This window comes from Pseudomonas sp. GM74, from assembly GCF_000282455.1.
In the GTDB taxonomy this organism is placed as follows: domain Bacteria; phylum Pseudomonadota; class Gammaproteobacteria; order Pseudomonadales; family Pseudomonadaceae; genus Aquipseudomonas.
Genome location: NZ_AKJG01000043.1, coordinates 1 through 56,818, shown reverse-complemented (window position 1 = coordinate 56,818; position 56,818 = coordinate 1). Strand labels below are relative to the sequence as shown.

Below are 56,818 nucleotides of genomic sequence, written 5' to 3'. Positions count from 1 at the left end.
TATACAGAAAGGGCCTGCGTACATAGCTGTCAGTGCCGCCAACCAGTTTAATCACTTCTATCTCTGTGCGGCGGTTTTCAATATGAAGACGAATGGTATTGCCTATCACCAAAAGTAATGCAGAAACCAGAAGCACGGTCAGACCGAAGACGAATCGATCACCCAGCTTGAGGATGGCTGCCAGACGCTCGACCCAGACTAAATCAAGTTGCGCCTGTTGTACCTTCGGCAGCTCGGATAGTTTTTGTCTTAATGCTTCAAGGGCCGACTTGTCGACTTCGTTCGGCGTCACCAGGACCACGCCCGGCAGCGGGTTCTCCGGTAACTCCTTGAGCGCCTCGCCCAGCCCGGATTGTTGCTGGAACTCTTCCAGCGCCTGCTCGCGGCCAACGTATTCGGCCTCGGCGACGCCAGGCATGCCCTTGATCTGATCGCGCAGCGATTCACCTTCGGCCGGCTTGGCCTCAAGATCCAGATACAGGGAAATCTGCGCCGCGCGCTGCCAGGAGCCGCCCAGGCGCTCGACGTTACTTAGCAGAAGTGACAGCCCCATGGGCAAACTCAGGGCCACCGCCATCACCATGCAGGTGAAAAAACTGCCGATGGGCTGCTTGCCCAAGCGGCGCAGGCTGTCCACCAGACTGGCGCGATGACTTTCGATCCAGGCGCGGAACAACGTGGCAAAGTCCGGCCCGTCGTCATCGTCGCGTTTTTTCTTTTGCGGCTGCGGATCGGCGGCCTTCGGGGCCACACGCTCGGAAACCTTGGGGCTACGTGTTGCACTCATACCGCGGCCTCCCCGTCACCGATCAATCGACCGCGTTGCAGTGTCAGCATGCGATGGCGCATGCGGGCGATCAGGGCCAGGTCGTGACTGGCGATCAGCACGCTGGTACCCAGGCGATTGATGTCTTCGAACACACCCATGATCTCGGCGGCCAGGCGCGGGTCGAGGTTACCGGTCGGCTCATCCGCCAGCAGCAAGGCCGGACGGTGAACGATGGCGCGGGCGATGCCGACGCGCTGCTGCTGACCGGTGGACAGGTCGCCCGGGTACAGATCGGTTTTATCCGACAGCGCCACGCGCTCCAGTGCCGAGTCCACGCGCTTGGCGATCTCGGCCTTGGACAGGCCCAGGATCTGCAAAGGCAACGCGACGTTATTGAACACCGTGCGATCGAACAGCAACTGGTGATTCTGGAACACCACGCCGATCTGCCGGCGCAAGAAAGGAATCTGCGCGTTGCTGATGGTGCTCAGGTCTTGCCCGGCGAGCAGCAACTTGCCGCTGGTCGGGCGTTCCATCGCAAGTAACAGGCGCAACAGTGTGGATTTACCGGCGCCGGAATGGCCGGTGACAAACAAGAATTCGCCACGACGGACTCGAAAGCTCAGCTCATGCAAGCCGACGTGACCGTTCGGGTAGCGCTTACCGACCTGTTCGAAACGAATCATGAACGCTCCCGCTCGGCAAACAATGCCTGGACAAAGGGTTCTGCTTCAAAGGTACGCAAATCGTCGATGCCTTCGCCGACGCCAATGTAGCGGATCGGCAGGCCGAATTGCTTGGCCAGGGCGAAAATCACCCCGCCCTTGGCGGTGCCGTCGAGCTTGGTCAGCGCCAGGCCGGTCAGTTCGACGGTCTGGTTGAATTGCTTGGCCTGGTTGATGGCGTTCTGGCCGGTGCCGGCGTCAAGCACCAACAACACTTCGTGTGGGGCGTCGGCGTCGAGCTTGCCGATCACCCGGCGAACCTTTTTCAGCTCTTCCATCAGGTTGTCTTTGGTGTGCAGGCGGCCGGCGGTGTCGGCGATCAACACATCGATGCCACGGGCCTTGGCGGCCTGTACGGCATCGAAGATCACCGAGGCCGAGTCGGCGCCAGTGTGCTGCGCGATCACCGGGATCTTGTTGCGCTCGCCCCATACCTGCAATTGCTCCACCGCCGCTGCACGGAAGGTGTCGCCGGCGGCGAGCATGACTTTCTTGCCTTCCAGCTGCAGTTTCTTCGCCAGCTTGCCGATGGTGGTGGTCTTGCCGGCACCGTTGACGCCGACCACCAGAATCACGAACGGCTTGTTCTGGGAGATGATTTTCAGCGGCTGCTCGACAGGCTTGAGCATCGCTGCCAGCTCGGCTTGCAGGGATTTGTAAAGCGCATCGGAATCGGCCAGTTCCTTGCGGGCGACCTTCTGGGTCAGGCGCTGAATGATCACCGACGTGGCTTCGACGCCGACGTCGGCGGTCAGCAATCGGGTCTCGAGGTCCTCGAGCAGTTCGTCGTCAATAACCTTTTTGCCCAGGAACAGGCTGGCCATGCCTTCGCCGATACTGGCGCTGGTCTTGGACAGGCCCTGCTTGAGGCGGGCGAAGAAACCGGCTTTGGTTTCTTCGGTGCGTACGGGTTCTACCGGGGTTTCGACGGGCGTCGCGATCGGTGCAGGAGTCGGAGCGGGTGCCGGTGCTTGAGCAACCGGAGCAACCGGAGCAACCGGAGCAACGAATACCGGAACCTCTGGCTGGCTGACAACGGGAACAGGCTCGGCCACGACGACTGGTTCAACAATCGCCTCGACCACAGGCGCAAGAACCGGTGCAGGCGTAAACGCTGCCGGGGCCGGAATCGGCGGGGTCACGTGGGGGGCCAGGTCATTTTCGACAAACGCCACGGGCTCTTCGGCTACCGGCAGGGTCAACCACGGTTCGGCCGTCGGTGCCAGCGGCTGTTCGGTGACGATTTCGCTGACAGGTTCGGGAGCGGCTTCAACCTTGGGCTGCAGCAACGGCTCGGCAACCGGCAGAACAACCGGCGCGGGCGCTTCTTCTATTACCGGAACCGGCGTCGGCGCTGGCTCAGGAATGGCTTGTGGCTGTTCGACGACGGGTTCCTGCGGCTTTTTGCGCAGCCATCCGAACAGGCTTTTCTTCTCGCCAGCCGCAGCTGGGGTCTTCTTGTCGTCGTTGGAACCAAACATGGAGGACGGCTATCTCACGGTAGCGACGCGCCAATGGCGCCTCGGCAAATAAAAATTCGATGCAGAACAGACTGCGATTGACGCAGCTTGTTCACGCGCAACATTTTGTCGAGGTGGACAACACCACCTCAAGGAAACGATTTCACACGGGACAGATGCGGCAAAATCGGCGAAAAAGCGGAGTTTAGCTGATAAATATCCACATTCCGTCGCAAACCCATACAACCTGATCAAACATGCGTGCCTGATAGGCGTGGCCGCCGCTAAAACGGATCAGTATCCTAGCACCCTCTCGCCCGCTGACGCTAAGAACAAGCGGGCAGCCCCAAAGGTTTGAAAACGAATGAATGCTCTTGCCCGCCGCGCCGCAGGCCTGCTGCTCAGCACAGTTTGCCTGCCCCTTTCAGTCCTGGCTGCCGACCCGCAACCCACCCACGAATTCACTCTCGACAATGGCTTGAAGGTGGTCGTGCGCGAAGACCATCGTGCGCCCGTGGTGGTTTCCCAGATCTGGTACAAGGTCGGTTCCAGCTACGAGACGCCGGGCAATACCGGCCTGTCCCACGCCCTGGAACACATGATGTTCAAGGGCAGCGAGAAAGTCGGCCCCGGCGAAGCCTCGCTGATCCTGCGCGACCTCGGCGCCGAAGAGAACGCCTTCACCAGCGACGACTTCACCGCGTACTACCAGGTACTGGCCCGGGATCGCCTGGGCGTGGCCTTCGAGCTGGAAGCCGACCGCATGGCCAGCCTGCGTCTGCCGCCCGACGAGTTCACCAAGGAAATCGAGGTCATCAAGGAAGAACGTCGCCTGCGTACAGACGACAAGCCGATGTCCAAGGCCTACGAACGCTTCAAGGCCATGGCCTACCCGGCCAGCGGCTACCACACGCCGACCATCGGCTGGATGGCCGACCTTGAGCGGATGAAAGTCGAAGAGCTGCGCCACTGGTACGAAACCTGGTACGTGCCCAACAACGCCACGCTGGTGGTGGTTGGCGATGTCACTCCGGACGAAGTCAAAACCCTGGCCCAACGCTACTTCGGCCCGATCGCCAAGCGTGAAGTGCCCGCCGCGAAAAAACCGCTGGAACTGGCCGAGCCAGGCGAGCGCCAGATCACCCTGCACGTGCAGACCCAACTGCCTAGCCTGATGCTGGCCTTCAACGTGCCGAGCATCGCCACCGCCGAAGACAAGCGCCTGGTCAATGCCCTGCGCCTGATCTCGGCACTGCTCGACGGCGGCTACAGCGGACGCATCCCGACGCAACTGGAGCGCGGCGAAGAGTTGGTATCCGGGGGCTCGTCGAGTTACGACGCCTACACCCGTGGCGACAGCCTCTTCACCCTGTCGGCATCGCCAAACTCGCAGAAACACAAGACCGTCGCCCAGGCGCAAGCCGGTTTGTGGAAGCTGCTCGACCAGTTGAAAACCACGGCGCCAACCGCCGAAGAACTGGAACGCGTACGCGCGCAAGTCATCGCCGGCCTGGTCTTCGAACGCGACTCGATCACCAGTCAAGCCACGGCCATCGGCCAACTGGAAACCGTCGGCCTGTCATGGAAACTGATGGACACCGAACTGGCCGACCTGGAAAGCGTCACGCCGGAAGATATCCAGAAAGCCGCCAAGCTGTATTTCACCCGCGAACGTCTCAGCGTCGCCCATGTACTGCCTCTGGAGACGACTCATGAGTGAGCGTAAACCCTCCCGCCTGGCCCTGATCGGCCTGGTCGCCGTCGCCGTTATCGGCTCCGCCGCGTTCTATTTGTCGCGCTCTGGTGAAACCAATGCCAGCGAAGCCCTGGACAAGGCCAGGGCCAGCCAGAAACTGCAATCGCTGACCGAGCTCAACGGCAAGGCACCGGAACACCGCAAGCTGGACGTGCAGACCTGGAACACCGCCGAAGGCACCAAGGTGCTGTTTGTCGAAGCCCATGAGTTGCCGATGTTCGACATGCGCCTGATCTTCGCCGCCGGCAGCAGCCAGGACGGCGATGCACCGGGCGTGGCGGTGTTGACCAACGCCATGCTCAACGAAGGCGTGGCCGGCAAAGACGTCGGCGCCATTGCCCAGGGCTTCGAAGGCCTGGGCGCCGATTTCGGCAATGGCGCTTATAAGGATATGGCAATCGCAACGCTGCGCAGCCTGAGTGCCAAGGACAAGCGCGAGCCGGCCCTGAAGCTGTTCGCTGAAGTCATCGGCAAGCCGACTTTCCCTGCCGATTCACTGGCCCGCATCAAGAACCAGATGCTCGCCGGTTTCGAATACCAGAAACAGAACCCGGGCAAACTGGCGAGCCTGGAACTGATGAACCGCCTGTACGGTGATCACCCGTACGCACACGCCAGCGACGGCACGGCGAAAACCGTACCGGCGATCACCCAGGTACAACTGCGTGCTTTCCACGAGAAAGCCTACGCCGCCGGTAACGTGGTGATCGCGCTGGTCGGCGACCTGTCCCGCGCGGAAGCCGAGGCGATTGCCGCACAGGTTTCCAGTGCCTTGCCCAAAGGTCCGGCCTTGGCGAAAATCGCGCAACCCGTCGAGCCCAAGGCCAGCGTCGGCCATATCGAGTTCCCGTCCAAGCAGACCAACCTGATGCTCGCGCAACTGGGCATCGACCGCGACGACCCGGACTACGCGGCGTTGTCCATGGGTAACCAGATTCTCGGTGGCGGCGGCTTCGGCACCCGCTTGATGAGCGAAGTGCGCGAGAAGCGTGGCCTGACCTACGGCGTGTATTCGGGCTTCACGCCGATGCAGGTGCGTGGCCCGTTCATGATCAACCTGCAGACCCGCGCCGAGATGAGCGAGGGCACCCTGAAACTGGTGCAGGATGTGCTGGCCGACTACCTTAAAACCGGCCCGACCGAAAAAGAGCTCGACGACGCCAAGCGCGAACTGGCCGGCAGCTTCCCGCTGTCCACTGCCAGCAACGCCGATATCGTCGGCCAACTGGGCGCCATCGGTTTTTACAACTTGCCGTTGAGCCACCTGGAAGACTTCATGCAACAATCCCAGGCCTTGACCGTCGAGCAGGTCAAAGCCGCCATGAACAAACACCTGAGCACGGACAAGATGGTCATCGTCAGCGCTGGCCCGACCGTGCCGCAAAAGCCGTTACCGGCCCCTACTGATAAACCTTCCGAGCAGCCGCTCGGGGTTCCGGAGCATTAATGGCCCATCCTAAAAAACCCGCCAAAAACGTCCATAACGGCGTGAACCAGCTGCGCATCATCGGCGGCGAATGGCGCAGCCGGAAGCTGAGCTTCCCCGACGCCCCGGGCCTGCGTCCGACGCCGGACCGCGTGCGTGAAACCCTGTTCAACTGGCTCGCACCTTACGTTCCGGGCGCCAAAGTGCTCGACCCGTTCACCGGCAGCGGCGCACTGTTCCTCGAAGCCTTGTCCCGTGGCGCGGCCATGGGCCAGGCGCTGGACGCCAGCAGTATCGCGGTATCCAGCCTGAAAGAGCACCTGGGCACATTGCGCTGCACCAACGGCCAGGTCCAGACCGCCGATGCCCTGCGCTACCTGGAAACCCAGACTGCAATAGCCTACGACCTGGTGTTCCTCGACCCGCCGTTCAACCAGAACCTGCTGCCCGCCGTTTGCAAGTTGCTCGAAGAGCGCCAATGGCTGGCCGAAGACGCCTGGGTGTACACCGAAAGCGAGTCGGCACCGTCGACCTTGGGCCTGCCGGAGAACTGGCGCCTGCACCGGGAGCAGAAATCCGGGCGCGTCTACTACTCGTTGTGGCAACGTATGGCAGAGATCGCCGGTTAATCTACCGGCCTGAAAAAGGTGCGTACCCGCTACGCACCACTGCATCGAGAAAGAACGTGCCCCATCCGCCAGTACGCTTCACCCCAGCCTTCGGCCTCGGTAACCCGCACTTGCAAACCTTGTGGGGGCCGCTGTGGCGTAAAACCGTGCACATCGGCCGCGAACGCGAACGTCTTTGGCTTGAGGACGGCGATTTTCTCGACCTCGACTGGCACGGCCCGCACAGCGCCGACGCACCCTTGGTGCTGGTGTTGCACGGGCTCACCGGTTCGTCGAATTCGCCTTACGTGGCCGGCATGCAAAAAGCCTTGAGCGACCGAGGCTGGGCCAGCGTCGCGCTGAACTGGCGCGGTTGTTCGGGCGAACCCAACCTGTTGCCGCGCAGCTACCATTCCGGCGCCAGCGAAGACCTGGCCGAAACCATCAGGCACTTGCGGGCCAAACGACCTCTGGCGCCACTGTATGCGGTGGGTTACTCCCTGGGCGGTAATGTCCTGCTCAAGCATTTGGGCGAAACCGGCAGCGACAGCGACTTGATGGGCGCGGTGGCGGTGTCGGTGCCGTTCCGCCTGGACCAGTGCGCCGACCGTATCGGCCAGGGCTTCTCCAAGGTTTACCAGGCGCATTTCATGCGCGAGATGGTCGCCTACATCAAGAACAAACAGCGACAGTTCCAGCACGACGGACGCGAGGACGGCCTGGCAGCCCTGGCGGCCCTCGGGTCATTGGAAAACATACGCACGTTCTGGGATTTCGACGGCCGCGTCACCGCACCACTGCACGGTTTCGCCGATGCCGAGGATTACTATCGCCGCGCCTCCAGCCGCTATTTCCTTGGCGAAATTCGCACGCCGACCTTGATGATCCAGGCCGCCGACGACCCCTTCGTGTTTCCCCACAGCCTGCCGCATGTCGATGAACTGTCCGCTTGCACGCAATTCGAACTGCAAGCCAAGGGCGGACATGTCGGCTTTGTCGATGGCACGCTCAGGCAACCGGGTTATTACCTGGAGCGGCGCATCCCCGAGTGGCTGGCCACCACAGGACGCGCTTGAATCATGGATGCCGACCAAGGCGAGTCAATCCACTTCTGGCAAACCCCGCCGCTGGCCGGGGTCGAGTTGTTGTCCGCCCGCTACATCGACCATCGTTTCGCCCCACATGTGCATGACGGCTATGTGATCGGCATGATCATGGCCGGCGCCCAGCGTTATCGCTATCGCGGCGCCGAGCACCTGGCGGGTAGCGGCACGCTGGTGCTGATCAACCCCGATGAACTGCACACTGGCCACAAAGGCACCGAGGATGGCTGGCTGTACCGGGCGTTTTATCCCGACAGCGGGCAGATAACCTCGCTGCTGGCCGAACTCGAACTGCCGACCCATCACTTGCCGGCCTTCGGCGCCACGCTGTATCGCGATCAGGACCTGGTGAACGGTTTCTGCCAACTTCACCGCTTGCTGGAAAGCCCCGCCAGCGCATTGCAGCAACAAACGGTCTGGCGCGAACTGGTGCTGTCGCTGTTGCAGCGTCATGCGGCGGTGCCCGATGCCGGCAAACCTGGCAAGGAACACCGGGCCGTGAGCCTGGCCAAGGAATTGCTGCACGCGCAACTGGCAGCACCGCCCTCGCTGGAGGCGCTGGCGGCGGCGGTCAATCTCTCGCCATTCCATTTCGCCCGGGTGTTCCGCCGGGCCACCGGCATGCCGCCGCACACCTGGCTGATGCAACGGCGCATCGCCCGGGCGCGGGCCTTGCTGCAAAGTGGTTGTCTGCCGCTGGAAGTCGCGATGCAACTGGGGTTTGCCGACCAGAGCCATCTGAGCCGGCAGTTCAAGCAGGTGTATGGGGTTGGACCGGGGGCGTATCGCAGTGCCCGGCAGCCACCCGGACCTTGATGACGACGAAAAACAATTGTGGGAGCGGGCTTGCTCCCACAGGGGTGTGTGGTGTTTATTCGCCGGTGGCAATGCCCCGCGCAGGCTCGTTGATCCACTCGCTCCACGACCCGGCATACAACGAACCCAGTGGATAACCGGCCAGACACAACGCAAACAGGTTGTGGCACGCCGTCACGCCGGAACCGCAGTACGCCACCAGATCATTCGGCGAACGGTCGCCCAGTTTCGCGGCGAAACGATGCTTGAGCTGATCGGCCGGCAAGAAGCGCCCGTCACTACCCAGGTTCTCGGTAAACGCCGCACACTGGGCACCGGGAATGTGCCCTGCAATCGGATCGATCGGTTCCACTTCACCCTTGAAACGCGGCAATGCGCGGGCATCGAGCAGGGTCAGTTCCGGCCGTGCAAGGCGCTTTTGCAGCCGCTCGGCACTGATCAGCAACGCCATGTCAGGACTGCCGGTGAAGGAACCACGGGTAACCTTCGGCGCATCCAGGCTCAGCGGCAAACCGGCCCCGTGCCAGGCCTTGAGACCGCCATCGAGGATGAATACACCGTCGCGTTTGCCCAACCACGCCAGCAACCACCAGGCCCGCGCCGCATAGGCACCCGGACCGTCGTCATACAGAACCACTTCACTATCGGCATTGATGCCCCAGGCTTGCAGGCGCTCGATCAGTTGCGCCGGCTCGGGTAACGGATGACGCCCGGTCACGCCCTTGACCACCGCGCCACTCAGATCACGCTCGAGATCGGCATAGCTCGAACCGGCGATGTGCCCTTCGGCATAGCTGCGCTGACCGTAATCCGGGTCTTCGAGGGCAAAACGACAATCCAGAATCACCAGTCCCGGCTGGTCCTTTTTCAGGTCCAGTGCTTGTGGGCTGATCAATTGCGCAATGGGCATAGCGGGCTCCTGTGCTTAAGTCGGTCTTGATCCTACTGTACTTCTTCCAGCGCCTGGGCCAGGGGCACGTAAAACTCTTCGAACAAGGCACTGACCGCATCGCGGGCCTCATCCGTGACGAACCCGGCTTCCAGCACCAGCACCTGATACACCCCGCGTTTAATGGCCTGCTCGCTGAGGTGGCTGGAATTCTCCCGCGTGGTGCACAGGAAACGCACCCAGGACGTGAGGATGATCCAGGCATTGAGGGTCAGGGACTCGATCTGCACCTTGTCCATCTTCAGGATGCCGGCGGCGACGAAACCTTCGTAGATCGCCGAACCCTGGATCAGGCAGCGCTGGGAGAAGCGTCGATAGCGGTCGGCCAGGTCCGGATCGCTGTCGAGCAAATGTTCGAGATCGCGATGCAGGAAGCGGTAGCGCCACATCGCCGACAGCAGTTCCTTGAGGTAGAAACGCTTGTCTTCCACCGTGGCGGCGCGTCCCTGGGGCGGGCGCAGGAAGCTGTCCACCAGGCTTTCGTACTCGCTGAACAACACGGCGATGATCGCCTGCTTGTTCGGGAAGTGGTAGTACAGATTGCCCGGGGAAATTTCCATGTGGGCAGCAATGTGGTTGGTACTGATGCTGCGCTCGCCCTGCTGGTTGAACAGCTCCAGGCTGTTCTGCACGATGCGCTCGCTGGTTTTGATCCGTGGGGCCATGGCTTGAGCTTTAATTCAGAGTGCGTTGACGGGCATCTTAGATCTATCCGCGAGCGGATAAAACAAAGCTGTTCCAGGATGTCATTTGACATTTTAGAGCATAGACTCTAAAAAGTGCTTCATTACAATAAATCCGGAGCCGACCATGACTGCTGAAATTTCCTACCTGCAGAACCTACAGCAGCCGCTGGAGGAACTTCAGGCCCTGTTCGACGCCCAGCGTGCCGCCTACGCCGCCAACCCGATGCCTCCGGCCGCGCAGCGCCAGCAATGGCTCAAGGCTCTAAAGGATTTGTTGAACAATGAACGCCAGGCCCTGATCGATGCGATCAGCCAGGACTTCAGTCATCGCAGCGCCGATGAAACCCTGCTCGCCGAACTGATGCCCAGCCTGCACGGCATCCATTACGCCAGCAAACACCTCAAGGGCTGGATGCGAGCCTCGCGACGCAAGGTGGGCGCAGCCTTCCAGCCCGCCTCGGCCAAAGTGGTTTACCAACCGCTGGGCGTGGTCGGGGTCATCGTGCCGTGGAACTACCCGTTGTACCTGGCCATCGGCCCGTTGGTCGGCGCGCTGTCGGCGGGCAATCGGGTGATGCTCAAGCTCAGTGAGTCGACCCCTGCGACCGGCCTGCTGATGAAGCAACTGCTGGCGCGAATCTTCCCCGAAGACCTGGTTTGCGTGGTCCTGGGCGAGGCGGATATGGGCGTGGCCTTTTCACGCCTGCCGTTCGATCACCTGCTGTTCACCGGTGCCACCAGCATCGGCAAACACGTCATGCGCGCCGCCGCGGAAAACCTGACCCCGGTGACCCTGGAACTGGGCGGCAAGTCCCCGGCCATTGTTTCCCGGGATGTGCCGCTCAAGGACGCCGCCGAGCGCATCGCCTTCGGCAAGACCTTGAACGCCGGCCAGACCTGCGTGGCCCCGGACTATGTACTGGTGCCGGAGGATCGAGTCGGAGGTTTCGTCGAAGCCTATCGCGCTGCCGTCCGCGGGTTTTATCCGACGCTGGCCGACAACCCGGACTACACCGCGATCATCAATGAGCGACAACTGGCACGCCTCAACGGCTACGTCAGCGACGCCACCAGCAAGGGTGCGCTACTGATGCCACTGTTCGAACAGGGTCAGGGCCGCCGCATGGGCCATAGCCTGCTGCTCAACGTCACGGACGAGATGACGGTGATGCAGGATGAAATCTTCGGGCCGCTGCTGCCGATCGTGCCGTACAAGGATCTGGACCAGGCATTTGCCTACATCAACCAGCGCCCTCGCCCACTGGCGCTGTATTACTTCGGCTACGACAAACGCGAACAACAGCGCGTGCTGCACGAAACCCATTCCGGCGGTGTGTGCCTGAACGACACCCTGCTGCACGTCGCCCAGGACGACATGCCGTTCGGCGGCATCGGTGCCTCGGGCATGGGCCACTACCACGGCCATGAAGGGTTCCTGACCTTCAGCAAGGCCAAGGGCGTGCTGATCAAACAACGGTTCAACGCCGCGAAGTTGATCTATCCGCCGTACGGCAAATCCATCCAGAAGCTGATCCAGAAGCTGTTCATCCGCTAACGATCATCACCGTCGGGTAATAACAATAATGAACCCCAGCCTGTCCGATACACCCGCGCTGTCACGGCGCGGGCTACTTAAATTCAGCCTCGGCGCCACAGCTTTCCTCGCCACCGCCGGGCTCGGAGCCAGCCTCAGCGGTTGCTCGTCGAGCGTCCCGGCCAATGGCTTCGTCACGTTACGCAGCGGCGACCTGCTGTTTTTGCGGGCATTGATTCCGGTCATGCTCGAGGGTGCCGTGACCACCGAACGGATGCCCGAGGCTGTCGAGGGCACACTGAAAAGCCTGGACTACAACCTCGCCCACCTGTCGCCGGAAATGCTCAAGCTGACCCAGCAATTGTTCGATGTGCTGGGCATGGCCGTGACCCGCGGGCCGCTGACCGGGATCTGGGGCAGCTGGGAAAACGCCAGCGCCAACGACATCCAGGCCTTTCTCGATCGCTGGGAAAACAGCTCGTTGAGCCTGTTGCGCATGGGCCACAGCTCCTTGCTGCAACTGGTGATGATGGCCTGGTACGGCCGCAAGGAATCGTGGGCGCATTGCGGGTATCCCGGGCCGCCCACCGTCTGATACCGAGTCGACCCCTTCGCGGGCAAGCCCGCTCCCACATTGACCGCGTGCCCCTGTGGGAGCGGGCTTGTTCCGGGCGGCGTTCCGACGAAGACGCCAGCCGCCACACCACATTCCCAACAATAAAAAGAGAATCCGAAGATGCCCGTACCCGATCCGTTCCGCGAAGGCATGGCCCGAGGCTGGAAAACCTACAACGGCTCGCAACTGACCCAGGACCTGACACTAGAAGCGGACGTGGCGATCATCGGCAGTGGTGCCGGTGGCGGCACCACCGCTGAAATCCTCAGCGCGGCCGGCTACAAGGTGCTGCTGATCGAGGAAGGCCCACTCAAGACCAGCAGCGACTTTAAGATGCTCGAAGACCAGGCCTACGCCAGCCTTTACCAGGAAGGCATCGGCCGCATGAGCAAGGACGGCGCGATCACCATCCTCCAGGGCCGGGCGGTGGGTGGCACCACGCTGATCAACTGGACCTCCAGTTTCCGCACCCCGGAGCCGACCCTGGAACACTGGGCCAAAGAGCACAACGTCAAGGGCCACAGCCCGGCGGAAATGGCGCCGTGGTTCGAGAAAATGGAGCAACGCCTGGGCGTCGCGCCGTGGATGGTGCCACCCAACGCCAACAATGATGTGATCCGCAAGGGCTGCGAAGCACTGAATTACTCATGGCACGTCATCCCGCGCAACGTTCGCGGCTGCTGGAACCTCGGCTACTGCGGCATGGGCTGCCCGACCAACGCCAAGCAATCGATGATGGTCACCACCATTCCAGCGACCCTGGAAAAAGGCGGCGAGCTGCTTTACCTGGCCCGAGCCGAAAAACTTAACATCAGCGGCGAGAAGGTCACCGGCCTGCAATGTTCGGCGATGGATGAACGCTGCGTCGCACCGACCGAGCGCACCATCACGGTCAAGGCGCGGCATTTCGTGCTGGCCGGTGGCGGCATCAACAGCCCGGCCTTGCTGATGCGCTCCGGGGCACCCGACCCGCACAAGCGCCTGGGCAAACGCACGTTCCTGCACCCGGTGAACATGTCCGCCGCTCTGTTCGACGAAGTGGTCAACCCCTTCTACGGCGCGCCGCAGTCGATCTATTCCGACCATTTCCAATGGCAGGACGGCACCACGGGCAAGATGTCCTACAAACTGGAAGTCCCGCCCCTGCACCCGGCGCTGGCCACGACATTGCTCGGTGGTTTCGGTCAGGAAAACTCGCAACACATGGCCAATCTGGCCCATACCCACGCCATGCTGGCGTTGCTGCGGGACGGTTTTCACCCTGACAGCCCCGGTGGCAGCGTCGAATTGCGCAGCGATGACACGCCGGTACTGGATTACCAGCTATCACCCTACGCCTGGGATGGATTGCGCCGGGCGTTCCATACCATGGCCGAGATCCAGTTTGCCGGTGGCGCCAAGGCCGTGATGCCGATGCACGCCGACGCCCGCTACGTGAAGACCCTCGCCGAAGCCCGCACGCTGATCGACGGCCTGAGTCTGGAGTTGTATCGCACACGCCTTGGCAGTGCCCATGTGATGGGCGGTTGCGCCATGGGTGAAGACCCGACAGTCGCGGTGACCGACAGCCTCGGCCGGCATCATCAACTGGGCAATCTGTCGATTCACGACGGCTCGCTGTTCCCCACCAGCATTGGCGCCAATCCGCAGCTGTCGGTCTACGGACTGACGGCGCAACTGGCGACATCCCTGGCCGAACGTTTAAAAAACCCATGAAAATAACGATAATTCCCATCGTCTATAGTGCTTTCTTACCCAACAGGCGACTTGGCCGACCGGGAAGGCTGCGATACCATCCGACTCCCCAACGGATTCCCGCCAGGACGACGCGATGAACCGAGTGTTGTACCCAGGTACCTTCGACCCTATTACAAAGGGCCATGGCGATCTGGTCGAACGCGCCTCGCGCCTGTTCGATCACGTGATCATCGCCGTCGCCGCGAGCCCCAAGAAAAACCCGCTGTTTCCTCTGGAACAACGTGTGGAACTGGCGCGCGAGGTCACTAAACATCTGCCGAACGTTGAAGTCGTCGGCTTCTCGACGCTGCTGGCGCACTTCGCCAAAGAGCAGAATGCCAACGTGTTCCTGCGTGGTTTGCGCGCGGTGTCGGACTTCGAATACGAGTTCCAGCTGGCCAACATGAACCGCCAGTTGGCGCCGGATGTGGAAAGCCTGTTCCTTACCCCGTCCGAACGCTACTCGTTCATTTCCTCGACGCTGGTCCGTGAAATTGCAGCCCTGGGCGGTGATATCACCAAGTTCGTGCACCCAGTGGTGGCGGACGCACTGACCGAACGCTTCAAGAAGTAAGCACCGCTCAAGCGGCGCCCGCGTGCACTGCGGGCGCCAATGCGGCACAATTGTGCGCATTGGTTTATTGTGCCCGGGCCTGCCGCCCCGGCTGGAGTTAGCATGTCCCTGATCATCACCGACGATTGCATCAACTGCGACGTCTGCGAACCCGAGTGCCCGAACGCCGCCATTTCCCAAGGCGAAGAGATCTACGTGATCGACCCGAACCTGTGCACCCAGTGTGTCGGTCACTACGACGAACCGCAGTGCCAGCAAGTCTGCCCGGTAGATTGCATTCCACTGGACGAAGCTCATCCGGAGACTGAAGAGCAGTTGATGGAGAAGTACCGGAAGATTACCGGTAAGGCTTAAATCTTCAAGCGCCTGTTCCGACGCCATCGCGGGCAAGCCCGCTCCCACAGGATATATGCGGTCCTTGTGGGAGCGGGCTTGCCCGCGATGACGTCATCAGCCTCACTGAAAATCCAACTGACTTTCAGCTCTGACAACGCGGGCAAAAAACACTCGCGCGCTGCCCGAGTTTCACTTCCCGCAGCCCCGTGCCACAGATCTTGCAGTGCTCGCCGCCACGGCCGTACACGAACAGTTCCTGCTGGAAATAACCTGGCTGACCGTCACCACCGATAAAGTCCCGCAGCGTGGTACCGCCGCGCTCGATGGCGGCCGCCAGGATGCGCTTGATCTCAATGGCCAGCTTCAAGTAACGCGCACGGGAAATGCTCTTGGCTTCTCGGCGCGGATCTATGCCTGCGGCGAACAACGCTTCGGTTGCATAGATATTGCCCACGCCCACCACCACCGCGTTATCCATGATGAACGGCTTGACCGCCATCGAACGTCCACGGGACTGCTGGAACAGACGTTCGCCGTCGAACAGGTCGGTCAGCGGCTCAGGCCCCAGGCGAATCAGCAACTCATGATTGAGCGGATCGAGGCTCCAGAGCATTGCGCCGAAGCGTCGCGGGTCGGTGTAACGCAGGGCCAGGCCCGACTCCAGCTCGATATCCACATGCTCATGCTTGGCCGCTGGCAGCCCGGCCTCCACCAGACGCAAATTGCCTGACATGCCCAAGTGGCTGATCAAGGTGCCGACTTCGGCATTGATCAGCAGGTACTTGGCGCGCCGCTCCACCAATACGATGCGCTGCCCGGACAGCCGCACATCGAGGTCTTCGGGAATTGGCCAGCGCAAGCGCCGGTCACGCACGATCACCCGGCTGACCCGCTGGCCTTCCAGGTACGGCGCGATACCGCGACGGGTGGTTTCGACTTCTGGCAATTCAGGCATGGTGCTCTCGGATCAGGCGCATGGCCTGGAAAGTTCCGACACTCAGCGATGAGTGCCGAGGTCGCGGATCGTCTGCTTGAGGATCTCGAAGTCGTAGTCCGAGAGGCCGACATAATCGAGCACCAGCGGCGCGATGCCGTTCCACTCGTGATCGTCGGTCTGATTGCCCAGCACCCGGTACGACGCGCAAATGTGCTCGGCCATTTTCAGGATCGCCAACAGGTTCTTCAACGAACTGTTGCGCGAAGATTCATCGCTGAAGATCGCCAGGGCATTGTGGTGATTGGCGATCGCAGCGCTCACGTGCTCCGGCAGACGCCAGGATTTGGCCGTGTAATACCCGACCACCGAGTGATTGGTATTGAACGCCTGATTCTCCGTATCCACCACCCGGCATTCGGCGCTGGCGTTGGCATAGGCCTGCTCCAGAACGCCCATGTAGTCGGGGAAACGCTGGAGCATCAAGGGCACGCCGCAGTCGTGGAACAGGCCCAGGGCATAGGCTTCATCGCCATTTTCAATGCCGATGCGCTTGGCCAGGCTCAGGCAGGTCATGGCCACGTCCTGAGCGGTGTCCCAGAAACGGTTCAGGGTGACAATGGTGTCGTCATTCATCTCGCCCTTGATCGACTGCGCATTGATCAGGTTGATGATCGAACGACTGCCCAGCAGATTCACCGCGCGCTGGATCGAAGCAATCTTGTTGCTCAGCCCGTAATACGGCGAATTGACAATCTTCAACAGGGAACCGGAAAGTCCCGGATCCTGGGAGATCAGCTTGGCAATGACTTCCAGATCCGGGTCGGGCATGTACTGCTCCATCTGCAAATCCACCATGATTTGCGGCTGGGCCGGTACGCTGATGCCCTGCAGGGCTTGCTGGATCTGTTCGGAAGTCAGTTCTTGGGACATTTGTGCACACTCTGGGTCAGACAGTGATTCTAACCTTTATGAAGTTGGATCCGACATACCAAATCGCAAGACAACCCTCGCCACATGTCCACTTGCAGGCCAATCCGGGGTCTCAACACGCTATACTCCCGCTCTTTTTTCCGGAGCGACGACATGTCCCTGCCTAGCCTGCGCCTCAAAGCCAACGCCGACCGTCGTCTGCGCAACGGTCACTTGTGGGTCTACAGCAACGAAATCGATGTAGCCGCTACGCCATTGCACGGTTTCAAGGCCGGCGACCAGGCGATCCTCGAAGCCGCCGGCGGCAAGCCGCTGGGCATCGTTGCCATGAGCCCGAACAACCTGATCTGCGCCCGTGTGCTGTCGCGCGACATCAAACTGCCGCTGGACAAGTCGCTGCTGGTGCACCGCCTGAACGTGGCCCTGTCCCTGCGCGATCGCCTGTTCGACAAGCCGTTCTATCGCCTGGTCTACGGTGATTCCGACCTGCTGCCGGGCCTCGTAGTCGACCGTTTCGGCGACATCCTGGTGGTGCAGATCGCTTCGGCCACCATGGAAGCCCATAAGGATGACGTGATTGCAGCACTGACCCAGGTGCTGAAACCAAGCGGAATCCTGTTCAAGAACGACTCCGCTGCCCGTGACGCCGAAGGCCTCACCCGCTACGTCGAAACCGTATTCGGCCTGGTGCCGGAGTGGGTTGCCCTCGAAGAGAACGGCGTGAAATTCGAAGCACCGGTCATCCAGGGCCAGAAAACCGGCTGGTTCTACGACCACCGCATGAACCGCGCACGCCTGGCGCCGTATGTCAAAGGCAAACGCGTGCTCGACCTCTACAGCTACATCGGCGGTTGGGGCGTGCAGGCTGCCGCGTTCGGCGCCAGTGAAGTGTTCTGCGTCGACGCTTCAGCCTTCGCCCTTGATGGTGTCGAGCGCAACGCCGCACTGAACGGCTTCGCCGAGAAAATGACCTGCATCGAAGGCGACGTGTTCGAAGCCCTCAAAGAGCTGAAAGCCAGCGAAGAACGCTTCGACGTGATCGTGGCCGACCCGCCGGCGTTCATCAAACGCAAGAAAGACATGAAAAACGGCGAAGGCGCCTACCGCCGCCTGAACGAGCAAGCCATGCGCCTGCTCACCAAGGACGGCATCCTGGTCAGCGCATCGTGCTCGATGCACCTGCCGGAAGACGACCTGCAGAACATCCTGCTCACCAGCGCCCGTCACCTGGACCGCAATATCCAGATGCTGGAACGTGGCGGCCAGGGGCCGGATCATCCGGTGCACCCGGCGATTGCGGAAACGCGGTATATCAAGAGCATTACTTGCCGGTTGTTGCCGAATAGCTAATTGCTGACAGCGCTTATGTTGATCGTCCGCACTTCAACAGTCCGGACGATCAACTAGCCATCCGACACCAATACAAAAACCTCAGCCTTATTAAGCATTTACCGATCACGTAAAAGCTATCGGAACAGGACTACTTCACTTCGAGAAACGCCCTACACCGTTTCGTTTGACCTCAATCCATCCAGGCCTATCATCCAGCTTACCACTTGAATACTTGAGTGGTGGATATCAAAACCTTTACTGGAGATTGAATCATGAAGAAAGTTCAACTTGAGAAAAATCTAGCGGTACACCACCACGCGATGCTTAGCACGCCTAAGTAATCACTCAGGAAAAGCCGGGCAGAATACCTTCTGTGCGGCTTTTAAAAAGAGGGATGCCGCATGCAACTGAACCCCTATATTTTTTTACTACCCAAGCCTCCCCGGCTTTTCATCTGGAACTATAAAACCCATGAGCAGTTCGAAATCGACAGTTCTCACGCTGGTCGATTAATTGAGCTTATTGAGCAAACAACACTATTTGATAAATGCCACCCAATCGACACTGAATTTTTTGAAGCCGGTATATTCGTCGAACAGGACTTACCTCCAGATGACTGGCAATGGGATGACCTTTCGAAGATTTTTCACATCGGAACCAAAGACCTTGGTGCTGGCTATACCCCAACGAACACAAAGGAATGGGCTGATCGTTACTTCGCTCATTGTCAGGAGGCGCTGAGTCGAGAGCCCCCACCACCTCACCCACTCGCCCACCTCCAGCGTGAGAACCTGCTCTGCCTGCCAGCCCCCACTGACAATAGGGCACTAGAGGGGCAGACCGGATTCAAGCAAGTCTTGTTGCAGCGGAAAACATGCCGTTCCTTTCGGAAAAAAAGCGTGTCGCTAAATGATGTCAGTACGCTTCTCTACTTTTGTCTCGGTTACCTGAAGGAGCGAGAGTCGGATACCTGTGAACTGACTCCGGGCATGTTCAATGCACGGCGCAGCAGTCCGTCAGGTGGTGGACTGAACGCCAGCGAAGGATATTTATATGCTTATAACGTCCAAGGGCTCGACCCTGGGATTTATTACTATCACCCGAACTTGCACGCTTTAAAGTTATTGAGTCGCTTGAACAGCCCTCTCGGCTCTCTTCTACAAGGCCAACACTTTGCCGACAACATTCCTTTTGGAATATTCCTTACTTCGCACCTCGATAAAATGTGGTGGAAATACCCTCACTCACAAGCCTATCGGGTTTCACTACTAGAGATCGGCCACATTTCGCAAACTATACAACTTTGTGCAACATCACTTGGATTGAATACCTGGCTAACCGCAGCCCTGACCGAATCAAAAATAGAAAAACTTATAAAGCTGGACGACTTATCAGAACAAGTATTTCTTTTTATAGGCGCCGGACATAGCAAGGGAGAAACATTGTGTGAGGAACTACAAAGCTTATTGAGAAAAAACACCCCAACAATGAACCCCGGGAACCCATAAAAATGTCAGAACACTCAAGCGCCAGGACAATCGATAATATCACGGGTCAAAAAATCTCCCGTTTCATTCTTATTACCAATATTTCGTTAATCAGTTTTTTCCCACTCAATATCCTGCTTCCCTCTTTCCCTGCCCTGGCGCTGGAGTTCAATACGTCAATGGTTGATATCGCGTTTGCGGTCAGCTTGTTCACCCTGGTTTTTTCTTTCGCGCAACTGGTCACCGGCCCCCTCTCGGACAAATGGGGGCGCAAGGAAGTGCTGCTTGGATGTCTGATCCTGTGCTCAATAGGTGCGATCGGCTGTACCCAGGCAACGGATTATTCGACTTTTATGGGCTTTCGCGCCGTTCAGGCGTTGGGGTGCGGTTTTTTTGTGCTGGGCCACGCGCTAGTGGAGGACCTGTTCGAAGAAAAGGATCGAGCCCGGGTGCGCATTTATTACATGACCCTGAGCGGGTCATTTGTCGCACTGTCCCCTCTGCTTGGCTCATGGCTACAAACATCTTTTGGTTGGCAGGGCAGCTTTTATGCGTTTTCCCTGATGGCACTCGGTATCTTTATCCATGCGCAATCAGAACTGCCTGCCAGATCAGCCCGAACCGACCACGAACCCACTTCAATTACGTCAACACTGAAAACCATCCTGAACAGTAAAGACTTTGTTCGCTATTGGTGGATCGCCGCGCTGGTCTTCTCTTCTTACTTTGCCCTTATCAGCGTGACTCCGCTGATTTTCATGGACGTCCTGAAACTGTCTGAATATCAGTATGCGTTGGTTCTGGTGGCTTATGGCGTGGCTTACGTCCTCGGTGGTGCTCTGGCTTCGGCCGCGCAGAAGCACATTTCCCTCAACAAACAGATCAATCTCGGATTGAGCCTGCTGAGCATCGCCGGTCTGGCTTTAGGGTTGATCCTGATCTTCGACGAAATGACGACGTTCACACTGTTTGTGCCGATGCTAATCAGTGCGCTGGCTGTCACCTTGGTTCGGCCAGCAGCCATTTCTGCAGCAATGCTGTTGTTTTCCAGTAATGCCGGAACCGCTGCATCTGCTGGCAATACAATCATGTTCATCACCGCCGCCATCAGCAGCGCTGTGCTAGCCCTGGCAGGAACCCATCTGCTGGCGACAATTGCCGTCAGTTTTATCGGATTCAGTCTGTGGGGTTTGCTGACAAATGCGAGGGTCGGGCGATGATCAGGCGCCCTACGGCATTCCCTCCAGCCGCCAGCCGTGTAGAATCGCGAACATTCATCGCCAGTCATCCCCGGCGGGTTTATGAGCTCAAGCTGAAGCGCGCGGCGATCCCGCAAAGTTATCGGCAACTTCCGGACACGCGGCCATTTCTGAGTGTTCCAGACGTCAATAGAAGCTCACTTCCCTTTTGATACCTGATTAGCCGCCCGGAGTGCTTCATGCCTGATTACCGCTCGAAAACATCCACCCACGGCCGCAACATGGCCGGTGCCCGCGCACTGTGGCGCGCCACGGGGATGAAAGATGACGATTTCAAGAAGCCGATCATCGCCATTGCCAACTCGTTCACCCAGTTCGTACCGGGCCACGTGCACCTCAAAGACCTGGGCCAATTGGTCGCCCGCGAAATCGAACGCGCTGGTGGCGTGGCAAAAGAATTCAACACCATCGCGGTCGATGACGGCATCGCCATGGGCCACGACGGCATGCTGTATTCGCTGCCGAGCCGCGAGATCATCGCCGACTCCGTCGAGTACATGGTCAACGCCCACTGCGCCGACGCGATCGTGTGCATTTCCAACTGCGACAAGATCACCCCGGGCATGCTGATGGCGTCCCTGCGCCTGAACATCCCGGTGATCTTCGTCTCCGGCGGCCCGATGGAAGCCGGCAAGACCAAACTCGCCTCCCACGGCCTCGACCTGGTAGACGCCATGGTGATCGCCGCCGATTCCAGCGCTTCTGACGAGAAAGTCGCCGAGTACGAGCGCAGCGCTTGCCCGACCTGCGGTTCGTGCTCCGGCATGTTCACCGCCAACTCGATGAACTGCCTGGTTGAAGCGCTGGGCCTGGCCTTGCCGGGCAACGGTTCGACCCTGGCCACCCACAGCGACCGCGAGCAGTTGTTCCTGCAGGCCGGCCGCACCATCGTCGAGCTGTGCAAGCGTTACTACGGCGAGAACGACGAGTCGGTGTTGCCGCGCAACATCGCCAACTTCCAGGCCTTCGAAAACGCCATGACCCTGGACATCGCCATGGGCGGTTCCACCAACACCATCCTGCACTTGCTGGCCGCTGCCCAGGAAGCCGAGATCGATTTCGACCTGCGCGACATCGACCGTCTGTCCCGCCACGTGCCGCAACTGTGCAAGGTCGCGCCGAACATCCAGAAATACCACATGGAAGACGTGCACCGCGCTGGCGGCATCTTCAGCATCCTCGGTTCGCTGGCCCGTGGCGGCCTGCTGCACACCCAGCTGCCGACCGTGCACAGCCGCAGCATGGAAGAAGCCATCGCCAAGTGGGACATCACCCAGACCAACGACGAAGCCGTGCATCACTTCTTCAAGGCCGGTCCTGCGGGCATCCCGACGCAAACCGCGTTCAGCCAGTCGACCCGTTGGGAAACCCTGGACGACGACCGTGAAAACGGCTGCATCCGCAGTGTCGAGCACGCCTATTCGCAAGAAGGCGGCCTGGCCGTCCTCTACGGCAACATCGCCCTGGACGGTTGCGTGGTGAAAACCGCCGGCGTCGACGAGTCGATCCACGTCTTCGAAGGCAACGCCAAGATCTTCGAAAGCCAGGACAGCGCCGTACGCGGCATCCTCGCCGACGAAGTGAAGGAAGGCGACATCGTCATCATTCGCTACGAAGGCCCGAAAGGCGGCCCGGGCATGCAGGAAATGCTCTACCCGACTTCGTACCTGAAATCCAAAGGCCTGGGCAAAGCCTGTGCCCTGCTCACCGACGGCCGTTTCTCCGGCGGCACCTCGGGCCTGTCCATCGGCCACGCTTCGCCTGAAGCCGCTGCCGGTGGCGCGATTGGTCTGGTGCAGGACGGCGACAAAGTGCTGATCGACATTCCGAACCGCTCGATCAACCTGTTGGTCAGCGACGAAGAACTGGCGGCACGCCGGGTCGAGCAGGACAAGAAAGGCTGGAAGCCGGTGGAAGTGCGTCCACGTAAAGTGACCACCGCACTGAAAGCCTACGCCCTGCTGGCGACCAGTGCCGACAAGGGTGCTGTGCGTAACAAGGCGATGCTTGACGGGCTGTAAGTCTGTGGCCCGCCAAGTGCGTAATGCCGATCAGTTAAGCCACAACGCAATCTGTAGCAGCTGGCGTAGCCTGCGTCCGGCTGCGCAGCAGTCGTAAAATCGGAGTTCGCGGTACGTCAGAGAGATCGTGCGAGCCGGATCTACGACTGCTGCGCAGCCGGACGCAGCCTTCGGCAGCTGCTACAAGGAAGCGTAGCGTCTGGGTTCGCCTAACTGATCGGCATTACGCCAAGTGCGGGGCATTTTTTGCCTGATACAAATCTCCCAAACAGGGGAGATCAACTGTGGGAGCGGGTTTGCTCGCGAAGGCGTCGTGCCAGTCAACAACCATGTCTACCGACAGACCGCTTTCGCGAGCAAGCCCGCTCCCACATGGGGTTTATGCAGCCTTTATTGAATCTCTTCAGGCTTGACGATCACCCAGTTCTTGTCGGCAGTCACCGTCAAACCTTCCTTGGCCTGGGCCGCGGCGTTCTTGGCCATCATGCCTTGGATCTGAGTCATGTACTTGTCCTTGCGGTTGACCCACAGGTGGATGCCGCCCTTGGCCACGTCAACGCTGTGGAACAGCATGTAGCCGTCGCTGCTCGGGGTATCGCCGCCAACCAGCACCGGTTTTTTCCACTGATCGATGTAGGTCAGGATCGCCGCCTGCTTGCCGGCCATCCAGGTTGCCGGGGTCCACAGGTACGGGGTCAGTTCCAGGCCGAGGTTGGCCTTCTCGTCATATTTGCCAGCCGTGACCTGCTTGCGTGCGGTGGTCAGTTCGCCCGTCTTCGGGTCCTTGAGCAGCAGCGACACGCCGATCACGTTCTGCGGTTTGACGTTGTAGCCGTACTTCGGATCGGCCGCGACCATGCGCACCAGTTCTTCGGAGGCGGCGGTCATCACGTAGACCTCGATGCCGTTCTCCATCAGCTTGTTGTACAGCTCTTGCTGGCCGGTGAAGATCTTCGGCGGGTTGACGTCGAGTTTCTTGACCACGTCGCCTTCGTAGTAAGTGGCCGGCACCGGTTTGCCGGACGCCATCATCTCGTCGACGTAGCCCTTGAGTTCCTTGAGGGTAAAGCCGGAGAAGACCTGGGCGACCCATGGATAGCAAACCATGTCGTCGAGTTCGCAGAGGCGGTAGTAGTAGCTGAACAGGCTTTCCTTGTGGTCGGCGGTGTCCTTGAACGGCATCAGTTTCAGGGAGGGATCGAGCTTGTCGCGGGTGATCAGGCCCTTGTTCTCCATGAACGGCAGCAACGACTCTTCGAGATCGTAGCGGTAACTGGTGTTGTCCATGTCGAACACCGCGTAGTTACCCTTGTTGGCGTTGGCGGCGATCATCGCGTCCAGCGCCTTGGCCTGATCGGCAGGCCAGTGTTTCAGATCCGTTGCGAGAACCTGGCCGGCAAGGCCGAGGCAAAGTGCAGCAGCCAGTAATTTCGGTGCGAACTTCATTGGCATTTCTCCCTGAATGTGAAAGAGATCGACGCTAACAAATAAGTGTGACAGTCCTCGTCTGTCAGCGACCGCCCGCGTCCCTTTCGCGCCAGTTGCATTTCTGACAGCGACATCCGCTTATTCCAAAAACGACGGATATCATACGTTTTTGATATTAATTCATTAGTTTTCAAGCTGTTAGGCTTTCCGGTTCGCGGTTGCCCGAGGGTGCAACCGGCACAAGTCTTATCGGAGTTTTCATGAATCTGCCGCTGATCCTCAATCTGCTGGTGTTCCTCGCTTTGCTCTTCGGCCTGGCGCAAACCCGCCACACGACATGGAGCCTGGCGAAAAAAGTCCTGCTCGCGCTGGTGCTGGGCGTGGTGTTCGGTGTGGCGTTGCACACGGTCTACGGCGCCGGCAACCCGGTACTGAAAGCCTCGATCAGCTGGTTCGATCTGGTGGGCAACGGTTATGTGCAGTTGCTGCAAATGATCGTGATCCCGCTGGTGTTCGCCTCGATCCTCAGCGCCGTGGCCCGTCTGCACAACGCCTCGTCACTGGGCAAGATCAGCTTCCTGACCATTGGCACGCTGCTGTTCACCACGGCCATCGCCGCGCTGATCGGCATCGGCCTGACCAACCTGTTCGGCCTGACCGCCGAAGGCCTGGTGGCCGGCACCCAGGAAATGGCGCGCCTGCAAACCATTCAGACCGACTATGCAGGCAAGGTCGCCGACCTGAATGTGCCGCAGCTGTTGCTGTCGTTCATTCCGCAAAACCCCTTCGCCGATCTGGCGCGGGCCAAGCCGACGTCGATCATCAGCGTGGTGATTTTCGCGGCGTTCCTGGGTGTTGCGGCCCTGCAATTGCTCAAGGACGATGCCGAGAAAGGTCAGAAAGTGATCAACGCCATCGACACCCTGCAAGCCTGGGTGATGCGCCTGGTGCGCCTGGTGATGAAGCTGACCCCGTACGGCGTGTTGGCGTTGATGACCAAAGTGGTCGCCGGTTCCAACCTGCAAGACATCATCAAGCTCGGCAGTTTCGTGGTGGTGTCCTACATCGGCCTGGGCCTGATGTTCGTGGTGCATGGCGTGCTGGTGTCGGTTGCCGGGATCAATCCGCTGCGGTTCTTCCGCAAGGTCTGGCCGGTGCTGACGTTTGCCTTCACCAGCCGCTCCAGCGCTGCGACGATTCCTTTGAGCATCGAAGCGCAAACCAGCCGTCTGGGCATTCCGCAGTCCATCGCCAGTTTCGCCGCCTCGTTCGGCGCGACCATTGGCCAGAACGGTTGTGCCGGTCTGTACCCGGCGATGTTGGCGGTGATGGTTGCGCCGACCGTGGGTATCAATCCGCTGGACCCGCTGTGGATCGCGACGCTGGTGGCGATTGTCACACTGAGTTCGGCCGGGGTGGCCGGCGTGGGTGGCGGCGCGACGTTTGCCGCGTTGATCGTGCTGCCGGCGATGGGCTTGCCGGTTTCGCTGGTGGCGTTGCTGATTTCGGTCGAGCCGCTGATTGATATGGGGCGTACGGCGTTGAACGTCAGTGGTTCGATGACGGCGGGGGCGATTACCAGTCAGGTGATGCAGCAGACTGACAAGGCGCTATTGGATGCGGATGAGCATTCGGCGTTGGCGCAGGCTTAAAATTCTACGTTGCCTGACCCGCCCTCATCGCTGGCAAGCCAGCTCCCACAGGGATCTATGGTGCTCACGCAATAGGTGATTCACCTTGGACACTGTGGGAGCTGGCTTGCCAGCGATGCTTTCAGGCTTTTTCCCAGACTTCGAAGTTGTACGCCGGCTTACCGTCTAATGCCGGGTTTTCAACGTTGGAAACCAGTTTCCACTCATTCAAATCAAACTCCGGAAACCACGCATCCCCTTCCGGGCTCAGCGCCACGCGGGTCAGGTACAACCGATCGGCTTGGGCCAGCCCTTGCGCATACAACTGCGCGCCGCCAATCAGCATCAGCTCATCGACGCCCTGCTCCTTCGCCCATGCTTCGGCGCGAACGACGGCGGCTTCCAGCGACGGATAAACCTCCGCGCCCTCGAGCAGCAGATCCGCCTGGCGGCTGACCACGATGTTCAAACGACCTGGAAGCGGGCGACCGAGGGAATCCCAGGTCTTGCGACCCATGATGATCGGCTTGCCGAGGGTAGTGGCCTTGAAGTATTTGAAGTCCCCCGGCAGGTGCCAGGGCATGCTGTTGTCGACGCCGATCACACGGTTTTCACCGAGGGCTGCGATCAGGCTGAGGGGGAGTGATTTAGTCATGTCGGCGAGGATACCAGAGCCTCGCTTTCGCCGATAAGCGCCACAGCGGTTATGCTCACAGCTCAATTAAGCGACGGGATGCCGCGTGACTGAACTCAATACCCTCTGGCTGACAGAAACCATCCGCCTGCGCGAAGAACACGCTGGCCCCCTGGACGATCTGGAAGCCAACCGACTGGCCCGTAGCGCCGGGGGCGATTTGCCGTTGCGCATTCAACGCCGTGCCCTGTGGCTGGCCGAGCGCGATGGCCTGGCCGATGCTCTCAAACACTGGCTGCAAGGCGCGCGACTGGCGCTGATCGTCATGGCGGTGCTGGCGGTGATCAGCGGCGCCGGCCTGGCCTTTGCGGCAATGGGCGACGGCCTGCACCCGGTGAATGTGTTCTGGGCCTTGGGCAGCCTGCTCGGGCTCAATCTGATCCTGCTGCTGAGCTGGGCCCTGGGCCTGGTGTTTGCCGGTGAACACGGCGCCAGCCTCGGCCGCTTGTGGTTGTGGCTAAGTGAAAAGTTCGCCCGGGATGCCAAAGCCGCACAACTGGCACCGGCCCTGCTGTTATTGCTGCAACGCCAGAAACTCAATCGCTGGGCGATCGGCGTGCTGGTCAACAGTCTGTGGCTGCTGGCGATGCTCAGTGCGTTGGTGATCCTGCTGACGTTGATGGCGACCCGGCGCTACGGCTTCGTCTGGGAAACCACCATCCTCAGCGCCGACACTTTTATTGCCGTGACCCAGGCCCTCGGCGCGCTGCCGGCCCTGCTCGGCTTCAGCGTGCCCACCGAGGAGATGATCCGTGCCAGCGGCGACTCCGCCCTGAACATCGAAAGTGCCCGGCAGGCCTGGGCCGCCTGGCTGGTAGGCGTTCTGCTGGTCTACGGCGTTTTGCCGCGCCTGTTGCTCGCGCTGTTTTGCCTCTGGCGCTGGAGGACGAGGCAAACGGCGCTACGCCTGGATTTGAACCTGCCCGGTTACGCACAACTGCGCGAACGCTTGATGCCCACCAGTGAACGTCTCGGCATCAGTGATGCGGCGCCTGAGCAATTGCATCGCGTGGAAAACGGTGTAACCGAGCAGCAAAGCGACGGCGCGCTGTTGGTCGCCATCGAACTGGACGACGACCGCCCGTGGCCACCGCAATTGCCGAAAAACGTCAGCAACGCGGGCATTCTCGACAGCCGCGAATCACGGCACAAACTCCTCGAACAACTGAGCCGCTTTCCCCCGGCACGCCTGGCCATTGCGTGCGATCCACGGCGTTCGCCGGATCGCGGCAGCCTGGCCTTGATTGCCGAACTGGCTCGCAGCGCCAGTGTCACCCGCGTGTGGTTGTTGCAGGCGCCCCCCGGTGAAGCGCTGGACGCCGAACGCCTGGGCGACTGGCACGTGGCGCTGCAACAACTGGAGCTGCCTTTTGCCGATTGCGCACCGATGAACTGGCTGGAGACGGGTCATGACTAACCCCCTGAAACTCGCCATCGTCGGCCACACCAACGTCGGCAAAACCTCGCTGTTGCGCACCCTGACCCGCGACGTCGGCTTCGGTGAAGTGTCCCATCGACCCAGCACCACGCGACACGTCGAAGGCGCACGGTTGTCGGTGGACGGCGAGCCCTTGCTCGATCTCTACGACACCCCCGGCCTGGAGGACGCAATCGCCCTGCTCGACTACCTCGAACGGCTGGAACGGCCTGGCGAACGTCTCGATGGCCCGGCACGACTGGCGCGTTTCCTTGATGGCAGCGAAGCCCGGCAACGCTTCGAACAGGAAGCCAAGGTACTGCGCCAGTTGCTGGCGTCGGACGCCGGGCTCTATGTGATCGACGCCCGGGAACCGGTGCTGGCCAAGTATCGCGACGAGCTGGAGGTGCTGGCCAGTTGCGGTAAACCCTTGCTGCCGGTGCTGAATTTCGTCAGCAGCACCAACCATCGCGAACCGGCCTGGCGTGAAGCGTTGGCGCGGCTGGGCTTGCATGCCTTGGTGCGCTTTGACAGCGTCGCGCCGCCGGAGGATGGCGAGCGTCGACTCTATGAGAGTCTCGCTCTGCTGCTGGAATCTGCCCGGCCGCAACTCGAACGCCTGATCGCCGATCAGCAAGCCCAGCGCCTGGCTCGCCAACAAAGCGCAGAGCGATTGATTGCCGAATTGTTGATCGATTGCGCAGCTTGCCGACGCAGCGTGGCCAGTGAAGCCGAGCAGGAACAACAGGCGATCAGCGAACTGCGCAAAGCCGTACGCCAGCGGGAGCAGCGTTGCGTCGAGGCCCTGCTCAAGCTCTACGCCTTCCGCCCGCAGGACGCCGCCGCCAGTGATTTGCCGCTGCTCGACGGTCGTTGGGGCGATGACCTGTTCAACCCCGAAACCCTGAAGCAACTGGGCGTGCGCGTCGGTGGCGGAATCGCTGCCGGCGCGGCGGCCGGGGCCGGGGTCGATTTGCTGGTCGGTGGCATCACGCTAGGCGCAGCGGCATTGGCCGGGGCGATTGCCGGCGGTGCCCTGCAAACCGCCCGCAGTTATGGCAGCCGCTTGCTCGGCAAGCTCAAGGGTCAGCGCGAACTGACGGTGGATGACAACGTACTGCGGCTGTTGGCACTGCGCCAGCGGCAGTTGCTGCAAGCGCTCAATACCCGAGGGCACGCGGCGATGGACAGTATTCAGGTGGCCACGCCGCAGGATAAAACCTGGCGCGAAGGCAAACTGCCTGAAGCCCTGAACAAGGCGCGGGCGCATCCGCAGTGGTCGTCGCTCAATCCACATCCGAAGTTGAATCAGGGGGAGCGGCAGGAGCAGGTTGAGGTGTTGGCAAGAGATTTGTAGGGGCTGATCCGCCGCCTTCGCGGGCAAGCCCGCTCCCACAGGTTCTGTGGTGCACACAAGATCTGTGTCACCACAAATCATTGTGGGAGCGGGCTTGCCCGCGATGGCAGCGACTCGAGTTAAAGGCTCACGCCACCAACAGCCGCACCGCTTTGTCTTTCAACACCGCCAGATCAATCACCGGTACATGCATCTCTTTCGCCAGCTCATCCCACTGGCGCATGCGCAAACTCACGGCACACAGCGGATCTTGCGCGAAAGCTTCTGCCTCGGCCTCGGTCATCACCCCACCCTGATACTCCAGGGTCCGGCGACTGGCTTCGCTCAAACGGTCGTAGTACCCAGGTTCCTTCAACGTCAGATAACGCTTGGCCTGCACGTGGTACTCCACCAGCCGCGCCATGCGCTCGCTGAAGCCGGCGCGACGCAGGTAATCGGCACCGAGCCGCTCATGGCTGACCACACCATAGCCGCCCATGTTCTCCGCGCTTTCGGCGCAGATATGTCCGATGTCATGAAAGAACGCCGCCAGCACCACCTCATCGTCGAAGCCTTCGGCTATGGCCAGTTCGGCGGCCTGGGACATATGCTCGATCTGCGACACCGGCTCGCCGATGTAATCGCTGTCGCCAAAACGCTCGTACAGACTGAATACTTCAGCGACGACTTGTTCGTTGCGCTCCATCAGATTTCCCCCAACACAGCTGCGATGTTTCGTTCAGCCATCGCCGGCCCGACGCTCATGCCGACACCGGTGTGCATCAATGACACGCCCAGGCCCTTTGCCGGACGCAGGAACGAGAACGGTCCCGGCCCCCGTGAACCATAGACCCCCTGCCAGCGCTCGACCACTTGTACCTTGCAACCCAGGGTCTGCTCGGCCAGTTCGATCATCCAGTCGTCGACCTGCTCGGCATTTAAGGGTGACGGATCGCTGCCGTAATGGTGCGAATCACCAATGATCAATTCACCATAGGGCGTCGGGCTGATCAGCAGGTGGATGCCGTTTTCATGCAGGTGCGGCGCGTACTGCAGAATCTCTGCCTGCACCGCCGCGGCTTCCGGCAAGTCGGCGAAGGCGCCGTAGTGCACGCAACTCAAACCGGTGAGCAACGCGTGTTGCAGGTTGAGGTTGATTTGCGGGCGAGCGCGGAGCATTTGCAGACGACAGATTTGCGGCTCGAGCTCGGCGATTTGCTCGGCCAGCAATGTCTGATAATCGTGGCCGGAACAGACGATGATCTGCTCGGCACTGAAGCTGCCGGCGGTACTGTACAGGCGACCCGGCTCGATATCGCGCACCAGGGTAGAGAAGTGAAACTGGACGCCCAGGTCGCGGCGCAGGAAGTCGATCAGCGCCGGAATCGCTTCGCGGGAATACAGTTGCTGGTCGTCCATGCCATGCAAGGCCGCGCGGTGATGACGGAACTGACCGCCGTACAAATCGCGTAGCGCGGCGCCGCGCAGCAGGTCGACGCGGTAACCGTGTTCGACGGCGCGGCCCTCGCAGAAGGCTTCCAGCAGTTGCTCTTCCGCTTCGGTGCGGGCGAACAGGTACGAGCCATTGCGCTTGAGTTGCAGGCCGGCGAGCTGCGCCCAATCACCCCAGATTCCGCGACTGGCGCGGGCCAGTTCCAGCATCGGTCCCGGCGGTTGGCCAGTGACCAAGGCCTGGCCGAAGTTGCGTACCGAGGCGCCAACAGGCGATTCGCTGCGCTCGAAAACCGTGACCTTCAGACCGCGTTTGGCGGCGGCATACGCGTGGGACAAACCCAGGATGCCGGCGCCGACGATCAGCATGTCGTTGTGTTGTGTCATCTAGAGGGGTCCTGAATTCGAGGCCGCCTTCGCGGGCAAGCCCGCTCCCACAGGTTTCGAGGTGTTCACAAAATCTGCATCCACCATAGCTCCCTGTGGGAGCTGGCTTGCCAGCGATGAGGCCCTGTCAGCCGATGAAGATCTTACTTGGCCGCCACTTTCTCGGACTTGCCGTCATAGCGCTTGCGCCATTCAGTCAGGATTTCGTCGCGGTTCTTCGAAGCCCAGGCGAAGTCGTTCTTGATCAGGCGCTGTTCGTAGTCCGCCGGCAGTTCGGTCTGCGGCTTGGCGATGCCAGGCTGGGCGAGCACGGCGAAGTTTTCCTTATAGAGCTCCATCGCCTCAGGGCTGGCGGAGAAGTCAGCCAGTTTCTTCGCCGCTTCCTCGTGGGCAGTGCCCTTGATCACGGCAGTCGCTTCGATCTCCCAGCCCAGGCCTTCCTTCGGCAGGATGATGTCCAGCGGTGCGCCCTGGCGTTTCAGCTGAACTGCCGGGTACTCAAAGGAAATACCGATCGGGAATTCGCCGGCCGCCGCCAGTTTGCATGGCTTGGAGCCGGAGTGAACGTACTGGCCGATGTTCTGGTGCAGGCCGTCCATGTAGGCCCAGCCCTGCTTCTCACCGAAGGTTTGCAGCCAGGCGCTGACATCGAGGAAACCGGTACCGGACGATGCCGGGTTCGGCATCACGATCTTGCCTTTGTACTCAGGCCTGGTCAGGTCTTGCCAGCTCACAGGCTTGGTCAGGCCCTGCTTCTGGGCTTCGACGGTGTTGAAGCAGATGGTCGCGGCCCAGACGTCCATGCCGACCCAGGCTGGTGGGTTTGCCGCGTCACGATAGTTGGCGCCGATCTTGCCCAGGTCTTTCGGTGCATAGCTTTGCAGCATGCCTTGCTGATCGAGGATCGCCAGGCTGGAAGCGGCCAGGCCCCACACGGCATCAGCCTGCGGACGGGCTTTTTCGGCCAGCAGTTTGGCGGTGATGATGCCGGTGGAATCACGCACCCATTTGATTTCGACGTCCGGGTTGGCCTTTTCGAAAGCTTCTTTGTAGGTCTTCAGTTGTTCGGCTTCGAGGGCGGTGTACACCGTCAACTCGGTTTTCGCCGCGAAGGCGTTCAGGCTGAAAGCGGTGAGGACAGCAGCGGCCAGGGCCATAGGCTTGAACATGATCTTTTCCTGTTTTTGAGTTGAGGGGTTGTGCAGATTCAATGACCGGGCGCGGTCTGCCGCCAGGCCTGGGAGCGGCGCAGCAAACCGCACGAGGCCCAGGCCAACAGCAAGGACACGCCCGCCGAGGTAATCAGGATCAGGGTCGACATCGCTGCCGCACCGCCGACGTTGCCGGCGTCGTCCATGTTCAGCACCGCCACCGCCGCGAGGATGGTGTCGGGGCTATAGAGAAAGATCGCCGCCGAAACGGTGGTCATGGCCGAGACGAACAGGTAGCGCACGATGTCCAACAGTGCCGGCAGGCAGATCGGCACGGTGACCCGCAGGTAATGGCGGTACAGCGGCGCCTTGAGCGACAGCGCGGCGGCTTCGAATTCGGCGTCGAGCTGACGCAGCGCGGTGGTAGCGGTCATTTGCGCGGTGGTCAAATAGTGCGCAATGGTGCAGACGATCAGCAGGGTCATGGTCCCGTACAGCACATGCAGCGGGTTGCCGGTGAGATTGAAGAAGAAGACGTAACCCAGCCCAAGCACCAGGCCCGGCACTGCCATCGGTACGAAGCTGAGCATGCGCAGTGTCAGATTCAGGCCGCGCTGCCCCTTGGTTTTTTCCATCAGGTAGGCGCCGGTGAAAATCAGCAGACTGCCGATCAACGCGGTGCCCAGGGCCATCTTCAGGCTGTTGCCGTAGGCCAGCCAGCCACCGCCGGCGGTTTCGTTGAACTGGTAATGGTTGAGCGACAGCGACAGGTTGTACGGCCAGAACTTCACCAGCGACGAGAACACCGCCATGCCGAACACCAGCAGCAACGCGGCGCAGATCAGCAGGACGATGGCCAGGTAGCAACCGTCGCGCAGCTTCGACGGCGCGGGCTTGAACACTTGGGCGCGACCGCTCATGGAATCACCGTGGCGTCGACGCAACCAGGCATCGACCCCGAAGCTGAAAAGCGCCGGCAGCAACAGCACCATGCCGATCAACGCCCCGCGACCAAACTGCTGCTGGCCGACCACCGCCTTGTAGGCCTCCAGCGCCAGTACTTGATAGTCGCCACCGACCACCACGGGCACGCCGAAATCGGTAATGGTCAGGGTAAACACCAGGCAGAACGCGGCGAACACGGCCTGACGGGTCGCCGGCCAGGTGATGCTGCGGAATGCTTTGGCCGGGCTGGCGCCCATGCTGGAGGCGGCATCGAACAGTCGCGCATCGGCCAGGGACAGGGCCGACAGTAGAATCATCAAGGCGTGTGGGAAGGTATAGATGACTTCACCAAGCACAATGCCCCAGAAGCCATAGATATTGTCCGAGAGCAGGCCGCGCAGCATGCCCTGGTTTCCGAACAGATAAACCAGCGCTATGCCGGGCAGCATTGATGGCGCCATCAATGGCAGCAGCGAAATACCGCGCCAGATGCCTTTGGCGGGAATCAACGTGCGTTGCAGGGCGTAGGCAAACAGGTAGGCCAGCGGTACGACAATGGTCGCGACGCTGAGGGAAACCTTCAGGCTGTTACCGAGCAACCAGTGAAAGTTCTCGCTGGTCACCAGCTCTTTCGCTGCGACCCAGCCACCGCCCTGCCCGGCCTCGGCGCTGAAACCGCGCCAGAAGATCGCCAGCAACGGCATCAATACGGCAACGCCCAACAACACCAGCATGAGGACTTTGCCGCCGACCACGAACAACCGGTCGCCGATTTCGGCGCGGGTAGTCTGCCGAACCTGCTTGTGCGGCAGCGGCAGCGCGATGTTCGCGCTCATCAGGCAAACACCTGCAGGCTGCGCGGCGGCAAGGCGACCATGATCTGCCGGGCGCCAAGGCGCGGCATGGCTTCCGGTGCCAGTTCCGCCAACAACGCATGACCCGGCAGTTGGTCGAGTTCAAAGCTCATGCGGCAGCGGTTGCCGAGGAAAGTGATTTCACGAACCTTGGCCGGGAACAGGTTTTCCTCGTGCACCAGCGGGTTGACGTTGATCGCTTCCGGACGGCAGAACAAACGGCCCGACGCGGTCTTGGCGCTGCCTTCGGCCAGACGCATGTTCATCCCGCCGACCTGGGCGTGGCTGTCGCTGCTGCGCTGGAACGGCAACCAGTTACCCTGGCCGACGAACTCCGCCACGAATGGCGTAGCCGGGCGGTTGTAGATTTCCTGCGGCGTGGCGTACTGCTCGACCTTGCCGTTGTTCATCACGGCGATGCGGTCGGCCATCAGCATGGCCTCGTCCTGATTGTGGGTGACCATCAGGGTGGTGATGCCGAGGTTGCGTTGCAGTTGGCGCAGTTCGGTGCACAGATGCTCGCGCACCCGGGCATCGAGGGCCGACATCGGTTCGTCCAGCAGCAACAGCGAAGGTGCCGGAGCCAGGGCGCGAGCCAGTGCAACCCGCTGTTGCTGGCCACCGGACAACTGGCCGGGGTACTTTTTCTCGCTGCCGCTCAGACCGACCAGTTCCAGCATCTGGCCAACACGACGACGTACTTCGTCACGACCGCTGCCGGCGAGGCCGTAGGCAATGTTCGCTTCGACGGTGAGATTGGGGAACAAGGCGTAGGACTGGAACAGAATGCCGTAGTCCCGCGCCTGGGGCGCCAGGTGGGAAACGTCGCGATCACCCAGGTACAACTCGCCGCTGTCCTGCTTCTCCAGACCGGCGATGCAGCGCAGCAGGGTGGTCTTTCCACAGCCCGACGGGCCCAGCAGGCACACCAGCTCACCGGCCGCCACGTCGAGGGAAACGTTGTCCAGCGCCGTGAATGCGCCGAAGCGTTTCTGTACACCGCGCACCTTCATCGGTGCGCCGGGGTTGGTCAGGGCAGTTGCAATCGAGTTGTTCATGGACGGACCTCATCTAGCAGATGGGGCCATCCTAGGGTTGTAATGAGTCCGTCATGTGGCAGTAAGGCAAAAACTGCCGATAGTGGTATTCAAGGATTTTGGGTTAAGTTTTGAGTTGCCTGATCAGCCGCCATCGCGAGCAAGCTCGCTCCCACAGGGATTTTGGGTGTTCACACAATTTGTGTTTCACCTCAAACCCACTGTGGGAGCGAGCTTGCTCGCGATGAGGCCGGTACAGACACCACAGGATTCAGGCCGGAGCCATTTCCTGCGCCAACCCCAGAAACGCCGCCGGCAGCCGCGCGTTTTTGCGCTCCTTGAGGCAGTACAGGTATTCAGGAATCTGTGGCGCATTCTCGATGGTCAGCACCCGCAGTTGCGGATCATGGGGCACTTCCTGCCGGGCAATGATGCTGATACCGATGTTGCGCAGCACCGCTTCGCGAATCGATTCGCGGCTGCCGATCTCCAGCAACGGGCCGAAACACACGCCTGCGCTGGCCAGCAGCTCCTCGGTCAGGCGGCGGGTGGTCGAGCCCGGTTCGCGCATCAGCAGGGTGTGCCCGGCCAAGGCGCCGAGCGGCACGTGATCGTTAACCGCCAGCGGATGATTGCGATGCACCGCAAGTACCAGCGGATCGCTGCCGAGCACCCGGCGAACCAGCCGCGCGTCTTCGAGCAACTGCGACGACGCCGCGACATCGACCCGGTAATCCTCCAGTGCTTCGAGCACTTGCTGGGAGTTGCCGATTTCCACCGAAACCTCAACCTGTGGCAGGCGCTCGCGGAAGGTTTTCACCAGGTCGAGGATGTAATACGGCGCTGTGGCGGCTATGCGCAACGTGCCCTGGACCTGACCGCAGTTACGCAGGAAAAACTCGATGTCGGCTTCCTGCTGCATCAACACCTTGACCATCGGCAGCAACCGCGCGCCCTCTTCGCTGACGCTCAGACGCCGGCCACCACGGTAGAACAGTTCGACCGAGTACTGGCTTTCGAGGTTGCGGATCTGCGTCGTCACCGTCGGCTGGCTCAGGCCGAGCTTTTTGGCTGCCTGGGTAATGCTGCCCAGGCGGGCCACCATGTAAAACGCCTTCAGCTCCGCACTCAGCACAACCGTCCCTCATCCATTACTTGCGCAGCAGGCGCAAACCGTTGAACACCACCAGCAGACTCACGCCCATATCGGCGAATACCGCCATCCACATGGTAGCGACCCCGGCGAAGGTTGCCCCAAGAAAGATCACCTTGATGACCAAAGCCAGGGCGATGTTCTGTTTGAGGATGCTCGATGTCTGCCGAGACAGGCGAATGAATGCCGGAATCTTGCGCAGATCGTCGTCCATCAGGGCGACATCGGCGGTTTCGATCGCGGTATCGGTGCCCGCGGCGGCCATGGCGAAACCGATCTCGGAACGCGCCAGCGCCGGGGCGTCGTTGATGCCATCGCCGACCATGCCGACCCGATGCCCCTGGGCATAAAGAGCCTCGACAGCCTGCAATTTGTCCCCCGGCAACAGGTCGCCCTTGGCCTCGTCCATGCCGACTTGCGCGGCAATGGCCTGCGCGGTGTGGACGTTATCACCAGTGAGCATCAGGGTCTTGATGCCCAGGTCATGCAACTGCCGGATAGCCTCGCGGCTCGATTCCTTTACCGTGTCCGCCACGGCAAACAGCGCCAACGGACCGGACGAATCAAGCAGCAGCACCACCGACTTGCCCTGCTTTTCCAGGGCAAACAGCTTTTCTTCCAGCGCTGGCGAACACAGGCCCAGATCCTCCACCAGTCGATGGTTGCCCAGATGGTAGAGCTGGCCGTTGATCTCGCCGCGCACCCCGCGCCCGCCCAGCGCCTCGAAGTTATCCACACTCGGCGTCGCGGTCTGGTTATCCACAGCCGCTTTGGCGATTGCCAGGGAAACCGGGTGATCCGAGCGCCCGGCCAGCGCGGCGGCAATGGCGGGCGCCGAGTCGTCGGCGGTCGGGTCCAGCGACAGGTAATCGGTCTGCACCGGTTTGCCGTGGGTGATGGTGCCGGTCTTGTCCAGGGCCAGGTAGTCGAGCTTGTAACCGCCCTCCAGATAGACGCCGCCCTTGACCAGGATACCTTTTCGCGCCGCCGCCGCGAGGCCGCTGACGATGGTCACCGGTGTGGAAATCACCAGCGCACACGGACAGGCCACCACCAGCAGCACCAGCGCCCGGTAGATCCAGTCGAACCACAACTCGCCCATGAACAATGGCGGGATCACCGCCACGGCCAGGGCCAGGACGAATACCGCCGGGGTATAGATTTTCGAGAAACTGTCGACGAAACGCTGGGTCGGCGCCCGCGCGCCCTGGGCCTGCTCGACGGCGAGGATGATGCGGGCCAGGGTCGAGTTATCCGCTGCGGCGGTCACTGCGTACTCCAGGGACCCGGCCTGATTGATTGTCCCGGCGAACACTTTGTCGCCGACAGTCTTTTCCACCGGCAGGCTTTCACCGGTGATTGGCGCCTGGTCGATGGTTGAGCGACCGGATAGCACTTCACCGTCCAGGCCGATCCGCTCGCCGGGGCGCACCCGAACCCGCGCGCCGAGCCCGATGTTTTTGACATCCTGCTCAAGCCAGCTCCCGTCAGCCTGCAACACCGTTGCCGTGTCCGGGGTCATCTGCATCAAGCCGCTGATGGCATTTCGCGCGCGGTCAAGGGACCTGGCTTCGATCAACTCGGCCACGGTGAACAGGAACATCACCATCGCCGCTTCCGGCCACTGGCCGATCAGCACCGCGCCGGTCACAGCAATGCTCATCAGGGCGTTGATGTTCAGATTGCGGTTTTTAAGGGCGATCCAGCCTTTTTTGTAAGTGCCGAGGCCACCACTGAGGATCGAGACCAGTGCAATAACCGCCACCACCCAGTTCGGCGCGAAACCGGTGAAGTGGATAACTTCTGCCAGCAATGCGCCAACACCGGACAGTGCCAAAGGCCACCACGGCTTTTTCCGGGGCGCCGGTGTCGGGGTTTCAGCCCCCTGATCCATCGGCTCAGCCTGCATGCCCAAGGACTTGATGGCCTCGACGATCGGCTCGATACCGGGCAAATCGTGGGTCACGCCGAGCACCCGATTAATCAGATTGAACTCCAGCTGCTGCACGCCGGTCAGTTTACTTAGCTTGTTCTGAATAAGTGCCTGCTCGGTCGGGCAGTCCATTGCCTCGATACGGAAATTACTCAGCCTGGCGCCAATCGTCGGCGATTCGCTCAGTTTTACCAGTGCAGGCGCTGCCGCTTTAGATGAGCAGCAGGTGTCGCCGTGACCACCATGGTCATGTTTTTGCACGGGTTTGAGCTTGTGGCTGTGCTCGTGTTCAGCCGCGGGTTTGTGAGAATGCAGGGAATCGCTCATTGGTTGCGTCCATAAGAGTGCCTGTTGCCAAGTAAAGACCCTGTAGCCACTATAGGGTCAAGCACCCTTTCTGGAGTTTTGGAGATTGGCGTCATGAAAATTGGAGAGTTGGCGAAACTCACGGACTGCGCCGTGGAAACAATCCGCTACTACGAGCGCGAGAACCTTCTGCCGGAACCGGCCCGCAGTGACGGCAATTATCGCGTCTACACCCAGGCCCACGCCGAGCGCCTGACCTTCATCCGCAACTGTCGCACCCTGGACATGACCCTCGAGGAAATCCGCAGCCTGCTGGCGTTTCGCGACAGTCCGCAGGATCAGTGCGAAAGCGTTAATGCGCTGATCGACGAGCACATCCACCATGTGAAGGCGCGGATCGACGGCTTGCTGGCCTTGCAGACGCAACTGCTCGACCTGCGCCAACGCTGCGGCGAGGGGCCGGGTATCGATCAATGCGGGATTTTGCAGCGGCTGGAAGTGAGTGGCGGGGTGGTGGCGACGGAAGTGGAGCATTCACATGTGGGCCGTAGTCACGGCCACTAAGAACACCGCAAAACCAAATGTGGGAGCGGGCTTGCTCGCGAATACGGTTGTTCATTCAACATTGATGTCGACTGATCCACCGCTTTCGCGAGCAAGCCCGCTCCCACATTGGTTTGGTGCTGTGCTTCAGACCGCCATCGGCGCGGTCATCGGCGCGTGGTGTTCGTAGCCTTCCAGCGAGAAATCGCCCGGCTCCACCAGCTCCAGCCATTCCGGCTGATACTCACCAGTCTTGGCAAACTCCGGCACTCGGTCGGATATCACCAGTTTCGGCATCGGGAACGGCTCGCGCTTGAGCTGTTCGTTGAGCATGTCCAGGTGGTTTTCGTAGACGTGGGCATCACCGATGAAATAGGTGAACCAGCGCGGCGTGTAGCCGGTCAGGCGACCGATCAGGCTCAGCAGCGCAGCACCTTCGGTGAGGTTGAACGGCGTGCCCAGGCCCAGATCGTTGGAGCGGATGTAGAGGGTCAGGGAAATCTCCCTGGTCTCGACATTCGGGTGGAACTGATACAGCAGGTGGCACGGCGGCAGGGCCATTTCATCGAGCTGGGCGCAGTTCCAGCCGTGGAACAGGATGCGGCGGCTGCCCGGGTCCTTGATGATGGTGTCGACGCACTGGCGAACCTGGTCGATGGCCTTGTACAGCACCACGTAGGCCTGGCCGCCCTCCTCGCCTTCGGCGATCTGGCGGTAGCCTTGCTTCAGGGTCTGCTCGATGGCAGCCGGGTTGCTGACCGGGATCTGCTTGTACGCCGGCCATTTGCGCCATTGCACGCCGTAGATTTCGCCGAGGTCGTCTTCGCCCTGACGGAACGGGTTGGCCAGCCACTGGGCATTTTCGTTGGCGTTCTGGTCCCAGACCTTGCAGCCCAGGGCGCGGAATTCGGCAGCGTTGTTCACGCCCCGCAGGAACCCACACATTTCGCCGATGGCCGATTTGAAGGCCATCTTGCGCGTGGTGATCGCCGGGAAACCTTCCTGCAGGTCATAACGCAGCATCGCGCCGGGAAAACTGATGGTGTTCACGCCGGTACGGTTGGCCTGCTTGGTGCCGTTCTTGATGACGTGGGCGACCAGTTCGAGATATTGCTTCATGAGTTACCTGTGTCCTTGAACCCGCAGCCATCGCTGCGGGGTTCGAATTTTATACAGCTGCCGCTGGAGTTGCCGGGGCGCGGTGATACGCCAGCCAGATCAGGACCAGGCCGCCGACGATCATCGGCAGGCACAGCACCTGGCCCATGGTCAGCCAGTTCCAGGCCAGATAGCCCAGTTGCGCGTCCGGTACCCGGACGAACTCGACGATGAAACGGAAGATGCCATAGAACAGCGCGAACATCCCCGATAGCGCCATGGTCGGCCGCGGCTTGCGCGAGAACAGCCAGAGGATCAGGAACAACGCCACGCCTTCGAGGGCGAACTGATACAGCTGCGACGGATGACGCGCCAGTTGCGCCGGATCGGTCGGAAAGACCATCGCCCACGGCACATCGGTTGCCTTGCCCCACAACTCGGCGTTGATGAAGTTGCCGATACGCCCGGCGCCCAGGCCAATCGGCACCATCGGCGCAACGAAATCCATCAGCTGGAAGAACGACTTGTTGTTCTTCTTGCCGAACCACAACGCCGCCAGCATCACGCCGATGAAACCGCCGTGGAACGACATGCCGCCCTTCCACACTTCGAAAATCAGCGTCGGATTGGCCAGGTAAGCGCTCAGATCGTAGAACAGCACATACCCCAGACGTCCGCCGACGATTACCCCCATCGACATCCAGAACACCATGTCGGAGAGTTTCTCCTTGGTCCAGGTCGGGTCGAAGCGGTTCAAGCGGCGGGACGCCAGCAGCCAGGCGCCGCCGATGCCGATCAGGTACATCAGGCCGTACCAGTGGATTTTCAGCGGACCGATGGCCAGGGCCACCGGGTCGATCTGCGGGTAAGGCAGCATTGCGACTCCTCGTTAGAGTTCAAATCTTAAAAATTCCCGGGCGACGCTGCCACCTCAGGATTAAGCCAGGATTGCGCTGCCCGTCAGAGCAGATGCTTCAGACTAGAAAGTTCAGACCGACGCAGAACAGCAAAGCGGCAAACAGCCGTTTCAGCAACCTCGGCGACAACCTGTGAGCCAATCGCGCGCCCAAGCGGGCGAACACCATGCTGGTCAGGGCAATGCCCAGCAACGCCGGCAAATAAATGAAACCGAGACTATGGGCCGGGAGCAACGGATCGTGCCAGCCCAGAATCATGAAACTTAATGCACTGGCCAGGGCAATCGGCAGACCGCAGGCCGATGAAGTGGCCACGGCTTGCTGCATCGGCACACTGCGCCAGGTCAGGAACGGCACGGTCAACGAACCGCCGCCAATGCCGAAAATCGCCGAAGCCCAGCCAATCACACTGCCGGCCACGGTCAGACCGAGTTTGCCCGGCACGGTTCGGCTGGCCTTGGGTTTGACCTCCAGCGCCAACTGAGCGGCAATCACCAGGGCGAATACACCAATGAGCTTCTGCAGGTTGGGGCCGGAAATAGCTTCGGCCGTCAGCGCGCCGAACCCGGCACCGACCAGAATACCGACGGTCATCCATAGAAAGATCGGCCAATGCACGGCGCCACGACGGTGATGCTCTCGTACCGCGTTGACCGAGGTAAAGATGATCGTCGCCAGGGAGGTACCCACTGCCAGGTGCGTGAGGATCGACGGATCGAACCCTTGGGCCTTGAAGCTGAACACCAGCACCGGGACGATGATGATCCCGCCGCCCACGCCAAACAGCCCGGCGAGTACACCTGCACAGGCGCCGAGCGCCAGATAGAGCAGAAATTCCATAGTCGTCCCGCCCGCATCCCCAAAACCGGAGCGGCATGGTAACGGATGCATGGCCTCAAGCTCCACTGCGCAAGGCGATGGATCGATGAGCGATGTCTGCGTAGAGTGAGCAAAAAACACACAAGGACAGCCTGATGTGCCTGATTGTTTTTGCCTGGCGACCGGGTCATGCCCAGCCGCTGGTCGTGGCGGCCAACCGCGATGAATTCTACGCCCGCCCCAGCCTGCCGCTGGCGCCATGGCCCGAAGCGCCGCAGGTGTACGCCGGACGCGACCTGGAGGCCGGTGGTACCTGGCTCGGTGTCGGTGCCAACGGACGCTTTGCCGCGCTGACCAACATTCGCGATCCTCACCAGCCACCGGGGCGCAGGTCTCGTGGAGAGCTGGTGGCGCAGTTTCTCACCGGGGAAGTATCGATTGACGATTATTTGAGCGACGTTGTCGCACGTTCGCCGGAATATGGTGGGTTTAACCTGCTGGTTGGCAATGCCAACGAACTCTGGCACTTCAATGCCCGGGAATCTGAGGCTGTGATGTTGCCTGCGGGGGTTCATGGGCTGTCGAACGCCGGGCTGGATACGCCCTGGCCGAAACTGCTCAAGGCCAAAGCGGCGTTGAGCGAGGTGCTGGACGATCCGCAGCCTCAAACATTGCTGGCCTTGCTCAGTGATTCGCAGCCAGCGCCGGTTGCCGAGTTGCCGGATACGGGGGTCGGTTTGGCCACCGAGACACTGCTATCGAGTGTGTTTATCGCCAGTCAGAGTTACGGGACTCGGGCCAGTACGGCGTTGATCGTGCAGGCGGATGGGACGCGGCATCTGGTCGAACGCAGTTTCGGGCCGTTTGGCGGGCATTTGGGGGAAGTGGAAATCAGGCTTTAGTTTTTTGTTGCCTGTACTGGCCCCATCGCGAGCAAGCTCGCTCCCACAGTGGACTTATGCAGGTTCACTGCTTTGTGAACAACACAAAACCCTGTGGGAGCGAGCTTGCTCGCGAAGAGGCCGTCAGCGTTTTAGAGGGCCTTGATCGCCCCCGGATTGATCATCCGCGCCAGCCCGAGGTTTTTCAGCGCCAGCTGCAACGAGCTGTGAATCACTTGCGGGTTGTCGATGGTCATCAGCTCAGCCAGCAATTCCCTGGCCTTGCTCAGGTTGATCTGGCGCAGCATCCACTTCACTTTCGGCAGGTTGGTGGCGTTCATCGACAAGCTGTCGAAACCCATCGCCATCAACAGCACGGCCGCCGCCGGGTCACCGGCCATTTCACCGCAGATGCTCACCGGCTTGCCTTCGGCATGGGCGTCGCGCACCACGTTTTGCAGGGCTTGCAGCACCGCCGGGTGCAGGTAGTCGTAAAGATCGGCGACCCGTGGGTTGTTGCGGTCCACGGCCAACAGGTACTGGGTCAGGTCGTTGGAACCAACGGAGAGGAAGTCCACCTGCCGCGCCAGTTCCTTGGTCTGATAAACAGCGGCCGGGATCTCGATCATCACGCCAATCGGCGGCATCGGCACGTCGCAACCTTCGTCACGCACTTCGCCCCAGGCACGGTGGATCAGGTGCAGCGCTTCTTCCAGTTCATGAATGCCGGAGATCATCGGCAGCAGGATGCGCAGGTTGTTCAAGCCTTCACTGGCCTTGAGCATGGCACGGGTCTGCACCAGGAAGATTTCCGGGTGGTCGAGGGTAACGCGAATGCCGCGCCAGCCGAGGAACGGGTTGTCTTCCTTGATCGGGAAGTACGACAGCGATTTGTCGCCGCCGATGTCCAGGGTTCGCATGGTCACCGGTTGCGGGTGAAACGCCGCCAGTTGTTCGCGGTAGATCGCCAGTTGTTCCTTTTCGCTCGGGAAACGCTGGTTGATCATGAACGGCACTTCGGTGCGGTACAGGCCCACGCCTTCGGCACCGCGCTTCTGCGCGCGTGCCACATCCGCCAGCAGGCCGGTGTTGACCCACAGCGGCATGCGGTGGCCATCGACCGTCACGCACGGCAGATCGCGCAGCGCATCCAGCCCCAGGGCCAGTTGTTTCTCTTCCTCGACCACCTCGGCGAACTGCTTGCGCAGCACTTCACTCGGGTTGGTGTAGACCTCGCCGTGGTAGCCGTCGACGATCATCTGGATGCCGTCGACCTTGGAGTACGGCAGGTCGACCAGGCCCATCACGGTCGGGATGCCCATGGCGCGGGCGAGGATGGCGACGTGGGAGTTACCGGAACCGAGTACCGAGACCAGGCCGGCCAGCTTGCCTTCCGGCACCTCGCCGAGCATCGCCGGCGTCAGTTCTTCGCTGACCAGAATGGTGTTGTCGGGGTAGACCAGGGTTTGCTGGCGCTCTTCCTGCAAGTAAGCCAGCAAGCGACGGCCGAGATCCTTGACGTCCGAGGCACGCTCGCGCAGGTAGGCGTCGTCCATCAATTCGAAACGGTTGACGTGATCGGTGACCACCTGGCGCAACGCGCCCTGGGCCCACTGGCCGGTCTTGATCACGGTGGTGACTTCGCTGCCCAGCGCGGCATCGTCGAGCATCATCAGGTAGACGTCGAACAAGGCCCGCTCTTCCGGGCGCAACTGCGTGGCAAGCTTGGCGGACAGCGCGCGCATGTCGGCGCGTACGCCTTCGATGGCGGTCTTGAACAGCTTGAGCTCGGCCTCGACGTCGCTGATGGCCTTGTCCGGCACCACATCCAGATCGGCCGGTGGCAGCATGACCACCGCCGTACCGACCGCCGCACCCGGCGAACCCGGCACGCCGACGAACTTGGCTTCCTGGATGCCTTTGCCCTGACGACCGAGGCCACGGATCGAACCGGTGGCTTCGGCGTGGGCGATAACGCCGGCGAGTTGCGCACTCATGGTCACGAGGAAGGCTTCTTCCCCTTCATCGAACTGGCGACGTTCTTTTTGCTGAATGACCAACACGCCAACAACGCGGCGGTGGTGAATGATCGGCGCCCCGAGGAATGAGGCGAAGCGCTCTTCACCGGTCTCGGCGAAGTAGCGGTAGCGCGGGTGGTCCGCGGCGTTTTCGAGGTTCAGGGGTTCTTCGCGCGTGCCGACCAGACCCACCAGACCTTCGTTGGGCGCCATGCTGACCTTGCCGATCGAGCGCTTGTTCAAGCCCTCGGTGGCCATCAGCACGAACCGGTTGGTCTCCGGATCAAGCAGGTAGACCGAGCAGACCTGGCTGCCCATGGCCTCTTTGACGCGCAACACAATAATCCCCAACGCCGCCTTGAGATCCTTGGCGGAGTTAACTTCCTGGACGATCTTGCGCAGCGTATTGAGCATGGCTCGGGGTCGAACTCCGTCGTCAGTCGCGCGCTAAAAGGCGCGGGGCAAGCTCTTTGAGAGCGCGTCGATACACCTCGCGCTTGAATGTCACCACCTGGCCCAACGGATACCAATAGCTGACCCAGCGCCAGCCATCGAACTCCGGTTTACCGGTCAAATCCATCCGCACCCGCTGCTCGTTGGAGATCAGGCGCAGGAGAAACCATTTCTGTTTCTGGCCGATGCACAGCGGTTGGCTGTGGGTACGTACCAGACGTTGCGGCAAACGATAGCGCAACCAGCCCCGGGTGCAGGCGAGAATTTCAACATCTTCGCGCTCAAGGCCCACTTCTTCGTTCAGCTCGCGGTACAAGGCGTCTTCCGGCGTCTCTTCGGGGTTGATTCCCCCCTGCGGAAACTGCCAGGCATCTTGATTGATTCGGCGAGCCCATAGCACCTGGCCGGCGTCATTCGTCAGAATGATCCCGACATTGGGGCGAAAACCATCGGGGTCGATCACGGCAACAACCTCGCAAACGCATGTCGCCGCATTGTTCCACAAAGGTTGTGAAAGCAGCAACGAGCCGACCTACCTTATGTGCACTCTTGTGAAAAGACCGTATTCTTGTCGCCTTTTTACTGACTTTTCAGCGGGTAACTGTAATGCGCCTGGCTTTATTCGATTTGGACAACACCCTTCTGGGCGGTGACAGCGATCACGCTTGGGGCGATTACCTGTGCGAGCGCGGCTTTCTCGACGCCGTCGCCTACAAGGCACGCAACGATGAGTTCTACCAGGATTACCTGGCCGGCAAACTGGATAACGCTGCTTACCTGAACTTCTGCCTGGAAGTGCTCGGCCGCACCGAAATGGCCACGCTGGATCAGTGGCACAGCGATTACATGCGCGACTGCATCGAACCGATCCTGCTGCCCAAGGCCATCGAGTTGCTGGCCAAGCACCGCGCGGCCGGTGACAAACTGGTGATCATCACCGCCACCAACCGCTTCGTCACCGGGCCGATTGCCGAGCGCCTGGGGGTCGAAACCCTGATCGCCACCGAATGCGAAATGCTCGACGGCCGCTACACCGGGCGCAGCACCGACGTGCCGTGCTTCCGCGAGGGCAAGGTGACGCGCTTGAATCGCTGGCTGGAGGAGACCGGGTTTACGCTGGAAGACAGCTGCTTCTATAGCGACTCGATGAATGATTTGCCTTTGCTGGAGCTGGTGGCTAATCCGATCGCTGTCGATCCTGATTCGAATCTGCGGGCCGAGGCCGAGAAGCGCGGCTGGCCGGTGATTTCGTTGCGCGATTGATATCGCCTGTAGCAGCTGCCGAGGCACGAGGCTGCGTTGCGGTCCGCAGGACCGCCCTCAGGGGCCGCTTCGCAGCCCATCGCAGCCTCGTGCCTCGGCAGCTGCTACAGATCCGCCTTAAACCGGTTTGGCCCCCATCAGCCCGGCAATGGCCACAAGACAGACAAAACTGAACAACGCCAGGGCAAAGGTGAATTTACCCACGCCACCCGGCACCTTGCGCAGCTTGTTCAGCCGCACCAGCAACCAGAACCACGCCAGCGCCGCCACGGTGTACAACACACTGGACGCCAGCAACCAGGTCTGCCCCAGCGGCCAGCCCACCAGATGCACCATCCACCAGCCGGTAAACGGCATGCTCAGCAGCGCCAGGCCCATCAGCAGCCAGACAAACACCCTTGGCCGCTGCAATGTACGACTACCCGCCGTCGCGTCACCCTTGCGCCGCGCTAGCAAAACCCAGATTCCCAGCCCCAGCGCACAAGCCAGCAGTACAACCGTTGCCACCATGTGCGCCGCTTTCAGGGCAGTTAACGTTTCCATTGTCAGATTTCCTTATTGCCTTGCCCGTCAGCGTAGCCGTTCAGCCAAGAAACAGCTGATAGGCCGGGTTGTCGCTTTCATCCCAGTACGGGTAACCGATTTCTTCCAGCGCCGCCGGCACCAGGTGGCGCTCGTCGTGGGGCACTTGCAGGCCCGCGACGACACGACCATCCGCCGCGCCATGGTTGCGGTAGTGGAACATCGAAATGTTCCAGCGCCCGCCCAGTTTGTTGAGGAAGTTGAACAGCGCACCCGGACGCTCCGGGAATTCGAAACGCAGGATCACTTCGTCAACCACATGCGCCGCACGCCCGCCGACCATGTGGCGGATGTGCAGCTTGGCCAGTTCGTTGTCGGTCAGGTCCAGCACCGGGAAACCCTGCTCGCTCAGGCTGGCGATCAACGCGCTGCGCGGGTCGTTTTCCGGGTGGGTCTGCACGCCGACAAAGATGTGCGCTTCGCTGCCGGTGTTGTAGCGGTAGTTGAATTCGGTGATCTGGCGCTTGCCGATGGCCTCGCAGAACGCCTTGAAGCTGCCCGGTTTCTCGGGAATGGTCACGGCGATGATCGCTTCGCGGCCCTCGCCCAGCTCCGCACGCTCGGCGACGTGGCGCAGGCGATCGAAGTTGACGTTGGCCCCGGAGTCGATGGCCACGAAGGTCTGGCCGCTGACGCCGCGCTGCTCGACATACTTCTTGATCCCGGCCACGCCCAAGGCACCGGCAGGTTCGGTGATCGAGCGGGTATCGTCGTAGATATCCTTGATGGCGGCACAGATTTCGTCGGTGCTGACGGTGATCACTTCGTCGACATGGTCTTTGCAGATGTCAAAGGTGTGCTGACCGATCTGGGCCACCGCAACACCGTCGGCGAAAAGGCCCACGGTTGGCAATACCACACGCTCGCCAGCCGCCATGGCCGCTTGCAGGCAATTGGAATCATCCGGCTCGACACCAATGACCTTGATGTCCGGGCGCAGGTATTTCACGTACGCGGCGATACCGGCGATCAGGCCGCCGCCGCCCACCGGGACGAAAATCGCATCCAGTGGCTGCGGGTGCTGGCGCAGAATCTCCATCGCCACAGTGCCCTGCCCGGCAATAGTATGGGGATCGTCATACGGGTGAATGTAGACGTAGCCTTTTTCGTCGACCAGTTTCAGCGAGTAGGCCAGGGCTTCCGGGAACGAATCGCCGTGCAGCACCACTTTGCCGCCACGGGAGCGCACGCCTTCGACCTTGATCTCCGGGGTGGTCTTGGGCATGACGATGGTCGCTTTCACGCCCAACACCTTCGCCGCCAGGGCCAGGCCCTGGGCATGGTTACCCGCCGACGCGGTGACCACGCCGCGAGCGCGCTCTTCGTCGCTCAACTGGGTCAACTTGTTGTAGGCGCCGCGAATCTTGAACGAGAACACCGGCTGCAAGTCTTCGCGCTTGAGCCAAATGCTGTTGCCCAGCCGCTCGGAGAGCTGGCGGGCAGTCTGCAGCGGGGTTTCTACGGCAACGTCATAAACGCGCGAGGTGAGGATCTTTTTGACGTACTGTTCAAGCATCGGAAAGCATCACTGAGCGGGTTGGGCAGGACCAAGGAGTCTAACCCGGCTTTCAGCTGTACGACCACACGAATGCAGAGGTTTTAGCCCCGCTTAGGGCTATAATGCCGGCCTTTCGTCCCCTCCTCGGCACCCCGGAGCCCGCATGAACCAGGATCAACTCAAACAGGCAGTGGCTCAGGCCGCCGTCGACTTCATCCTTCCGAAACTCGACGACAAGAGCATCGTCGGGGTCGGCACCGGTTCCACCGCCAATTGCTTTATCGATGCGCTGGCCAGGCACAAGGGCGCATTCGATGGCGCCGTCGCCAGTTCCGAAGCCACCGCCGCGCGCCTCAAGGGCCACGGGATTCCGGTGTACGAACTGAATACCGTCCGCGACCTGGAGTTCTATGTCGACGGCGCCGACGAAAGCGACATGCACCTGAACCTGATCAAGGGCGGCGGCGCTGCCCTGACCCGCGAGAAGATTGTCGCGGCCGTGGCCAAGACCTTCATCTGCATCGCCGATGCCAGCAAGCTGGTGCCGGTCCTCGGTACTTTCCCGCTGCCGGTGGAAGTGATCCCGATGGCCCGCAGCCACGTGGCCCGCGAGTTGGTGAAGCTCGGCGGCGACCCGGTTTATCGCGAAGGCGTGTTGACCGACAACGGCAACATCATCCTCGACGTGTTCAACATGCAGATCACCAACCCGGTGGAACTGGAAACGCAGATCAATGCGATCGTCGGCGTGGTCACCAATGGATTGTTCGCCGCGCGTCCGGCGGATCTGTTGCTGTTGGGTACCAGCGAAGGCGTGAAGACACTGCGCGCACAGTAAGGCCAATACAGAACCTGTAGGAGCGGGCTTGCCCGCGATAGCGGTGTCTCAGTAAACATTGATTTCGACTGACACGCCCCAATCGCGGGCAAGCCCGCTCCCACAGGGTTATGCATTGTTTGTCAGGGCTGTGGTTTCTTGAACACGTAGAACAGGTTCGGCTCACTCACCAGGTACAGCGCACCGTCATCGTCCACGGCGATCCCCTCCGCTTGCGGCACGGTTTTTTGCAGGCCATGGCGCCCCTTGCTCAATGACATTGTGCTCAGCGGCCGCCCGCCCACATCCAGCTCCAGAATCAATCGCGACTCATCCGACAGTGCCAGCAGATGCCCGCTGCGCTCGTCGTATTGCAGGCTCGACAGATCCCGCACGAACATCCCGGCATCACGCTTGGGGTCGTTGATAACGTGTACCGAGTAGGATTCTTCAGGGTTGAAGCGCGGAAAACCGTGCACCTCGTAGATCAGCATCGGGTTGCGCTCCTTGGCGACGAACAGGCGCTTGCCCACAGAATCGTAAGCCAGGCCCTCGAAGCCCTTGTTGCTGCCTATGTGTACGCCAATGGTCATCTGCTCGGCGTCTTCCGCATCGACGAATGTGGTGTCCTGCTCCAGACGAATCTTGATCAGCCGCTGCTGGCTTTCGTCTGTGACCACATAGATGTCCTCGCTGATGAACTCCACAGCCTCCGGATCGCCGAAACCGACCAAAGCCACACGGCGCAAGATCCTGCCGTCGAGGGACAACTCGATCAGCTCGCTTCGTTTGTTGGTGACGGTGAACAGGCTTTTGCGCACCGGGTCGTAGGTCAGCGCTGAAACGTTGTCAGCCAGGCCATCGATCACCTGCGCTTCGGTCACGACCTGATACTGGTCCAGCCCCATGGACCGGGAACTCACCGGCTGCCACAGCGTATGCAGATTGAACCAGGCGCGCTCGAACAGACGCATGTACTGGGCGATCGCCATCAATGCGATCAGCAAGACCACCGACAGGATCAGAATCAGGGATTTGGGGCGGGCAAATCGATGCATTCGGGCGGGCTCGAGTCAAAACGGGCGGATGAAATATCACGCCCGTCTGAACTGAAGCTTAATGGCCGCTGGCCTTTTACGTACAGGCAATCAGCGCGGGCGCTGGTTACTTCTGTTTTTCGAAACGATAAAACAGGTTCGGCTCACTCACCATATACAGCGTGCCCGATTCATCCATGGTCACGCCTTCGGCACGGGGAATAGTATTTTTCAGGCCGTTGAAGCCACGCAGCAGGGTGATGAAACTGACCTGTTCCCCCTGCTTGTCCAGTTCGATCAACAGGTGCGAGTCGGCGGACAACACCAGCATGTGGCCGGTCCGTGGATCGACGGCCAGGGCAGACAGGTTGCGCATGTCCAGTGCATGGCTGGCCAGCTTCAGCTTGTCGCCGGTCAGGACCTTGCCGTCACCTTTCCAGGCAAACAATGCCGGCGGGCGCTCTTCGCCCAGCAGCAGTTGCTGATTGCGCGGATCCCAGGTAACAGCCTCAAAGGCTTTGTTCTGGTCTTTGGAAGGGCCGAGGTCGTATTTCGGGAAGTCGGCGATGTTCAGTTCGCGGGTGTCGGCATCGACCTTGACGATAGCGATCAGATGCTCGCGCTCATCGACAATGGCCAGTCGGCCGTCGCCCAGCACGGTGACGCCCTCAGGGTTGCTCCAGCCAACCAATGGCATTTTGCGCAGCACATCACCCTGCAAGTTCAACTCGACCAGGAACGGGTTCTTGCCCATGACCGAAAACAGAGTCTTGGTCTGTGGGTCGTAGGCCACGTCCGATGCTTCGTCCTTCTCCATGCCAGGCAACGGCTTGGCATCGATCACCGCCCGGTAGTCCGGAAGCCAGATGCTCGCCTGGCGCTCGGCCGGGCTCTTGAATTGCTCTTTCACCCAGAGCGCGCCCCGGGAATCCCAGTGCATGGCGAATGCAACGCCGTAGGCGACAACAGCCACCAACAAAAGCCAGGTGTGCCAACGCAAGGCGAAGCGTGAGCGGCGGGCAGGTCTAAGCGCGGATAGCGGAGGAGTGGCCATTGGGGAATGCGTTCCAGAAATTCAGGCTAGGGGTAATAGCTGTAGGAGCTGGCCTGCCAGCGAAAGCGGTGTAACAGTCAACATGGATGTTGAATGTCCAGGCCTCTTCGCTGGCAAGCCAGCTCCCACAGGGGGCAGGGGTAGATCAGCGAACGCTGCTGGTGAAACTGCTGGCGCCCGGCAGTTCCAGAACGATCTCGTCACCGACATTCAGCGGACCAACGCCCACTGGCGTACCGGTGAGGATCACGTCCCCGGCCTGCAACGAGAAGCAGCCGGCCATATGCTGGATCATCGGCACGATCGGGTTGAGCATTGCGCTGCTGTTACCGTCCTGGCGCACTTCGCCGTTGATGGTCAGGCGGATGCCGATGTCGGTCAGGTCGGCAAAGGTGCTGCCGGACACAAACGGAGCAATCACCGCCGCACCGTCGAAGGACTTGGCGATTTCCCACGGCAGCCCCTTGGATTTCAACTCCGCCTGCTTGTCGCGCAGGGTCAGGTCCAGGGCTGGGGCGAAACCGGAGATGGCGTCGAGCACTTCTTCACGGCTCGGCTTGGTCGACAACGGCTTGCCGATCAACACCGCGATTTCCGCCTCGTAATGTACCGAACCGCGCTCGGTCGGAATGCTGAAACCGCCTTCGAGCGGCACCACGCAACTGCCCGGCTTGATGAACAGCAGTGGCTCGGTCGGCACCGGATTGTCCAGTTCCTTGGCGTGTTCGGCGTAGTTACGGCCAATGCACACCACTTTTCCCAGCGGGAAGTGAATGCGCGTACCGTCGACATACTGGTGCTGATAGCTCATTACCGACTCCTGCTTCGTTGGCTCTTAAAGTTCGAAAATCAAACAGCGAAAATCTTGCCCGGGTTCATGATGCCGTTCGGGTCGAACACCGCCTTGACCGCTTTCATGTACTCGATCTCGACCGGTGAACGGCTGTAGGTCAGGTAGTCACGCTTGGTCATGCCCACGCCGTGCTCGGCGGAGATCGAACCGTTGTACTTCTCGACGGTTTCGAACACCCACTTGTTGACGGTGGCGCACTTGGCGAAGAACTCATCCTTGCTCAGGTTATCCGGCTTGAGGATGTTCAAGTGCAGGTTGCCGTCGCCGATGTGGCCGAACCAGACGATTTCGAAATCCGGGTAGTGCTCACCGACGATCGCGTCGATTTCCTTCAGGAATGCCGGGACTTTCGACACGGTGACCGAGATGTCGTTTTTGTACGGCGTCCAGTGGGAAATGGTTTCGGAGATGTATTCGCGCAGCTTCCACAGGTTCTGCAGCTGGGTTTCGCTCTGGCTCATCACGCCATCCAGCACCCAGCCCTGCTCGACGCAGTGCTCGAAGGTTTCCAGGGCGTGGTTGGCCACTTCTTCGGTGGTCGCTTCGAATTCCAGCAGCGCGTAGAACGGGCAATCGGATTCGAACGGCGCCGGTACATCGCCACGAGCCATGACTTTGGCCAGGGCCTTGTCGGAGAAAAATTCGAAAGCGGTCAGGTCAAGCTTGCTCTGGAAGGCGTGCAGCACCGGCATGATCGAGTCGAAATCGGCGGTGCCGAGAACCATCGCGGTGAGGTTTTTCGGCGCGCGGTCCAGACGCATGGTCGCTTCGACCACGAAACCGAGGGTGCCTTCGGCGCCGATGAACAGCTGACGCATGTCGTAGCCGGTGGCGTTCTTGATCAGGTCGCGGTTCAGTTCCAGCACGTCGCCCTTGCCGGTGACCACTTTCATGCCTGCGACCCAGTTACGGGTCATGCCGTAGCGAATCACTTTGATCCCGCCGGCATTGGTGCCGATATTGCCGCCAATCTGGCTCGAACCCGCCGAAGCGAAGTCCACCGGGTAGTACAGGCCGTTTTCTTCGGCCACGTTCTGCAGGTGCTCGGTGACCACGCCCGGCTGGCAAACGGCTGTGCGGTCAGTGAGGTTCACGTCGAGGATCTGGTTCATGTAGTCGAAAGACACGACCACTTCGCCATTGGCCGCTACCGCTGCAGCGGAAAGACCGGTACGACCGCCGGACGGCACCAGCGCCACTTTGTGTTTGTTGGCCCACAGGACAATGGCCTGGACCTGCTCAGTGGTCTTGGGGAACACGATGGCGGTCGGGGCCGGGGCGAAATGCTTGGTCCAATCCTTTCCGTAAGCATTCAGGGAGTCGGCGTCGGTCAGCACCTTGCCAGGCTCAACCAGGGTCTTCAGCTCTTCAATCAGGGCAGGATTGGTCATCGACAGAACTCTCGAACAATTCATGGTCATCCTGAGAACGCTTCACGTCGCAGGAATGAGTGTTTAGCGGGGCGCATATGCTAGCATACCGACCCCGCAGCATAGTGCCCAACGGCTATTCTGCGGCGACGGCTGTCATGCCGCTCGGGTCAGCGTCTGTTGACCATTTCCTGCCATTTTTCTCCGGGATACAGGTTTACGCAGATGAGCAAGACTTCTCTCGATAAGAGCAAGATCAAGTTCCTTCTTCTCGAAGGCGTCCACCAATCGGCTGTCGACGTCCTCAAGGCGGCGGGCTACACCAGCATCGAGTACCTCACAGGTTCTCTGCCGGAAGCCCAGCTCAAGGAAAAGATCGCTGATGCTCACTTCATCGGCATTCGCTCCCGCACTCAACTGACCGAAGAGATCTTCGATCACGCGAAGAAGCTCGTGGCTGTAGGGTGTTTCTGCATCGGCACCAACCAGGTCGACCTGGATGCGGCCCGCGAACGCGGCATCGCTGTGTTCAACGCGCCGTACTCCAACACCCGTTCCGTAGCGGAGCTGGTGCTGGCCGAAGCGATCCTGCTGCTGCGCGGCATCCCTGAGAAGAACGCTTCCTGCCACCGTGGCGGCTGGATCAAGAGCGCGGCCAACTCCTTCGAGATCCGCGGCAAGAAGCTGGGCATCGTCGGTTACGGCTCGATCGGTACTCAACTGTCGGTCCTGGCTGAAGGCCTGGGGATGCAGGTGTACTTCTACGACACCATCACCAAGCTGCCACTGGGTAACGCCACTCAGGTAGGCAACCTGCACGAGCTGCTGGCGATGTCCGACATCGTTTCGCTGCACGTACCGGAAACCGCCGCCACCCAGTGGATGATGGGCGAGAAGGAAATCCGCGCCATCAAGAAAGGCGGCATCCTGATCAACGCCGCCCGCGGCACCGTGGTCGAACTGGACCACCTGGCCGCCGCCATCAAGGACAAGCACCTGATCGGCGCAGCCATCGACGTATTCCCGGTGGAGCCACGCTCCAACGACGAAGAGTTCGAAAGCCCGCTGCGTGGCCTGGACAACGTGATCCTGACCCCGCACATCGGTGGCTCCACCGCTGAAGCCCAGGCCAACATCGGTCTGGAAGTGGCGGAAAAACTGGTCAAGTACAGCGACAACGGTACTTCGGTATCGTCCGTGAACTTCCCGGAAGTGGCCCTGCCGGCTCACCCTGGCAAGCACCGCCTGCTGCACATCCACGAAAACATTCCGGGCGTGCTCAGCGAGATCAACAAGGTCTTCGCCGAAAACGGCATCAACATCTCCGGTCAGTTCCTGCAGACCAACGAGAAAGTCGGCTACGTGGTGATCGACGTCGACGCCGAGTACTCGGACCTGGCGCAAGAGAAGCTGCAACACGTTAAAGGCACCATCCGTAGCCGTGTGTTGTTCTAAAAGCAGCTACAAGCGGCAAGCTACAAGTTGAGTTCGCTTTTGCTTTGACTTGAAGCTTATAGCTTGCAGCTTGCAACTATAAAAAAGGGAGCCCCAGCGAAGCGGGCTCCCTTTTTTATTTCACATTGACGGTGATCTTCTCGGAAACGATCGGCGGATCGAACGGCATGTGGTTGCTATCACCCAACTCAAGCTGCAAGGTGTGCTTGCCCGGCGTGAGCGTTACTTCAGCCTGGGTCTGCGCATTGCCGAAATGCTGGTGGTTGGCATCCTTGGGGATCGGCGCACCGGCGGCTGGCAGCTCGTCGACATCAATCAGCAAGTGGTGGTGACCGGTGTTCTTGGTGGTATTGCCCGCCGGTGCCAAGGCAATGTTCTCGACCGCGAACTTGACGACGACTGTCTGGGGAACCGTCGCGCCATCCTTGGGAGACACGATAGACACTTCGGCACCTTTCGGAGCCGGCGTTGCAGCACTGGCCAGCACCGAAACACCCATCAACAGGCCAGCCAAAGCAGCACGTGACATAAAGGTTTTCATTCTCTTCTCCAGTTTTTCCGTAAAATCCGCGTGACCATGACAACTTCATGGCCATTTGTTGTCGAAGGCACTCGACAACCATAGCAAAGCGAGCCTGAATCAGAGGATCGCGATAATAAATTCAAAGGAGTGACCATGCGCTTTCTGCCTGGCCTGATCTGCCTGCTACCCCTTCTGAGCCCTTTGGCTCATGCCGAACTGATTGATGACGTCAACGACCGGGGCGAATTGCGCATTGCCGTTGAAGCCAACACTCCCCCATTCAATTTCAAGGATGACGACAAACTCACCGGCTTCGAAGTCGAACTGGGCCAACTGCTGGCAAGTGAACTCGATGTACGGGCCGACTTCGTCGTCACCGACGGCAGCGATCTGCTGACCGGCGTCGAAAGCGGTAAATACGACATCGCTATCAACCACATAGCAGTGACCCCGGATCTCAGGGATCGTTTCGACTTCAGCGAACCTTACATTCAAACCCATGGGCAATTGATCGCGCAGAAAGAAGAGCCGCGCTCCATTTTGCTGGTTCAGTCGCTGACGCAAGAGAAACCCAAATCCGACCCGACCGTGAGCCTGGCGATTCCGTTTCAGAAGGGCAATCCGGCGTTCCGTGCCAGCCTGGAGAACGCCTTGCAGCGGATCAAGGATGACGGGCGCCTGCAAGCGCTGGAGCAGAAGTGGTTGGGGGCGGATGCTGGTGTGGTGCCAAAGCTGCAGAACTGAAGTAAATGCAGAACCTGTGGGAGCGAGCTTGCTCGCGATGGCGGCCTGACATTCAACATCAATGTTGACTGGACTGGCCTCATCGCGAGCAAGCTCGCTCCCACAGGG

The 56,818-nt window shown here is 60.6% G+C and carries 51 protein-coding genes (1 of these 51 cut by a window edge); 23 read left to right on the top strand and 28 right to left on the bottom strand.

Features of this window, described 5'->3' with window-relative positions; genetic code table 11:
- The 3 genes in view from ftsX to ftsY are tightly spaced (each overlapping or abutting the next) and all read right to left on the bottom strand, a layout consistent with a single transcriptional unit that may run on beyond the window.
- On the bottom strand, positions 1-787 hold the 5' portion of the coding sequence (gene ftsX / locus PMI34_RS19380) for a permease-like cell division protein FtsX (RefSeq protein WP_008048349.1). It extends 236 nt beyond the left edge of the window; only the first 787 of its 1,023 coding nucleotides appear in the window; it begins with the start codon at positions 785-787; the stop codon falls past the left edge of the window.
- Positions 784-1,455: a cell division ATP-binding protein FtsE gene (gene ftsE / locus PMI34_RS19385; protein ID WP_007975383.1), complete on the bottom strand. Its 672-nt coding sequence runs from the start codon at positions 1,453-1,455 to the stop codon at positions 784-786. Before ftsE ends, ftsX begins: the two co-directional genes overlap by 4 nt.
- Positions 1,452-2,975, bottom strand: a complete 1,524-nt coding sequence (gene ftsY, locus PMI34_RS19390; RefSeq protein ID WP_008048348.1) for a signal recognition particle-docking protein FtsY — start codon at positions 2,973-2,975, stop codon at positions 1,452-1,454. The genes ftsE and ftsY overlap by 4 nt, the downstream gene beginning before the upstream one ends.
- Before the next feature lie 343 nt (positions 2,976-3,318).
- On the opposite strand from ftsY, the gene PMI34_RS19395 reads away from it, so the two are divergent.
- From PMI34_RS19395 to PMI34_RS19415, 5 genes are read left to right on the top strand one after another with little or no spacing between them, the layout of a single operon-like run.
- Positions 3,319-4,674 carry a M16 family metallopeptidase gene (locus tag PMI34_RS19395; protein WP_008048346.1) on the top strand — a complete coding sequence of 452 codons (1,356 nt, stop codon included), beginning with the start codon at positions 3,319-3,321 and terminating at the stop codon, positions 4,672-4,674.
- Entirely contained in the window at positions 4,667-6,157 is a 1,491-nt protein-coding gene (locus PMI34_RS19400; protein ID WP_008048344.1) for a M16 family metallopeptidase, read from the top strand. Before PMI34_RS19395 ends, PMI34_RS19400 begins: the two co-directional genes overlap by 8 nt.
- Positions 6,157-6,765 carry a 16S rRNA (guanine(966)-N(2))-methyltransferase RsmD gene (gene rsmD / locus PMI34_RS19405; protein ID WP_008048343.1) on the top strand — a complete coding sequence of 203 codons (609 nt, stop codon included), beginning with the start codon at positions 6,157-6,159 and terminating at the stop codon, positions 6,763-6,765. The genes PMI34_RS19400 and rsmD overlap by 1 nt, the downstream gene beginning before the upstream one ends.
- Before the next feature lie 56 nt (positions 6,766-6,821).
- Complete coding sequence (locus tag PMI34_RS19410) at positions 6,822-7,820, top strand: hydrolase (protein ID WP_008048340.1); 999 nt, start codon at positions 6,822-6,824, stop codon at positions 7,818-7,820.
- Between the two features lie 3 nt (positions 7,821-7,823).
- Positions 7,824-8,663: a helix-turn-helix transcriptional regulator gene (locus PMI34_RS19415; protein WP_008048335.1), complete on the top strand. Its 840-nt coding sequence runs from the start codon at positions 7,824-7,826 to the stop codon at positions 8,661-8,663.
- 55 nt (positions 8,664-8,718) lie between these two features.
- Here PMI34_RS19415 and PMI34_RS19420 read toward each other — a convergent pair whose 3' ends face one another.
- Together PMI34_RS19420 and PMI34_RS19425 are read right to left on the bottom strand one after the other, a co-directional pair.
- Complete coding sequence (locus PMI34_RS19420) at positions 8,719-9,573, bottom strand: sulfurtransferase (RefSeq protein ID WP_008048322.1); 855 nt, start codon at positions 9,571-9,573, stop codon at positions 8,719-8,721.
- Between the two features lie 32 nt (positions 9,574-9,605).
- Positions 9,606-10,277 carry a TetR/AcrR family transcriptional regulator gene (locus tag PMI34_RS19425; protein ID WP_008048320.1) on the bottom strand — a complete coding sequence of 224 codons (672 nt, stop codon included), beginning with the start codon at positions 10,275-10,277 and terminating at the stop codon, positions 9,606-9,608.
- A gap of 145 nt (positions 10,278-10,422) precedes the next feature.
- Between PMI34_RS19425 and PMI34_RS19430 the strand changes: the two genes are divergently transcribed.
- The 5 genes from PMI34_RS19430 to PMI34_RS19450 all read left to right on the top strand — a co-directional run bounded on the left by PMI34_RS19430 (position 10,423) and on the right by PMI34_RS19450 (position 15,113).
- Positions 10,423-11,853: a coniferyl aldehyde dehydrogenase gene (locus PMI34_RS19430; protein ID WP_008048319.1), complete on the top strand. Its 1,431-nt coding sequence runs from the start codon at positions 10,423-10,425 to the stop codon at positions 11,851-11,853.
- Positions 11,854-11,881: 28 nt separating this feature from the next.
- Positions 11,882-12,427: a hypothetical protein gene (locus PMI34_RS19435; protein ID WP_008048318.1), complete on the top strand. Its 546-nt coding sequence runs from the start codon at positions 11,882-11,884 to the stop codon at positions 12,425-12,427.
- Between the two features lie 141 nt (positions 12,428-12,568).
- Entirely contained in the window at positions 12,569-14,164 is a 1,596-nt protein-coding gene (locus PMI34_RS19440; protein ID WP_008048317.1) for a GMC family oxidoreductase, read from the top strand.
- Positions 14,165-14,279: 115 nt separating this feature from the next.
- A complete protein-coding gene (coaD, locus tag PMI34_RS19445; RefSeq protein ID WP_007939322.1) occupies positions 14,280-14,759 on the top strand; it encodes a pantetheine-phosphate adenylyltransferase in 480 nt (159 codons plus the stop codon).
- A gap of 102 nt (positions 14,760-14,861) precedes the next feature.
- The gene (locus tag PMI34_RS19450) at positions 14,862-15,113 is read left to right on the top strand and encodes a YfhL family 4Fe-4S dicluster ferredoxin (protein WP_003195146.1); all 252 of its coding nucleotides are present in this window, start codon (positions 14,862-14,864) and stop codon (positions 15,111-15,113) included.
- A 124-nt stretch (positions 15,114-15,237) separates the two neighbouring features.
- Here PMI34_RS19450 and mutM read toward each other — a convergent pair whose 3' ends face one another.
- Together mutM and PMI34_RS19460 are read right to left on the bottom strand one after the other, a co-directional pair.
- A complete protein-coding gene (mutM, locus tag PMI34_RS19455; RefSeq protein ID WP_008048316.1) occupies positions 15,238-16,050 on the bottom strand; it encodes a bifunctional DNA-formamidopyrimidine glycosylase/DNA-(apurinic or apyrimidinic site) lyase in 813 nt (270 codons plus the stop codon).
- Between the two features lie 42 nt (positions 16,051-16,092).
- Positions 16,093-16,962 (bottom strand): HDOD domain-containing protein, encoded by an 870-nt coding sequence (locus PMI34_RS19460; protein ID WP_008048315.1) that lies wholly within the window; start codon positions 16,960-16,962, stop codon positions 16,093-16,095.
- A 153-nt stretch (positions 16,963-17,115) separates the two neighbouring features.
- Here PMI34_RS19460 and PMI34_RS19465 point away from each other — a divergent pair, with 153 nt between their 5' ends.
- From PMI34_RS19465 to ilvD, 4 genes are all read left to right on the top strand, one after another.
- A complete protein-coding gene (locus PMI34_RS19465; protein ID WP_008048314.1) occupies positions 17,116-18,312 on the top strand; it encodes a class I SAM-dependent rRNA methyltransferase in 1,197 nt (398 codons plus the stop codon).
- Positions 18,313-18,695: 383 nt separating this feature from the next.
- Positions 18,696-19,802, top strand: a complete 1,107-nt coding sequence (locus PMI34_RS19470) for a SagB family peptide dehydrogenase (protein ID WP_008048313.1) — start codon at positions 18,696-18,698, stop codon at positions 19,800-19,802.
- 2 nt (positions 19,803-19,804) lie between these two features.
- Positions 19,805-21,001, top strand: a complete 1,197-nt coding sequence (locus tag PMI34_RS19475; protein WP_008048312.1) for an MFS transporter — start codon at positions 19,805-19,807, stop codon at positions 20,999-21,001.
- 218 nt (positions 21,002-21,219) lie between these two features.
- Positions 21,220-23,061 (top strand): dihydroxy-acid dehydratase, encoded by a 1,842-nt coding sequence (gene ilvD / locus PMI34_RS19480; RefSeq protein WP_008048311.1) that lies wholly within the window; start codon positions 21,220-21,222, stop codon positions 23,059-23,061.
- Between the two features lie 390 nt (positions 23,062-23,451).
- On the opposite strand, the gene PMI34_RS19485 is transcribed toward ilvD, so the two are convergent.
- Positions 23,452-24,507 carry a hypothetical protein gene (locus PMI34_RS19485; protein ID WP_008048309.1) on the bottom strand — a complete coding sequence of 352 codons (1,056 nt, stop codon included), beginning with the start codon at positions 24,505-24,507 and terminating at the stop codon, positions 23,452-23,454.
- A gap of 242 nt (positions 24,508-24,749) precedes the next feature.
- On the opposite strand from PMI34_RS19485, the gene PMI34_RS19490 reads away from it, so the two are divergent.
- On the top strand, positions 24,750-26,141 hold the full coding sequence (locus PMI34_RS19490) for an L-cystine transporter (RefSeq protein ID WP_008048306.1): 1,392 nt from the start codon (positions 24,750-24,752) through the stop codon (positions 26,139-26,141).
- Between the two features lie 121 nt (positions 26,142-26,262).
- Here the strand turns inward: PMI34_RS19490 and PMI34_RS19495 are convergent, their stop codons facing one another.
- The gene (locus PMI34_RS19495) at positions 26,263-26,775 is read right to left on the bottom strand and encodes a dihydrofolate reductase (RefSeq protein WP_008048304.1); all 513 of its coding nucleotides are present in this window, start codon (positions 26,773-26,775) and stop codon (positions 26,263-26,265) included.
- A gap of 85 nt (positions 26,776-26,860) precedes the next feature.
- Between PMI34_RS19495 and PMI34_RS19500 the strand changes: the two genes are divergently transcribed.
- Positions 26,861-28,231 carry a DUF2868 domain-containing protein gene (locus tag PMI34_RS19500; protein WP_008048302.1) on the top strand — a complete coding sequence of 457 codons (1,371 nt, stop codon included), beginning with the start codon at positions 26,861-26,863 and terminating at the stop codon, positions 28,229-28,231.
- Positions 28,224-29,588: a GTPase/DUF3482 domain-containing protein gene (locus PMI34_RS19505; protein WP_008048300.1), complete on the top strand. Its 1,365-nt coding sequence runs from the start codon at positions 28,224-28,226 to the stop codon at positions 29,586-29,588. Before PMI34_RS19500 ends, PMI34_RS19505 begins: the two co-directional genes overlap by 8 nt.
- Before the next feature lie 127 nt (positions 29,589-29,715).
- Here the strand turns inward: PMI34_RS19505 and PMI34_RS19510 are convergent, their stop codons facing one another.
- The 7 genes from PMI34_RS19510 to PMI34_RS19540 all read right to left on the bottom strand — a co-directional run bounded on the left by PMI34_RS19510 (position 29,716) and on the right by PMI34_RS19540 (position 38,806).
- Complete coding sequence (locus tag PMI34_RS19510; protein WP_008048298.1) at positions 29,716-30,273, bottom strand: phosphonate degradation HD-domain oxygenase; 558 nt, start codon at positions 30,271-30,273, stop codon at positions 29,716-29,718.
- Entirely contained in the window at positions 30,273-31,406 is a 1,134-nt protein-coding gene (locus PMI34_RS19515) for a TIGR03364 family FAD-dependent oxidoreductase (protein ID WP_008048289.1), read from the bottom strand. Before PMI34_RS19515 ends, PMI34_RS19510 begins: the two co-directional genes overlap by 1 nt.
- Before the next feature lie 143 nt (positions 31,407-31,549).
- Positions 31,550-32,575: a putative 2-aminoethylphosphonate ABC transporter substrate-binding protein gene (locus tag PMI34_RS19520; protein ID WP_008048287.1), complete on the bottom strand. Its 1,026-nt coding sequence runs from the start codon at positions 32,573-32,575 to the stop codon at positions 31,550-31,552.
- Between the two features lie 38 nt (positions 32,576-32,613).
- A complete protein-coding gene (locus PMI34_RS19525) occupies positions 32,614-34,338 on the bottom strand; it encodes a putative 2-aminoethylphosphonate ABC transporter permease subunit (protein ID WP_008048285.1) in 1,725 nt (574 codons plus the stop codon).
- Complete coding sequence (locus tag PMI34_RS19530) at positions 34,338-35,414, bottom strand: putative 2-aminoethylphosphonate ABC transporter ATP-binding protein (protein ID WP_008048283.1); 1,077 nt, start codon at positions 35,412-35,414, stop codon at positions 34,338-34,340. The genes PMI34_RS19525 and PMI34_RS19530 overlap by 1 nt, the downstream gene beginning before the upstream one ends.
- Before the next feature lie 250 nt (positions 35,415-35,664).
- Positions 35,665-36,528, bottom strand: coding sequence for a LysR family transcriptional regulator (locus PMI34_RS19535; RefSeq protein WP_008048282.1), 864 nt, complete (start codon positions 36,526-36,528; stop codon positions 35,665-35,667).
- Between the two features lie 16 nt (positions 36,529-36,544).
- The gene (locus PMI34_RS19540; RefSeq protein ID WP_008048281.1) at positions 36,545-38,806 is read right to left on the bottom strand and encodes a heavy metal translocating P-type ATPase; all 2,262 of its coding nucleotides are present in this window, start codon (positions 38,804-38,806) and stop codon (positions 36,545-36,547) included.
- 93 nt (positions 38,807-38,899) lie between these two features.
- On the opposite strand from PMI34_RS19540, the gene cadR reads away from it, so the two are divergent.
- Positions 38,900-39,349, top strand: coding sequence for a Cd(II)/Pb(II)-responsive transcriptional regulator (cadR, locus tag PMI34_RS19545; RefSeq protein WP_008048280.1), 450 nt, complete (start codon positions 38,900-38,902; stop codon positions 39,347-39,349).
- Positions 39,350-39,475: 126 nt separating this feature from the next.
- Here cadR and PMI34_RS19550 read toward each other — a convergent pair whose 3' ends face one another.
- The 3 genes from PMI34_RS19550 to PMI34_RS19560 form a co-directional block, all read right to left on the bottom strand.
- On the bottom strand, positions 39,476-40,447 hold the full coding sequence (locus tag PMI34_RS19550) for a thymidylate synthase (protein WP_008048279.1): 972 nt from the start codon (positions 40,445-40,447) through the stop codon (positions 39,476-39,478).
- A gap of 49 nt (positions 40,448-40,496) precedes the next feature.
- Entirely contained in the window at positions 40,497-41,303 is an 807-nt protein-coding gene (gene lgt, locus PMI34_RS19555; protein ID WP_008048278.1) for a prolipoprotein diacylglyceryl transferase, read from the bottom strand.
- A 97-nt stretch (positions 41,304-41,400) separates the two neighbouring features.
- Positions 41,401-42,183, bottom strand: a complete 783-nt coding sequence (locus PMI34_RS19560) for a sulfite exporter TauE/SafE family protein (protein ID WP_032829507.1) — start codon at positions 42,181-42,183, stop codon at positions 41,401-41,403.
- Between the two features lie 134 nt (positions 42,184-42,317).
- On the opposite strand from PMI34_RS19560, the gene PMI34_RS19565 reads away from it, so the two are divergent.
- Positions 42,318-43,064 (top strand): NRDE family protein, encoded by a 747-nt coding sequence (locus tag PMI34_RS19565; RefSeq protein ID WP_008048275.1) that lies wholly within the window; start codon positions 42,318-42,320, stop codon positions 43,062-43,064.
- A 131-nt stretch (positions 43,065-43,195) separates the two neighbouring features.
- On the opposite strand, the gene ptsP is transcribed toward PMI34_RS19565, so the two are convergent.
- Complete coding sequence (gene ptsP / locus PMI34_RS19570) at positions 43,196-45,475, bottom strand: phosphoenolpyruvate--protein phosphotransferase (protein ID WP_008048272.1); 2,280 nt, start codon at positions 45,473-45,475, stop codon at positions 43,196-43,198.
- Between the two features lie 22 nt (positions 45,476-45,497).
- Positions 45,498-45,977, bottom strand: a complete 480-nt coding sequence (locus tag PMI34_RS19575) for an RNA pyrophosphohydrolase (RefSeq protein WP_003229203.1) — start codon at positions 45,975-45,977, stop codon at positions 45,498-45,500.
- A 143-nt stretch (positions 45,978-46,120) separates the two neighbouring features.
- Here PMI34_RS19575 and PMI34_RS19580 point away from each other — a divergent pair, with 143 nt between their 5' ends.
- Complete coding sequence (locus PMI34_RS19580; RefSeq protein ID WP_008048270.1) at positions 46,121-46,777, top strand: HAD family hydrolase; 657 nt, start codon at positions 46,121-46,123, stop codon at positions 46,775-46,777.
- Positions 46,778-46,894: 117 nt separating this feature from the next.
- Here PMI34_RS19580 and PMI34_RS19585 read toward each other — a convergent pair whose 3' ends face one another.
- A complete protein-coding gene (locus PMI34_RS19585) occupies positions 46,895-47,320 on the bottom strand; it encodes a DUF2269 domain-containing protein (protein WP_008048263.1) in 426 nt (141 codons plus the stop codon).
- Between the two features lie 40 nt (positions 47,321-47,360).
- Complete coding sequence (gene ilvA / locus PMI34_RS19590) at positions 47,361-48,875, bottom strand: threonine ammonia-lyase, biosynthetic (RefSeq protein ID WP_008048261.1); 1,515 nt, start codon at positions 48,873-48,875, stop codon at positions 47,361-47,363.
- Between the two features lie 145 nt (positions 48,876-49,020).
- Here ilvA and rpiA point away from each other — a divergent pair, with 145 nt between their 5' ends.
- Positions 49,021-49,695, top strand: a complete 675-nt coding sequence (gene rpiA, locus PMI34_RS19595) for a ribose-5-phosphate isomerase RpiA (protein ID WP_008048259.1) — start codon at positions 49,021-49,023, stop codon at positions 49,693-49,695.
- Positions 49,696-49,817: 122 nt separating this feature from the next.
- On the opposite strand, the gene PMI34_RS19600 is transcribed toward rpiA, so the two are convergent.
- The 4 genes from PMI34_RS19600 to PMI34_RS19615 form a co-directional block, all read right to left on the bottom strand.
- Entirely contained in the window at positions 49,818-50,732 is a 915-nt protein-coding gene (locus PMI34_RS19600) for an SdiA-regulated domain-containing protein (RefSeq protein WP_008048257.1), read from the bottom strand.
- 106 nt (positions 50,733-50,838) lie between these two features.
- Positions 50,839-51,765, bottom strand: a complete 927-nt coding sequence (locus tag PMI34_RS19605; protein ID WP_008048255.1) for an SdiA-regulated domain-containing protein — start codon at positions 51,763-51,765, stop codon at positions 50,839-50,841.
- A 145-nt stretch (positions 51,766-51,910) separates the two neighbouring features.
- On the bottom strand, positions 51,911-52,576 hold the full coding sequence (locus tag PMI34_RS19610) for a fumarylacetoacetate hydrolase family protein (RefSeq protein WP_008026071.1): 666 nt from the start codon (positions 52,574-52,576) through the stop codon (positions 51,911-51,913).
- A 38-nt stretch (positions 52,577-52,614) separates the two neighbouring features.
- Complete coding sequence (locus PMI34_RS19615; RefSeq protein ID WP_032829505.1) at positions 52,615-54,009, bottom strand: FAD-binding oxidoreductase; 1,395 nt, start codon at positions 54,007-54,009, stop codon at positions 52,615-52,617.
- Positions 54,010-54,213: 204 nt separating this feature from the next.
- Here PMI34_RS19615 and serA point away from each other — a divergent pair, with 204 nt between their 5' ends.
- The gene (gene serA, locus PMI34_RS19620) at positions 54,214-55,443 is read left to right on the top strand and encodes a phosphoglycerate dehydrogenase (RefSeq protein ID WP_007976393.1); all 1,230 of its coding nucleotides are present in this window, start codon (positions 54,214-54,216) and stop codon (positions 55,441-55,443) included.
- 115 nt (positions 55,444-55,558) lie between these two features.
- Here serA and PMI34_RS19625 read toward each other — a convergent pair whose 3' ends face one another.
- Positions 55,559-55,984, bottom strand: a complete 426-nt coding sequence (locus tag PMI34_RS19625; protein ID WP_008048251.1) for a DUF4399 domain-containing protein — start codon at positions 55,982-55,984, stop codon at positions 55,559-55,561.
- Between the two features lie 135 nt (positions 55,985-56,119).
- Between PMI34_RS19625 and PMI34_RS19630 the strand changes: the two genes are divergently transcribed.
- A complete protein-coding gene (locus tag PMI34_RS19630; RefSeq protein ID WP_008048249.1) occupies positions 56,120-56,710 on the top strand; it encodes a transporter substrate-binding domain-containing protein in 591 nt (196 codons plus the stop codon).
- The last annotated feature ends 108 nt before the right edge of the window (positions 56,711-56,818 follow it).

What these genes read in the sequence shown, in the direction of transcription:
- ptsP (WP_008048272.1), bottom strand. Translation starts at nt 45,475, where the DNA reads ATGCTCAATACGCTGCGCAAGATCGTCCAGGAAGTTAACTCCGCCAAG.
- PMI34_RS19460 (WP_008048315.1), bottom strand. Translation starts at nt 16,962, where the DNA reads ATGTCCCAAGAACTGACTTCCGAACAGATCCAGCAAGCCCTGCAGGGC.
- PMI34_RS19540 (WP_008048281.1), bottom strand. Translation starts at nt 38,806, where the DNA reads ATGAGCGATTCCCTGCATTCTCACAAACCCGCGGCTGAACACGAGCAC.
- PMI34_RS19630 (WP_008048249.1), top strand. Translation starts at nt 56,120, where the DNA reads ATGCGCTTTCTGCCTGGCCTGATCTGCCTGCTACCCCTTCTGAGCCCT.
- PMI34_RS19400 (WP_008048344.1), top strand. Translation starts at nt 4,667, where the DNA reads ATGAGTGAGCGTAAACCCTCCCGCCTGGCCCTGATCGGCCTGGTCGCC.
- ilvD (WP_008048311.1), top strand. Translation starts at nt 21,220, where the DNA reads ATGCCTGATTACCGCTCGAAAACATCCACCCACGGCCGCAACATGGCC.
- PMI34_RS19495 (WP_008048304.1), bottom strand. Translation starts at nt 26,775, where the DNA reads ATGACTAAATCACTCCCCCTCAGCCTGATCGCAGCCCTCGGTGAAAAC.
- cadR (WP_008048280.1), top strand. Translation starts at nt 38,900, where the DNA reads ATGAAAATTGGAGAGTTGGCGAAACTCACGGACTGCGCCGTGGAAACA.
- PMI34_RS19515 (WP_008048289.1), bottom strand. Translation starts at nt 31,406, where the DNA reads ATGACACAACACAACGACATGCTGATCGTCGGCGCCGGCATCCTGGGT.
- coaD (WP_007939322.1), top strand. Translation starts at nt 14,280, where the DNA reads ATGAACCGAGTGTTGTACCCAGGTACCTTCGACCCTATTACAAAGGGC.
- PMI34_RS19615 (WP_032829505.1), bottom strand. Translation starts at nt 54,009, where the DNA reads ATGACCAATCCTGCCCTGATTGAAGAGCTGAAGACCCTGGTTGAGCCT.
- PMI34_RS19435 (WP_008048318.1), top strand. Translation starts at nt 11,882, where the DNA reads ATGAACCCCAGCCTGTCCGATACACCCGCGCTGTCACGGCGCGGGCTA.
- PMI34_RS19420 (WP_008048322.1), bottom strand. Translation starts at nt 9,573, where the DNA reads ATGCCCATTGCGCAATTGATCAGCCCACAAGCACTGGACCTGAAAAAG.
- PMI34_RS19440 (WP_008048317.1), top strand. Translation starts at nt 12,569, where the DNA reads ATGCCCGTACCCGATCCGTTCCGCGAAGGCATGGCCCGAGGCTGGAAA.
- mutM (WP_008048316.1), bottom strand. Translation starts at nt 16,050, where the DNA reads ATGCCTGAATTGCCAGAAGTCGAAACCACCCGTCGCGGTATCGCGCCG.
- lgt (WP_008048278.1), bottom strand. Translation starts at nt 41,303, where the DNA reads ATGCTGCCTTACCCGCAGATCGACCCGGTGGCCCTGGCCATCGGTCCG.
- PMI34_RS19430 (WP_008048319.1), top strand. Translation starts at nt 10,423, where the DNA reads ATGACTGCTGAAATTTCCTACCTGCAGAACCTACAGCAGCCGCTGGAG.
- PMI34_RS19625 (WP_008048251.1), bottom strand. Translation starts at nt 55,984, where the DNA reads ATGAAAACCTTTATGTCACGTGCTGCTTTGGCTGGCCTGTTGATGGGT.
- ftsE (WP_007975383.1), bottom strand. Translation starts at nt 1,455, where the DNA reads ATGATTCGTTTCGAACAGGTCGGTAAGCGCTACCCGAACGGTCACGTC.
- PMI34_RS19605 (WP_008048255.1), bottom strand. Translation starts at nt 51,765, where the DNA reads ATGGCCACTCCTCCGCTATCCGCGCTTAGACCTGCCCGCCGCTCACGC.
- PMI34_RS19415 (WP_008048335.1), top strand. Translation starts at nt 7,824, where the DNA reads ATGGATGCCGACCAAGGCGAGTCAATCCACTTCTGGCAAACCCCGCCG.
- PMI34_RS19550 (WP_008048279.1), bottom strand. Translation starts at nt 40,447, where the DNA reads ATGAAGCAATATCTCGAACTGGTCGCCCACGTCATCAAGAACGGCACC.
- PMI34_RS19530 (WP_008048283.1), bottom strand. Translation starts at nt 35,414, where the DNA reads ATGAACAACTCGATTGCAACTGCCCTGACCAACCCCGGCGCACCGATG.
- PMI34_RS19475 (WP_008048312.1), top strand. Translation starts at nt 19,805, where the DNA reads ATGTCAGAACACTCAAGCGCCAGGACAATCGATAATATCACGGGTCAA.
- PMI34_RS19610 (WP_008026071.1), bottom strand. Translation starts at nt 52,576, where the DNA reads ATGAGCTATCAGCACCAGTATGTCGACGGTACGCGCATTCACTTCCCG.
- ftsY (WP_008048348.1), bottom strand. Translation starts at nt 2,975, where the DNA reads ATGTTTGGTTCCAACGACGACAAGAAGACCCCAGCTGCGGCTGGCGAG.
- PMI34_RS19600 (WP_008048257.1), bottom strand. Translation starts at nt 50,732, where the DNA reads ATGCATCGATTTGCCCGCCCCAAATCCCTGATTCTGATCCTGTCGGTG.
- rsmD (WP_008048343.1), top strand. Translation starts at nt 6,157, where the DNA reads ATGGCCCATCCTAAAAAACCCGCCAAAAACGTCCATAACGGCGTGAAC.
- ilvA (WP_008048261.1), bottom strand. Translation starts at nt 48,875, where the DNA reads ATGCTTGAACAGTACGTCAAAAAGATCCTCACCTCGCGCGTTTATGAC.
- PMI34_RS19510 (WP_008048298.1), bottom strand. Translation starts at nt 30,273, where the DNA reads ATGGAGCGCAACGAACAAGTCGTCGCTGAAGTATTCAGTCTGTACGAG.
- PMI34_RS19565 (WP_008048275.1), top strand. Translation starts at nt 42,318, where the DNA reads ATGTGCCTGATTGTTTTTGCCTGGCGACCGGGTCATGCCCAGCCGCTG.
- PMI34_RS19395 (WP_008048346.1), top strand. Translation starts at nt 3,319, where the DNA reads ATGAATGCTCTTGCCCGCCGCGCCGCAGGCCTGCTGCTCAGCACAGTT.
- PMI34_RS19580 (WP_008048270.1), top strand. Translation starts at nt 46,121, where the DNA reads ATGCGCCTGGCTTTATTCGATTTGGACAACACCCTTCTGGGCGGTGAC.
- PMI34_RS19465 (WP_008048314.1), top strand. Translation starts at nt 17,116, where the DNA reads ATGTCCCTGCCTAGCCTGCGCCTCAAAGCCAACGCCGACCGTCGTCTG.
- PMI34_RS19470 (WP_008048313.1), top strand. Translation starts at nt 18,696, where the DNA reads ATGCAACTGAACCCCTATATTTTTTTACTACCCAAGCCTCCCCGGCTT.
- PMI34_RS19525 (WP_008048285.1), bottom strand. Translation starts at nt 34,338, where the DNA reads ATGAGCGCGAACATCGCGCTGCCGCTGCCGCACAAGCAGGTTCGGCAG.
- PMI34_RS19585 (WP_008048263.1), bottom strand. Translation starts at nt 47,320, where the DNA reads ATGGAAACGTTAACTGCCCTGAAAGCGGCGCACATGGTGGCAACGGTT.
- PMI34_RS19505 (WP_008048300.1), top strand. Translation starts at nt 28,224, where the DNA reads ATGACTAACCCCCTGAAACTCGCCATCGTCGGCCACACCAACGTCGGC.
- PMI34_RS19520 (WP_008048287.1), bottom strand. Translation starts at nt 32,575, where the DNA reads ATGTTCAAGCCTATGGCCCTGGCCGCTGCTGTCCTCACCGCTTTCAGC.
- PMI34_RS19490 (WP_008048306.1), top strand. Translation starts at nt 24,750, where the DNA reads ATGAATCTGCCGCTGATCCTCAATCTGCTGGTGTTCCTCGCTTTGCTC.
- PMI34_RS19560 (WP_032829507.1), bottom strand. Translation starts at nt 42,183, where the DNA reads ATGGAATTTCTGCTCTATCTGGCGCTCGGCGCCTGTGCAGGTGTACTC.
- PMI34_RS19450 (WP_003195146.1), top strand. Translation starts at nt 14,862, where the DNA reads ATGTCCCTGATCATCACCGACGATTGCATCAACTGCGACGTCTGCGAA.
- rpiA (WP_008048259.1), top strand. Translation starts at nt 49,021, where the DNA reads ATGAACCAGGATCAACTCAAACAGGCAGTGGCTCAGGCCGCCGTCGAC.
- PMI34_RS19425 (WP_008048320.1), bottom strand. Translation starts at nt 10,277, where the DNA reads ATGGCCCCACGGATCAAAACCAGCGAGCGCATCGTGCAGAACAGCCTG.
- PMI34_RS19485 (WP_008048309.1), bottom strand. Translation starts at nt 24,507, where the DNA reads ATGAAGTTCGCACCGAAATTACTGGCTGCTGCACTTTGCCTCGGCCTT.
- serA (WP_007976393.1), top strand. Translation starts at nt 54,214, where the DNA reads ATGAGCAAGACTTCTCTCGATAAGAGCAAGATCAAGTTCCTTCTTCTC.